At 62.5% G+C, this 46,873-nt stretch carries 60 protein-coding genes and 3 tRNA genes; 10 read left to right on the top strand and 53 right to left on the bottom strand.

All coding sequences use genetic code 11. The features are described from left to right. A partial coding sequence (locus tag Q7J44_RS01965) for a transposase (protein WP_304876479.1) occupies window positions 1-201 on the top strand: 201 nt, incomplete at its 5' end. 587 nt (window positions 202-788) lie between these two features. Here the strand turns inward: Q7J44_RS01965 and Q7J44_RS01960 are convergent. The 4 genes from Q7J44_RS01960 to Q7J44_RS01945 form a co-directional block, all read right to left on the bottom strand. Further along, a tRNA-Arg gene (locus Q7J44_RS01960) sits at window positions 789-865 on the bottom strand. Window positions 866-915: 50 nt separating this feature from the next. Next, window positions 916-2,265, bottom strand: a complete 1,350-nt coding sequence (locus tag Q7J44_RS01955) for a HAMP domain-containing sensor histidine kinase (protein ID WP_304876483.1) — start codon at window positions 2,263-2,265, stop codon at window positions 916-918. Window positions 2,266-2,363: 98 nt separating this feature from the next. Beyond that, complete coding sequence (locus Q7J44_RS01950) at window positions 2,364-3,782, bottom strand: NAD(P)/FAD-dependent oxidoreductase (RefSeq protein ID WP_304876478.1); 1,419 nt, start codon at window positions 3,780-3,782, stop codon at window positions 2,364-2,366. Between the two features lies 1 nt (window position 3,783). Beyond that, window positions 3,784-4,509, bottom strand: a complete 726-nt coding sequence (locus tag Q7J44_RS01945) for a TVP38/TMEM64 family protein (RefSeq protein WP_304876476.1) — start codon at window positions 4,507-4,509, stop codon at window positions 3,784-3,786. 285 nt (window positions 4,510-4,794) lie between these two features. On the opposite strand from Q7J44_RS01945, the gene rpmH reads away from it, so the two are divergent. From rpmH to yidD, 3 genes are all read left to right on the top strand, one after another. Next, window positions 4,795-4,929 (top strand): 50S ribosomal protein L34, encoded by a 135-nt coding sequence (gene rpmH / locus Q7J44_RS01940; RefSeq protein WP_118149560.1) that lies wholly within the window; start codon window positions 4,795-4,797, stop codon window positions 4,927-4,929. 126 nt (window positions 4,930-5,055) lie between these two features. Beyond that, window positions 5,056-5,385, top strand: a complete 330-nt coding sequence (gene rnpA, locus Q7J44_RS01935) for a ribonuclease P protein component (RefSeq protein ID WP_370692938.1) — start codon at window positions 5,056-5,058, stop codon at window positions 5,383-5,385. Beyond that, window positions 5,382-5,651 (top strand): membrane protein insertion efficiency factor YidD, encoded by a 270-nt coding sequence (yidD, locus tag Q7J44_RS01930; protein ID WP_304876472.1) that lies wholly within the window; start codon window positions 5,382-5,384, stop codon window positions 5,649-5,651. Before rnpA ends, yidD begins: the two co-directional genes overlap by 4 nt. Here the strand turns inward: yidD and yihA are convergent. From yihA to Q7J44_RS01900, 6 genes are all read right to left on the bottom strand, one after another. Then, the gene (yihA, locus tag Q7J44_RS01925; RefSeq protein WP_304876470.1) at window positions 5,622-6,275 is read right to left on the bottom strand and encodes a ribosome biogenesis GTP-binding protein YihA/YsxC; all 654 of its coding nucleotides are present in this window, start codon (window positions 6,273-6,275) and stop codon (window positions 5,622-5,624) included. The genes yidD and yihA overlap by 30 nt on opposite strands. Further along, window positions 6,272-7,015: an MOSC domain-containing protein gene (locus Q7J44_RS01920; protein ID WP_370692936.1), complete on the bottom strand. Its 744-nt coding sequence runs from the start codon at window positions 7,013-7,015 to the stop codon at window positions 6,272-6,274. The genes yihA and Q7J44_RS01920 overlap by 4 nt, the downstream gene beginning before the upstream one ends. After that, on the bottom strand, window positions 7,015-8,865 hold the full coding sequence (gene yidC / locus Q7J44_RS01915) for a membrane protein insertase YidC (protein ID WP_304876466.1): 1,851 nt from the start codon (window positions 8,863-8,865) through the stop codon (window positions 7,015-7,017). The genes Q7J44_RS01920 and yidC overlap by 1 nt, the downstream gene beginning before the upstream one ends. A 171-nt stretch (window positions 8,866-9,036) precedes the next feature. Then, the gene (locus Q7J44_RS01910; protein WP_304876464.1) at window positions 9,037-10,569 is read right to left on the bottom strand and encodes a bifunctional diguanylate cyclase/phosphodiesterase; all 1,533 of its coding nucleotides are present in this window, start codon (window positions 10,567-10,569) and stop codon (window positions 9,037-9,039) included. Between the two features lie 70 nt (window positions 10,570-10,639). Further along, window positions 10,640-11,509, bottom strand: a complete 870-nt coding sequence (gene ttcA, locus Q7J44_RS01905) for a tRNA 2-thiocytidine(32) synthetase TtcA (protein WP_304876462.1) — start codon at window positions 11,507-11,509, stop codon at window positions 10,640-10,642. A gap of 119 nt (window positions 11,510-11,628) precedes the next feature. Further along, window positions 11,629-12,360, bottom strand: a complete 732-nt coding sequence (locus Q7J44_RS01900; protein ID WP_304876460.1) for an SDR family NAD(P)-dependent oxidoreductase — start codon at window positions 12,358-12,360, stop codon at window positions 11,629-11,631. A 138-nt stretch (window positions 12,361-12,498) separates the two neighbouring features. Between Q7J44_RS01900 and argB the strand changes: the two genes are divergently transcribed. From argB to Q7J44_RS01880, 4 genes are all read left to right on the top strand, one after another. Then, window positions 12,499-13,377 carry an acetylglutamate kinase gene (gene argB, locus Q7J44_RS01895; protein WP_370692937.1) on the top strand — a complete coding sequence of 293 codons (879 nt, stop codon included), beginning with the start codon at window positions 12,499-12,501 and terminating at the stop codon, window positions 13,375-13,377. A 65-nt stretch (window positions 13,378-13,442) separates the two neighbouring features. Then, a complete protein-coding gene (locus Q7J44_RS01890) occupies window positions 13,443-14,096 on the top strand; it encodes a ferredoxin (protein ID WP_304876456.1) in 654 nt (217 codons plus the stop codon). A 26-nt stretch (window positions 14,097-14,122) separates the two neighbouring features. Then, window positions 14,123-14,626, top strand: coding sequence for a histidine phosphatase family protein (locus Q7J44_RS01885; RefSeq protein WP_304876454.1), 504 nt, complete (start codon window positions 14,123-14,125; stop codon window positions 14,624-14,626). A 183-nt stretch (window positions 14,627-14,809) separates the two neighbouring features. Beyond that, window positions 14,810-14,995, top strand: coding sequence for a hypothetical protein (locus Q7J44_RS01880; RefSeq protein ID WP_304876452.1), 186 nt, complete (start codon window positions 14,810-14,812; stop codon window positions 14,993-14,995). Between the two features lie 65 nt (window positions 14,996-15,060). Here the strand turns inward: Q7J44_RS01880 and Q7J44_RS01875 are convergent, their stop codons facing one another. The 42 genes from Q7J44_RS01875 to Q7J44_RS01670 all read right to left on the bottom strand — a co-directional run bounded on the left by Q7J44_RS01875 (window position 15,061) and on the right by Q7J44_RS01670 (window position 43,897). Continuing rightward, entirely contained in the window at window positions 15,061-15,795 is a 735-nt protein-coding gene (locus tag Q7J44_RS01875; RefSeq protein ID WP_304876450.1) for a pseudouridine synthase, read from the bottom strand. Window positions 15,796-15,928: 133 nt separating this feature from the next. Then, window positions 15,929-16,717 carry an amino acid ABC transporter ATP-binding protein gene (locus tag Q7J44_RS01870; RefSeq protein ID WP_304876449.1) on the bottom strand — a complete coding sequence of 263 codons (789 nt, stop codon included), beginning with the start codon at window positions 16,715-16,717 and terminating at the stop codon, window positions 15,929-15,931. A 12-nt stretch (window positions 16,718-16,729) separates the two neighbouring features. After that, window positions 16,730-18,040 carry an amino acid ABC transporter permease gene (locus Q7J44_RS01865; RefSeq protein WP_304876446.1) on the bottom strand — a complete coding sequence of 437 codons (1,311 nt, stop codon included), beginning with the start codon at window positions 18,038-18,040 and terminating at the stop codon, window positions 16,730-16,732. A 1-nt stretch (window position 18,041) separates the two neighbouring features. Beyond that, window positions 18,042-19,295: an amino acid ABC transporter permease gene (locus Q7J44_RS01860; protein WP_304876444.1), complete on the bottom strand. Its 1,254-nt coding sequence runs from the start codon at window positions 19,293-19,295 to the stop codon at window positions 18,042-18,044. A 152-nt stretch (window positions 19,296-19,447) separates the two neighbouring features. Next, the gene (locus Q7J44_RS01855; protein ID WP_304876442.1) at window positions 19,448-20,473 is read right to left on the bottom strand and encodes an amino acid ABC transporter substrate-binding protein; all 1,026 of its coding nucleotides are present in this window, start codon (window positions 20,471-20,473) and stop codon (window positions 19,448-19,450) included. A 241-nt stretch (window positions 20,474-20,714) separates the two neighbouring features. Beyond that, window positions 20,715-21,422: an ATP12 family chaperone protein gene (locus Q7J44_RS01850; protein ID WP_304876440.1), complete on the bottom strand. Its 708-nt coding sequence runs from the start codon at window positions 21,420-21,422 to the stop codon at window positions 20,715-20,717. Then, the gene (locus tag Q7J44_RS01845) at window positions 21,419-22,462 is read right to left on the bottom strand and encodes an RluA family pseudouridine synthase (RefSeq protein WP_304876438.1); all 1,044 of its coding nucleotides are present in this window, start codon (window positions 22,460-22,462) and stop codon (window positions 21,419-21,421) included. The genes Q7J44_RS01850 and Q7J44_RS01845 overlap by 4 nt, the downstream gene beginning before the upstream one ends. A 227-nt stretch (window positions 22,463-22,689) precedes the next feature. Continuing rightward, on the bottom strand, window positions 22,690-24,003 hold the full coding sequence (locus Q7J44_RS01840) for a replication-associated recombination protein A (protein WP_304876436.1): 1,314 nt from the start codon (window positions 24,001-24,003) through the stop codon (window positions 22,690-22,692). A 79-nt stretch (window positions 24,004-24,082) separates the two neighbouring features. Further along, window positions 24,083-25,459, bottom strand: a complete 1,377-nt coding sequence (locus Q7J44_RS01835) for a Do family serine endopeptidase (protein WP_304876434.1) — start codon at window positions 25,457-25,459, stop codon at window positions 24,083-24,085. A gap of 152 nt (window positions 25,460-25,611) precedes the next feature. Continuing rightward, complete coding sequence (gene rplQ / locus Q7J44_RS01830; RefSeq protein WP_103334367.1) at window positions 25,612-26,025, bottom strand: 50S ribosomal protein L17; 414 nt, start codon at window positions 26,023-26,025, stop codon at window positions 25,612-25,614. 140 nt (window positions 26,026-26,165) lie between these two features. Further along, window positions 26,166-27,182, bottom strand: a complete 1,017-nt coding sequence (locus Q7J44_RS01825; protein ID WP_135433348.1) for a DNA-directed RNA polymerase subunit alpha — start codon at window positions 27,180-27,182, stop codon at window positions 26,166-26,168. Between the two features lie 119 nt (window positions 27,183-27,301). After that, window positions 27,302-27,697 (bottom strand): 30S ribosomal protein S11, encoded by a 396-nt coding sequence (gene rpsK / locus Q7J44_RS01820; RefSeq protein ID WP_304876431.1) that lies wholly within the window; start codon window positions 27,695-27,697, stop codon window positions 27,302-27,304. Between the two features lie 15 nt (window positions 27,698-27,712). Next, window positions 27,713-28,081, bottom strand: coding sequence for a 30S ribosomal protein S13 (gene rpsM, locus Q7J44_RS01815; protein ID WP_304876429.1), 369 nt, complete (start codon window positions 28,079-28,081; stop codon window positions 27,713-27,715). Window positions 28,082-28,258: 177 nt separating this feature from the next. Continuing rightward, the gene (locus Q7J44_RS01810; RefSeq protein WP_304876427.1) at window positions 28,259-28,843 is read right to left on the bottom strand and encodes an adenylate kinase; all 585 of its coding nucleotides are present in this window, start codon (window positions 28,841-28,843) and stop codon (window positions 28,259-28,261) included. Between the two features lie 3 nt (window positions 28,844-28,846). Further along, window positions 28,847-30,205, bottom strand: a complete 1,359-nt coding sequence (secY, locus tag Q7J44_RS01805) for a preprotein translocase subunit SecY (RefSeq protein WP_304876425.1) — start codon at window positions 30,203-30,205, stop codon at window positions 28,847-28,849. Between the two features lie 119 nt (window positions 30,206-30,324). Further along, a complete protein-coding gene (gene rplO / locus Q7J44_RS01800; protein WP_304876423.1) occupies window positions 30,325-30,795 on the bottom strand; it encodes a 50S ribosomal protein L15 in 471 nt (156 codons plus the stop codon). Window positions 30,796-30,991: 196 nt separating this feature from the next. Then, on the bottom strand, window positions 30,992-31,363 hold the full coding sequence (locus Q7J44_RS01795) for a hypothetical protein (protein WP_304876421.1): 372 nt from the start codon (window positions 31,361-31,363) through the stop codon (window positions 30,992-30,994). Window positions 31,364-31,368: 5 nt separating this feature from the next. After that, window positions 31,369-31,755 (bottom strand): ectoine synthase, encoded by a 387-nt coding sequence (locus Q7J44_RS01790; protein WP_304876419.1) that lies wholly within the window; start codon window positions 31,753-31,755, stop codon window positions 31,369-31,371. 433 nt (window positions 31,756-32,188) lie between these two features. Continuing rightward, on the bottom strand, window positions 32,189-32,386 hold the full coding sequence (gene rpmD, locus Q7J44_RS01785) for a 50S ribosomal protein L30 (protein WP_103334359.1): 198 nt from the start codon (window positions 32,384-32,386) through the stop codon (window positions 32,189-32,191). A gap of 2 nt (window positions 32,387-32,388) precedes the next feature. Continuing rightward, complete coding sequence (gene rpsE / locus Q7J44_RS01780) at window positions 32,389-32,958, bottom strand: 30S ribosomal protein S5 (protein WP_103334358.1); 570 nt, start codon at window positions 32,956-32,958, stop codon at window positions 32,389-32,391. Window positions 32,959-32,969: 11 nt separating this feature from the next. Further along, complete coding sequence (gene rplR, locus Q7J44_RS01775) at window positions 32,970-33,329, bottom strand: 50S ribosomal protein L18 (protein ID WP_304876417.1); 360 nt, start codon at window positions 33,327-33,329, stop codon at window positions 32,970-32,972. Between the two features lie 10 nt (window positions 33,330-33,339). Further along, window positions 33,340-33,873, bottom strand: a complete 534-nt coding sequence (rplF, locus tag Q7J44_RS01770) for a 50S ribosomal protein L6 (RefSeq protein ID WP_304876415.1) — start codon at window positions 33,871-33,873, stop codon at window positions 33,340-33,342. A 10-nt stretch (window positions 33,874-33,883) separates the two neighbouring features. Beyond that, window positions 33,884-34,282 (bottom strand): 30S ribosomal protein S8, encoded by a 399-nt coding sequence (gene rpsH, locus Q7J44_RS01765; RefSeq protein ID WP_304876413.1) that lies wholly within the window; start codon window positions 34,280-34,282, stop codon window positions 33,884-33,886. Between the two features lie 12 nt (window positions 34,283-34,294). Then, window positions 34,295-34,600 (bottom strand): 30S ribosomal protein S14, encoded by a 306-nt coding sequence (gene rpsN, locus Q7J44_RS01760; protein WP_103334355.1) that lies wholly within the window; start codon window positions 34,598-34,600, stop codon window positions 34,295-34,297. A gap of 18 nt (window positions 34,601-34,618) precedes the next feature. Next, a complete protein-coding gene (gene rplE / locus Q7J44_RS01755) occupies window positions 34,619-35,179 on the bottom strand; it encodes a 50S ribosomal protein L5 (RefSeq protein ID WP_304876411.1) in 561 nt (186 codons plus the stop codon). Next, a complete protein-coding gene (gene rplX / locus Q7J44_RS01750; protein ID WP_304876409.1) occupies window positions 35,179-35,484 on the bottom strand; it encodes a 50S ribosomal protein L24 in 306 nt (101 codons plus the stop codon). Before rplX ends, rplE begins: the two co-directional genes overlap by 1 nt. Continuing rightward, window positions 35,484-35,852, bottom strand: a complete 369-nt coding sequence (gene rplN / locus Q7J44_RS01745; protein ID WP_013066055.1) for a 50S ribosomal protein L14 — start codon at window positions 35,850-35,852, stop codon at window positions 35,484-35,486. Before rplN ends, rplX begins: the two co-directional genes overlap by 1 nt. Before the next feature lie 83 nt (window positions 35,853-35,935). Further along, window positions 35,936-36,169, bottom strand: coding sequence for a 30S ribosomal protein S17 (rpsQ, locus tag Q7J44_RS01740; protein ID WP_135433367.1), 234 nt, complete (start codon window positions 36,167-36,169; stop codon window positions 35,936-35,938). 10 nt (window positions 36,170-36,179) lie between these two features. Further along, the gene (rpmC, locus tag Q7J44_RS01735; protein WP_103334351.1) at window positions 36,180-36,380 is read right to left on the bottom strand and encodes a 50S ribosomal protein L29; all 201 of its coding nucleotides are present in this window, start codon (window positions 36,378-36,380) and stop codon (window positions 36,180-36,182) included. 201 nt (window positions 36,381-36,581) lie between these two features. Continuing rightward, window positions 36,582-37,202, bottom strand: coding sequence for a TIGR02466 family protein (locus Q7J44_RS01730; protein ID WP_304876407.1), 621 nt, complete (start codon window positions 37,200-37,202; stop codon window positions 36,582-36,584). A 105-nt stretch (window positions 37,203-37,307) separates the two neighbouring features. Further along, window positions 37,308-37,721: a 50S ribosomal protein L16 gene (rplP, locus tag Q7J44_RS01725; RefSeq protein WP_304801174.1), complete on the bottom strand. Its 414-nt coding sequence runs from the start codon at window positions 37,719-37,721 to the stop codon at window positions 37,308-37,310. Window positions 37,722-37,735: 14 nt separating this feature from the next. After that, window positions 37,736-38,452: a 30S ribosomal protein S3 gene (gene rpsC / locus Q7J44_RS01720; RefSeq protein WP_304876405.1), complete on the bottom strand. Its 717-nt coding sequence runs from the start codon at window positions 38,450-38,452 to the stop codon at window positions 37,736-37,738. Next, window positions 38,452-38,832: a 50S ribosomal protein L22 gene (gene rplV, locus Q7J44_RS01715; RefSeq protein ID WP_135433371.1), complete on the bottom strand. Its 381-nt coding sequence runs from the start codon at window positions 38,830-38,832 to the stop codon at window positions 38,452-38,454. The genes rpsC and rplV overlap by 1 nt, the downstream gene beginning before the upstream one ends. Before the next feature lie 3 nt (window positions 38,833-38,835). Beyond that, window positions 38,836-39,114, bottom strand: coding sequence for a 30S ribosomal protein S19 (rpsS, locus tag Q7J44_RS01710; RefSeq protein ID WP_304876403.1), 279 nt, complete (start codon window positions 39,112-39,114; stop codon window positions 38,836-38,838). A 3-nt stretch (window positions 39,115-39,117) separates the two neighbouring features. Further along, window positions 39,118-39,957 (bottom strand): 50S ribosomal protein L2, encoded by an 840-nt coding sequence (gene rplB, locus Q7J44_RS01705; protein WP_100195929.1) that lies wholly within the window; start codon window positions 39,955-39,957, stop codon window positions 39,118-39,120. A gap of 191 nt (window positions 39,958-40,148) precedes the next feature. Further along, window positions 40,149-40,445: a 50S ribosomal protein L23 gene (locus tag Q7J44_RS01700; protein WP_135433373.1), complete on the bottom strand. Its 297-nt coding sequence runs from the start codon at window positions 40,443-40,445 to the stop codon at window positions 40,149-40,151. Then, complete coding sequence (gene rplD, locus Q7J44_RS01695; protein WP_135433375.1) at window positions 40,442-41,062, bottom strand: 50S ribosomal protein L4; 621 nt, start codon at window positions 41,060-41,062, stop codon at window positions 40,442-40,444. Before rplD ends, Q7J44_RS01700 begins: the two co-directional genes overlap by 4 nt. Beyond that, window positions 41,059-41,940, bottom strand: coding sequence for a 50S ribosomal protein L3 (rplC, locus tag Q7J44_RS01690; RefSeq protein ID WP_304876401.1), 882 nt, complete (start codon window positions 41,938-41,940; stop codon window positions 41,059-41,061). Before rplC ends, rplD begins: the two co-directional genes overlap by 4 nt. 14 nt (window positions 41,941-41,954) lie before the next feature. Next, entirely contained in the window at window positions 41,955-42,263 is a 309-nt protein-coding gene (gene rpsJ, locus Q7J44_RS01685; protein WP_023666234.1) for a 30S ribosomal protein S10, read from the bottom strand. Window positions 42,264-42,408: 145 nt separating this feature from the next. After that, on the bottom strand, window positions 42,409-43,599 hold the full coding sequence (tuf, locus tag Q7J44_RS01680; protein WP_304876399.1) for an elongation factor Tu: 1,191 nt from the start codon (window positions 43,597-43,599) through the stop codon (window positions 42,409-42,411). 63 nt (window positions 43,600-43,662) lie between these two features. Continuing rightward, window positions 43,663-43,736: transfer RNA gene (locus tag Q7J44_RS01675), tRNA-Gly, on the bottom strand. A gap of 77 nt (window positions 43,737-43,813) precedes the next feature. Continuing rightward, window positions 43,814-43,897 (bottom strand) — tRNA-Tyr (locus Q7J44_RS01670). Window positions 43,898-44,043: 146 nt separating this feature from the next. On the opposite strand from Q7J44_RS01670, the gene rlmB reads away from it, so the two are divergent. Beyond that, on the top strand, window positions 44,044-44,958 hold the full coding sequence (gene rlmB / locus Q7J44_RS01665) for a 23S rRNA (guanosine(2251)-2'-O)-methyltransferase RlmB (RefSeq protein WP_304876397.1): 915 nt from the start codon (window positions 44,044-44,046) through the stop codon (window positions 44,956-44,958). A 56-nt stretch (window positions 44,959-45,014) separates the two neighbouring features. After that, window positions 45,015-45,836 carry a YjbE family putative metal transport protein gene (locus tag Q7J44_RS01660; protein ID WP_304876395.1) on the top strand — a complete coding sequence of 274 codons (822 nt, stop codon included), beginning with the start codon at window positions 45,015-45,017 and terminating at the stop codon, window positions 45,834-45,836. Between the two features lie 55 nt (window positions 45,837-45,891). Here the strand turns inward: Q7J44_RS01660 and Q7J44_RS01655 are convergent. Further along, window positions 45,892-46,873, bottom strand: a 982-nt coding sequence (locus Q7J44_RS01655) for a methionine--tRNA ligase (protein WP_304876393.1), incomplete at its 5' end; no start/stop codon positions are given.

Genomic DNA, 46,873 nt, shown 5'->3' with positions numbered 1-46,873 from the left:
ATAAAGCCCTGCATTCCCGGCAGGAAGTCGCGCGGCAAACCCATCAAGCATGACAAGCGACGCTACAAACGCCGCAACCGCATCGAGATCATGTTCGGGCGGATCAAGGACTGGCGACGGGTCGCAACACGCTACGACAGGTGCCCGAAGGTCTTCCTCTCCGCCGTCGCCCTCGCCGCAACAGTCATGTTCTGGCTATGACGATCAATGAGTCTGGAGCCTAGTCATCGACCGGGACACCGGCGAACAATAGCTCTGATCGTCCTCTAGGGGCACTTTTCGACATTTCATAGGCGAACGCGGAGGCCCGCGCAGCAGCGCGGGCCAAGTCACTCAATGGACAGACGCGGCACTCAACCAGGCCTTGCCCGGCTCGCGCCGCGTCTGACGACACTTCCATTTCTTTGGACCGCCCAGCATCCCTGCGGATGCCGGTCAATCGGCAAGCGCCGCCCAAAGGCGGCGTGATCGGTGGCCCCGTGTCCTCGGCTGCGCCTGCGGGCCGCGCCAAGGCCCCCGATCACCATTGACAGTCATCCGCAGGGCCGTGGGTCGGGCTTCGCCCTCCGCACACTCTGTTCCGCCGGAAACTGTGTTTCCGGTCAGACCAGATCGCCGGAGGCGCTGCCCGAGAGGCGGTGAAGGCACAAACCCGATCCGTCAGATTGAAACCCATAAGGCCCACAACCTAAATGCGGCTGAACCGAAAGCCAGACATGCCAGAACACGCCACGAAGCAATTTCGTGACGCAAAAGGCAGTTTTGCCTGGAGTTTACAAGAGGGGGGATGGTGAACCCGGAGCGATTCGAACGCCCGACCCTCAGATTCGTAGTCTGATGCTCTATCCAGCTGAGCTACGGGTCCACTATGGGGGCGGATTTAGCGGCCCCCGCCGGGGTTTGCAAGGGCAAAAGTCACCCGGACACAAGACTGTTTTCCGAAACCTGTTTCGGCAGCTGAATCAGGAACTGCGTGCCGTCAGAATCGCTGCGCGCCAGATCCAGCCGCCCGCCATGCCCCCGCACCAGCTCGGCCGAAATCGCCAGCCCCAGCCCCGCCCCGCCCTTGCGCGCCCCGCCCTGAAACGCGGCAAACAGATGCTCGCGCGCCTTGGCCGGCAGCCCCGGACCCGTGTCCCCAACCCGCAGCCACCAGGCCGCGTCATCCTCCCCGGCAGACACCTCGACCACGCCGCCCTGCCCCACAGCCTCCATCGCCTGCCGGGCGTTGCGCACCAGATTGGACAGCACGCGGTACAGCTGTTCACTGTCGGCGCGCAGGGTAAAGCCGGGGGGGATGTCGATCAGTGCCGTCACCGGACTTTCGCCCAGCAGGCCCTCGGCCTCTACCACCTCTTCGACCAGCGGGCGCAGGGTCAGGCGTTCCAGGCGCGGCGGCGGCTCTTCGGCCTTGCCGAAGGCAAGCGTCGACTCGCACAGGCTGACCGCGCGGCTGATCGAGTTCACCAGCTTGGGTGCCGCGCGGGCCACCATCGGGTCGGCGCTGCCCTCGATCCGGTCGGCGAAAAGCTGGGCGGTTGTCAGGATGTTGCGCAGATCGTGACTGATCTTGGCCACCGCCCCGCCCAGCTGTGCCAGCCGTTCCTTTTGCCGCAAGGCCCCGGTCAGCTGTTTTTGCATGCTTTCCAGCGCATCCTCGGCCGCCCGCAGCTCTACCACGGGCGAGGTCGGGGCGATCACCCGGCGCGCATCCTCAGGGGCCTCGGCATAGGCCTGCATGTGGCGCACCACCCGCTGGATCGGGATGACGATCATCCGCTGCACCGATATGAACAGCAGCACCGCCGTCACTGCGGAAATCAGCACCGACAGCACCAGAATGCGCAACCCGTATTCCACCATCGCTGCCCGCAGCGGCCCGGTCTCCATGGTCACCTCGATCAGCAGGCCCGCCTGCTGCACCGGGTTGCCGATGACGCGGATCACCCGGTTCACCGGGTCGCGCAGCACAACAAAGGCATCGCGTATCAGCTCCCACGGGCCAGACATGCGCAGGTCATAGGTGTCATAAATTGCTGCCGGAATGGGGGAAGACAGCACCAGTTGCCGCACCTCGTCGCGCCGCAGCACCACGTTGAACACGCCCGCATTCACCAGCAGTTCCGCCTCCAGATCGGGGGCGATCACCTCATCCGTGGTCAGCAGCGCCAGCGAGGCGATCTGCGCCTTTTCCAGACGCAGCAGCAGATAATCGGCCCGGAACCGCGCGATGGACGGCACCAGAATCAGCACCTCGGCCAGCATGACAAAGGCAATCGTCAGCAGCAGGAACCGCCCCGAGAGCGTCTTGAAAAACCCGCCTCGTCCCGCCTTCACGCTGCTTCACCCTCCTGTCGTCTGCGTCAGGGCAGAACCTTCTGCACCAGCCGCACAAACCGCTTGAGCATAGGATTATCAAAGAGTTTGGGGGAAAAATAGGCTCCTGCCGCGCGTTTCGAGATTTCGCCCAAAGTCGGGTAGGGCGCGACCATCCCGGCAATGGCCGAGATTTTCGCGCGCGAAACAATTGCAAAGGCCCAAAGCCCGATCAGCTCACCCGCCTGCGGCCCCACGATGGACGCCCCGACCGGGCGACCCTTGACCACCATCAGCTTCAGCAGGCCCTTGGGCTTGCCCTCGGCCTGCGCGCGGTCATTGTGCGCGAACTCCTGCCGCAGCACCGTCAACGCGCTGCCATGCGCCTTGCGCGCTTCGGCTTCGGTCAGGCCGACCTGCGCCAGCTCGGGGTCGGTATAGGTGACCCAAGGAATGTGGCGGGTGCTGGTCTTGGCTGGCAGGCCCAGCACAATCTGCCGGATCACCACGCCCGCATGATAGCCCGCCACATGGGTGAACTGCAGCCCGCCCGCCGCATCGCCCACCGCATAGACCCGGCGGTTGGTGCTGCGCAGATCGGCCCCCACCGTCACGCCCTTGCGGTCATGCTTCACGCCCGCCGCGTCAAGGTTCAGCTGATCCAGATGCACCTTGCGCCCCACCGCCAGCAGCAGATGCGTGCCCCGTACGCTTCGGCCGTCTTCCAGCGCAACGGTGATATCGCCCGCCTGCCCCGACAATGCGGCGACCTTGGCATCTTCCAGAATCTCCACCCCCTCGGCCCGCAGATTGGCCAGCACGATGGCCGACAGCTCGGGGTCGTCGCGGCCAAAGGCCTTTGCGCCCTCAATCACCGTCACCTGACAACCCAGCCGCCGATGCGCCTGCGCCATCTCCATCCCGATGGGGCCGCCACCGATGATCAGCAGATGTCCGGGCCGGTCGCGCAGGGCAAAGATCGTCTCATTGGTCAGATAGGGCACCGAGTCGACGCCCGGAATCGGCGGCACCAAGGGGCGGCTGCCGGTGGCGATGACAAAGCGGCGGGCCCTGATACGGTGATGCCCCGCCTCTACCTCATCCGGCCCGGTAAAGCGGGCCCAGTCGCGGATGACGCGCACGCCCAGACCCTCAAACCGCTCCTGGCTGTCCACCGGCGCGATGGTGTCGATGACCCGCGCCACGTGATCCTTGACCGCGCCGAAATCGACCTCCGGCTCTGTCGGCGTGATCCCGAAGCGCGCCCCGTCGCGCATCGCCTGCGCCGCCTTGGCCGCCGCGATCAGCGCCTTTGACGGGATGCAGCCCGCGTTCAGGCAATCGCCGCCCATCTCGCCGCCCTCGATCAGCACAACGCGGGCACCCATCTGCACAGCGCCTGCCGCAATGGACAAGCCGCCGGAGCCTGCGCCGATGATGCAGATGTCGGTCTCTGTCACGCTCATCTCAGGCCCCTTTGTTGAAGCGTTTCATCACGATGGGCAAAGCCGACAATGCCGCCAGCCCCAGAATTGGCCCAAGGATCTGTGGTGCGAAGATGATCGACAGATCCGGCGTCTCGCCGCGCGCAAACACCTCTCCCAGACCAGTCCCTACCCAAGTAAACACGAAGGTGCCCGGAATGATCCCCAGAAATGTTGTCACCACAAACGGGAACAACGAAGTGCCGACAAAGGCGGGCAGCAGGTTGGCGATAAAAAACGGCACCGCTGGCACCAGCCGCATGATCAGCAGCGCCGACCATTCGTTTTCGCGCAACCCCTGCTGTAACCGCGCCGCAGCCCCTCCCTTTTCGGTGATCCGCGCCGCCACGTCAGCCCCGAACCCGGCGCGCGCCGCCAGAAACACGCCCGCAGCCCCGATGGTCGCTCCAGCAACATTGTAGAACACCCCCGGAAACAGCCCGAACAGAAAGCCGCCGGTCAGCGTGGCAATCGTTGCCCCCGGCAGGCTGAAAGCCACAATGACGACATAGGCCGCCACAAAGCCAAGACTGGCCAAGGCCAGATTGCTGTCACGAAACGCCAGCAGCGTATCGCGGTGCCGGGCCAATGCCTCAAAGCTGATCTGGTCGCGCAACAAGACCGCGCCCAGCACGGCAACGGTTAGAATGACCAGAAACGGCAGACGCTTCAGCCATGGATTGGCGGTTTCCTTCGGGGGGGTGGGCATGGCATCCTCTCGGTCTGTGACAGATGTGTTACGCGGTCTCCCCCGAACTTGTTTCAGCAAAGCCCAAATGCGACAGGCTCCTCACGCCGCCTTGATCGAAACGGCAGGGTTTGACACAGCTTCGGCGCTGACCGGCGGCCCTGCGCAAGGGGCATCTGCGATTTGTTGTGCAAAATCCGGCTGCCTTGCGTTGACTTGGGGGCCAAGCCTGCGTAAAGGACGGGCTTCAAGTTCCCTGCCCTCGAATCCTTGGGGTTCGGGCAAGCCGTCTGATGGAGAGCCGCGATGAAGCGCACATTTCAACCGTCCAACCTGGTCCGCAAGCGCCGCCATGGTTTCCGCGCCCGCATGGCCACCAAAGGTGGTCGTCTGGTGCTGGCCGCCCGCCGCGCCAAGGGCCGTCACAAGCTGTCGGCATAAGGTTTCCGGCCCCGATCAGGGCCGCTTATGGACAGGCAAGATATGACGCCGCCGGAGGAAATGGGCCAAGGCATCGCTGCCGAAGCGCCCATCGCGCCTTCGGCGGTTTCCTTTTGCATAACGACCATGCGCCACCGCCCCGAATTCCTGCGCACCGCTTCGGCGCGCAGACAAGGGGCCGGTGGCTTTCTGGTGCAGGCGCGCTTTCGGGCTGATGGCAAGCCGGGCGTGCAGGTCGGCTTTACAGCCTCAAAGAAAATCGGCAACGCCGTGTTCCGCAACCGCGCCAAGCGCCGTCTGCGCGAAGTGGCGCGCGCCGTGCTGCCGCAGCTGGGACAGCCGGGTTGGGATTACGTGCTGGTCGCGCGCCCCGGTGTGACGGTGGACCGCCCCTTCGCCCAACTGCTGACCGATCTGGAAACCGCGCTGCGCGCCATCCATAGCGTGCGTGCGTGACGCCGCTGGCGCATCTGCTGGCCCTGCCGGTGCGCGCCTACCGTCTGCTGCTGTCGCCTTGGGTCGGCCATGGCTGCCGCTTCCAACCCACCTGCTCGGCCTATGCGCTCGACGCGTTACAGCGCCATGGCGGGATCAAGGGCGGTTATCTGACAGTGCATCGCCTGTGCCGCTGCCACCCCTGGGGCGGCCACGGCTATGACCCGGTGCCGGGGGCAGACCCGGGCCATGACGCCTCACACCAAAGTGGCGATGATCGCGCGTAGGGTCTCGACCCCCTCACCCTTTTCCGAGCTGGTCACCACGATCTCCGGATACGCCGCCGGATGCTTGGTCAAGGATGCCTGCACCTGCGCAATCGTCTCTTCCCGGGTGGCGGCGTTTACCTTGTCGGCCTTGGTCAGCACGACCTGAAAGGTCACGGCAGATTTGTCCAGAAGCGACAGGATCTCCTGATCCACCGCCTTGACCCCATGCCGCATGTCGACCAGCACAAAGGCCCGGCGCAGCGTCTGGCGCCCCTGCAGATAGGACCGCAGCAGCGCCTGCCACTTTTCCACCACGGCCAGCGGAGCCTCGGCATAGCCATAGCCGGGAAGGTCGACCATATAGCGCTGGTCCCCCAGCGCAAAAAAGTTGATCTCTTGCGTCCGCCCCGGCGTGTTTGACGCACGCGCCAGCGTCTTGCGCCCGGTCAGCGCGTTGATCAGGCTGGATTTGCCAACGTTCGAGCGTCCGGCAAAACACACCTCGACCCGGTCCGCCGGGGGCAGGCCGGACATCGCGACCACACCTTTGACAAAATCGACCGGCCCGGCAAACAGCAGGCGGCCCTTTTCGCGCGGTTCAGTTTCCGGCAGCTCGGCAAGGGGGAAACGTGCAGCGCTCATAGCACCTCCACTTGGTCACCAATCGCGATGGGACCGGATTTGATGACCAAAGCATAGGTGCCAAAGTCCTGATGGCCAAAAGCGGCCCGTAATGCGCCAAGCGTGTCTGCATCGGACACGCCCGTATCGGGGTTCACGGTGGTGGCCAGACAGCGCGTGATCCGCCGTTCGATCCGCAGCTCGGCACCGCCCACGCGCAGGGTGCGGCCGATCAGATTGAACTCAGCCCAGGGTGCCATCCCATCCAGCCACAGGTTGCCGCGCCAGCGGTGCAGCGACAGGTCCTGCCCCATCCGCGCGCCCAGATCGGCGTTGGAGGCTGTGTTCAGCACCGCCACAAACGGTTCCGGCACATCGGTCATCGCCTGCCCGGGCAAGTGATCCACCCGCACAGGTGCCGGCTTGTCCGCTGGCCACAACGGGCGCAGCCAGTCCAGCAGCCGGTCGCCGTCAGTGTCAGGCGCAACCGTGATCTCACCCGCTGTCGGATGGGTCAGCGTCACCCGGCGCGCGCCCTCATCCAGCTGCGCGCGGATCGCCATCAGCTCTGGCCCCGCCACACCGCGCAGGAAGTTCATCTTGTGAACCCATTGCGTCAGTGCGCCAACCTTCGCCGCGTCGTGCAGCACCGCCCATTCCCGGTCAAACGGCAAAGCGCGCCCCTCGGTCAGGGACGCGCTTGCCAGTTCCTCAAAGCCGATGGATTTGATCGGATGGCGGCAGATCTGGGCCAGCCGCATCATTTCTTCTTCGGCTTCGCGCTCTTGTCAGCCACCGGAACAACCGCGGGCTTTTTCTTGAAGCCCGATTTGATGTTGCCGAACAGGTCCGGCTTGTGCCCGTGGCTGCGCATGATAGCGTATTGCTGGGTAAAGGTGATCACGTTGTTGGTGATCCAGTACACGACCAGACCGCTGGCAAAACCGCCCAACATGAACATGAACACCCAAGGCATCCACGCAAAGATCATCTGCTGGGTCGGATCGGTGGGTGCGGGGTTCAGCTTTTGCTGCAACCACATCGAGATGCCCAGCAGGATTGGCAGAATGCCGATGAAGATCAGCGCAAGGATGGTGCCAGGCTCCGGCGCGGCCCAGGGCAGCAGGCCGAACAGGTTGAAGATCGACGAGGTGTCGGGGGCCGACAGATCGCGCAGCCAGCCAAAGAACGGCGCGTGGCGCAGTTCGATGGTGACAAAGATCACCTTGTACAGCGCAAAGAAGATCGGAATCTGGATCAGGATCGGCAGACAGCCCGCGGCGGGGTTCACCTTCTTATCCTTGTACAGCTTCATCATCTCGCGCTGCATCATCTGCTTGTCGTCACCGGCACGCTCTTTAAGCGCCTCCATCTCGGGCTGCAGCTCTTTCATCCGCGCCATGCTGACATAGGATTTATAGGCCAGCGGCAGCACCAGCAGCTTGAGGATGAAGGTCAGCCCGATGATCGCCAGACCCATGTTGCCGATGTTGGCGTTCAGCCAGTGCAGAACGGCAAAGATCGGCTTGGTCAGGAAAAAGAACCAGCCCCAGTCAATCGTGTCGATAAAACCCGGGATAGGCTGGGCTGTTCCTTCGACCGCGCCATCGTTCTGATAGGCGCGCAGGGTTTCCCACTGCTTGGCCCCGGCAAACAGCCGCTGCGTCGACGTCACCGTTTCACCCGGGGCAACGGCAACCACCTGCTGGCGGGTTTCCGTCTGGTAGATATCGGCCTGCGGCACGTATTTGGTGACCGAGGTAAAGGGCTTGCCCTGTTCCGGCACCAGAACCGTCATCCAGTACTTGTCGGTAAAGCCGATCCAGCCATCGGTCTGCGCCTCGACCACCGTCGCCTGAGCGCCTTCGCGCGCGACCAGCGGCAGGTCGGCCACCTTGTCATATTTGGTCTCGGTCAGCTTGCCATCGGCGCGGGCCACGACGCCTTCGTGGCTGACAAAGAAGTTCTCAAGATTGGTGGGTTTGCCATGACGCGCCACGATGCCATAGGGGAACAACCGCGCCTCTGCCGCGCCGGTGTTCTGCACGCTTTCGGTTACGGTGAACATGAAATGGTCATCCACCGCGATTTCGCGGGTGAAATTCAGGCCACTGCCATTGTCCCACCGCAGAGTGACCGGCTGACCCGGCGACAGGGTGCCGCCACCGGCAGGCGTCCATTCGGTGTTTGCCCCGGGAACATCTTCGAACCCCAGCGCCCCGGCCGGGCCCCAGCCAAACAGCGCGTAATAGGCATTGGCCTGCCCGACAGGGGCCAGCAGACGCACGATGCCGGAATTCTCGTCCAGCGTCTGCCGGTAGGTTTTCAGCTCCAGATCATCAATCCGGCCCCCCAGCAGCGAGATCGAGCCGGTCAGCTCGGGCGTGTCGATGGTCAGGCGCGGCGCTTCGGCGGCCGGGGCGGCACCATCTGCGGCGACCGTGGCGGTCGGCTGCGCGGCGGCGGGCGGCTGGGTGCCATCCACTGCGGTCACCGCCGGCGCATTGGGGTCAATCACCGGTTCAGGCGGTGGAAACAGCACAAACCAGACCATGATGACCACGAAGGACAGCACGGTTGCCAGGATAAGGTTCTTGTTTTGATCGTCCATCGGGACTTCCGCCGCCATTGTTCAGGTCAGCGGTCGTTCAACAGAAGGGGGCGGCAAAGGTCAAGCGGTATTCCTGTTTGTTCCCGAGTATTGATCCCGCAAACCCGTTGCCGGCAAGAAACCCGTCCCACAGCCAGCAGGCATCGGGCTGCCCCCTATAGCACCCGGCGGTCATCCCTTCTGCCCGAATGGCGTGGCATGCTGGCGGGCGCGGTCATGCCGGTCGATCCAGGCAAAGGTGTCTTCCACCGCCATCGGGCGGGCGATGCCAAAGCCCTGAACATGGCCGCAGCCCAGTTGCGCCACGGTCACATGCTCCCCCGGGGTTTCGACGCCTTCGGCAACAGTCTCCAACCCCAGATGTTCGCACAAAGACAGGATCGCCGCGACCATCCGTTTCTGATCGGGGTCGGTGTCGCAGCGGGTGACAAAGCAGCGGTCGACCTTGATCCGCCGGATCGCAAACCGCCTTATGTTGACGATGGACGCCTGGCCGGTGCCGAAATCATCCAGATCAATGCCGCAACCCAGTTCGGCAATCCGCGCCAGATTGGTGACGATCACGTCATCGTCAGACCGCGCCGCGACCGTTTCCAGCACCTCGATCGTCAGCCGTTCCGGCAGCAGGGAAAAACGGTCAAGCTCCCAGTGCAGCCTGTCGGGCAATCGCGGATTGCGCAGTTCGGCCCCGGAAAAGTTGACAGACACGCGCGGCACACTATGCCCGGCCTTGTCCCAGCGGTTCAGCGCCGACAGCGCCCCGTACAACATCACCTCACCCAACCGTTCAGACAGCCCGGCCTCTTCAGCAAGTGGCAGAAATTCGGCGGGCGGCACAATCCCGCGGTCCGGATGTTGCCAGCGGGCAAGCGCCTCAAAACCCGTAATTTCGCCGGTGTCGGTCGAGATCTGCGGCTGGAACCACGGGCGGATCTGGCCGTCGTCCAATGCAGCCTCCAGCCCGGCGCGCAATGCGGCACGGTCTGCGCGGCGGCGGGCCATCTCTGGCTGAAACGCACGCAAGGCGCCGGGGCCGTTGCGCAGCGCCTCATCCGCCGCTGCCTGTGCAGCCTCCAGCAAGGATGCACCCAACGGGGCGGGTGCCCGGTCGGCAAGACAGAAACCCACCGACAGCGACGGATGCACGGTCAGGTCATCGACCACCAGCGGTGCTGTGACAGCCGCCTGCAACCGCGCCGCCATCTGCACCGCCATTTCCAGATCGAAGCGCCGCACCGGCGCAAGGCTGACCGCAAAGCCATGCCCCGGCAGCATCGCCACCCCATCACCGTCACGCAGGGCAAGGCCCAGACGTTCGCCGGTCCGCTGCACCACCCGGTCAAGCGCAAGCCGGCCATGCCGGTCTGTCAGCAGCGCCAGATCATCAAACATCAGCACGAAACAAGCGGTTGTGCGGCCCTGCGCCGTGCTGTCCGCCAGCAAACGGTCAAGACTGGCGATAAACTGCACTTCGGTTGCAACCCCATTCGCGCGGCCCGCCTCCGCCCCTGTCGTTGTCCGCCTGCGCCAGACGGTGAGGGCGCAAACCACCGGCACGGTGACCGCAAAGGCCAGCAATGCGGGTTCCCCCGCCAGCCAATACCCCGCGACCGTCAGACCCGAGAGCAGAATCAGCCCACCCGCACCAAAAAGCCGACGAAGCAGCGCCCAAGCTGCTGATCTGATGGACGCATTTCCGTTCATACCGCCCCCGAAACGCCGGAGGGCCATCCCCCCGCAGGGTCAAGGCTAGGGTCGTGCGGTATCTGAACCCTTAATCCGGGTCCCGAAGTTGTGGCGGATTTTCTGCATTTGTTCCAATTTGCTGCATCAGCCCGGCAAAATCGAACAGGCCCGGATCAGCCAGATGCGACGGGCGCACATTCATCAGGGACCGGAACATCACCTGCCGCCGCCCCGGCACCCGCGATTCCCACTCATCCAGCAGCTTTTTAACCTGCGCGCGCTGCAAGCCTTCCTGCGACCCGCACAGATCGCATGGGATGATCGGATAACCCATGGCGCGGGCAAACCTGTCGCAATCGGCCTCGGCCACAAAAGCCAAAGGGCGGGCGACAAACAGATCACCATCCTCATTCAACAGGCGCGGCGGCATTGAGGCAAGGCGTCCACCGTGGAACAGGTTCATGAAAAACGTCTCAAGAATATCATCGCGGTGATGGCCCAGAACCACCGTCGAACAGCCCTCTTCGCGCGCAACGCGGTAGAGGTTGCCACGCCGCAGCCGCGAGCAAAGGCTGCACATCGTGCCGCCCGGCTTGATTTTGTCGATCACCACCGAATAGGTGTCCTGATATTCAATCCGGTGCTCGACCTCCATCCGGGTCAGAAACTCGGGCAGCACGGTGGCGGGAAAACCGGGCTGGCCCTGATCCAGATTGCAGGCCAAAAGGTCCACCGGCAAGAGCCCGCGCCATTTCAGCTCGTGCAGCACCGCCAGAAGGGTATAGCTGTCCTTGCCGCCCGACAGGCAGACCAGCCAACGCTCGCCCGGTTTGGCCATGCCATAGGTCTCAATCGCCTCACGCGCCTGCTGCACCAGCCGCTTGCGCAGCTTGCGGAACTCCAGCCCCTTGGGCGCACCGTGAAACAGCGGGTGAATGTCGTCGGCATCGTCAAGCATAGTGGCCTCCGGAACTGCGGCGCGTATGCGCGGCGTCCGCGCGCTCGTCAAGCCTTACGGCTTTCCTCGCTCGGGCCGACACAGCGAGAAGCGCCCGCGAGGGAGCGCCGAGCGGCCCGTCACACATGCTGCGCGCCGTTCACCTCGATTTCGGCACCCGAGATATAGCTCGACTGGTCCGAACACAGGAACCAGATCACATCGGCCACCTCTTTGGGTTGCCCCAGCCGCTGCATCGGCAGCTTTTCGACAATCTTGTCGGTGCCCGGAGACAGGATCGCGGTTTCCACCTCGCCGGGGGCAATCGCGTTGACGCGAACGCCCAAGGGCCCGAAATCATGCGCCATCTCGCGCGTCAGCGCGGCAAGCGCCGCCTTTGACGTGGCATAGGCCGCGCCCGCAAACGGATGCACTTTGACCCCGGCAATCGAGGTCACATTGACCACCGACCCCTTGGCCGCCGCCAGCTCATCCTTCAGCCCGCGCGCCATGATGACGGAGGAGAAGAAATTGACATGAAACACCTGCCCCCATGTCCGCAGATCGGTGTCCAGAGTGTTCAGCCGCGCGCCATCCGGCCCCTTCGGGCTGATCCCGGCATTGTTGACCAGTGCATCCAGACGGCCGTTGATCTTGCTCTTGATGGTCTCAATCGCCGCGATGGTCTTGTTGGGATCAGCCAGATCAAGCTGAATATGATTGTCCTCCCCCCCGGGCCAGGGGCAACGGGCGTCAAAAGGCTGGCGCGAACAGGTCAGCACCCGCCACCCTTCGGCTGAAAACCGCTTGACCGTGGCATGGCCGATGCCGCGCGATGCGCCTGTCAGAACAATGGTTTTCTGCTCGGTCATGGCCTACTCCTTGAGCTTGGGCAAACCCTACGCTTATGGTCGGGAAAGACAAGGCGGGACAGGGTGCTTGGCAGCTTGCTGCAAAGGCGTTACCAACCACCCCAACCCGGAGGCCCCATGAAACAGCAGACCCTGACCATGCAAGACGCGCTGAACACCGCCAAGATGCTCTCTGAGGCCCTGCCCTATCTGCAACGCTACGCCGACTCGGTCGTGGTGGTGAAGTTCGGGGGCAATGCCATGGGCGACGATGCCGCCATGGCCGAATTCGCCCGCGACATCGTGCTGATGCGTCAGGTCGGGGTGAACCCGGTTGTGGTGCATGGCGGCGGACCGATGATCAATGACATGCTGAACAAGCTGGGCATCAAGAGCGAATTTGTGCGGGGCAAGCGCGTCACCGACAAGGCCACAGTGCAGGTGGTCGAGATGATCCTGTCAGGCCTCGTCAACAAGCGGATCGTGCAGGCGATCATGGATGCCGGTGGCCGCGCCGTCGGCATTTCCGGCAAGGACGACGACCTGATGGTGTGCGAGGCGGATGATCCAGAGCTCGGCTTCGTGGGCCGCCCGGTCGAGATGAACGTGCAGGTGCTGCGCGATCTGTACACTGCCGGGATCATCCCGGTGATTGCCCCTGTCGGCACCGGCATGGCGGACAATGAGACCTTCAACGTGAACGGCGATACGGCTGCCGGGGCGATTGCCGGGGCCTTGCAGGCCGACCGTCTGCTGCTGCTGACCGATGTGCAGGGCGTCAAGAACGCCGCTGGCGAGGTCATGACCCAGATCACCCCGGATGAGATCCGGCAGCTGACCGCCGATGGCGTGATCTCGGGCGGGATGATCCCCAAGACCGAAACCGCACTGCTGGCGATTGAACAGGGCACGCGGGCGGTGACGATTCTCGATGGCCGCATCCCGAATGCCTGCCTGCTGGAGCTGTTCACCGACCATGGTGCGGGCAGCCAGATCCGTTCGACCGAGCCGCGGGTGAAGCCGCTGGTGCGGCGGTGATCTGACGGCGGCCTTGGTGGCCGCTGTCGGAGCGCGCCGCGCGGGAGTATTTTGGAAAGGTGCACATGGCAAAGCTGAGCCTGGACCGTCTGACCGCGCTGCTGGAGCCGCACTTTCTGGAGGTTCTGGGCGGGTTTGACTGTGCGGGTGAGGCGGGGTTTCCCGATTGGGCGCGCAGCGCGCTGTTGCTTGGCCCGCGTGAACCGGGGTTCTGGGCGCATCTGAAGGCGCAGCCGGAATGGGGCGGGGCCGATCCGGTGGATCGCTGGTCGCGCCGGGTGATCGGGCGGCTGGCCTGCGATCTGGGCGGCAAGGCGCGCTTTCCCTTTGGCGGGCCGCCCTATGATCCGTTCTATCAATGGGCGCTGCGGACCGGCCGGGTCTGGGACAGCCCGGTCAGGCTTCTGGTGCATGGCACCCAAGGGCTGATGGTCAGCATCCGGGGGGCGTTGGTGCTGCGCGAGGCGCTGAAGCTGCCTGCCGCCCATAAGCCCTGCGAAGGCTGCGCGCAGCCTTGCGTCACGGCCTGCCCCGTCGGGGCGTTGGGGGCGGAGGGTTATGATGTGCCTGCCTGCCACAGCTTTCTCGATCAGCCGGAGGGCACCGACTGCCTGTCGAACGGCTGCCGGGTTCGCCGTGCTTGCCCGGTGTCCCAAGGCTATGCAAGACTTGGCGAACAGTCGGCCTATCATATGGGTCGATTCCACAGGGCGGGGTAACCGCCCGTATCGGGGGGAGAGTGGGAATGAAGCGCCTTATCTTGACGCGACATGCGAAATCGAGCTGGGACGATCCTTTGACGCCGGATCACGACCGGCCGCTGAACGAACGCGGGCGGGCGGCGGCGGCGGATCTGGGGCAATGGCTGGCCAGCCGGGGCTATGTGCCCGGTCAGGTGCTGTGTTCCGATGCGGCGCGGACCCGCAAGACCTGGGCGGGGATCGCACCCGCCCTGCCCGCGACGCCGGTGCTGGAGCTCAAGCCCTCACTCTATCATGCCGGGCCGGATGTGATGCTGGCGGTGCTGCGCCATGCCACGGCTGATACGGTGATGATGATCGGGCATAACCCCGGCATTGCCGAGTTTGCGACCCGTCTGGTGGCGCATGCGCCCGTCAATCCGGAGTTTTCCCGCTACCCCACAGGGGCCACGCTGGTGGTGGATTTTGTGGTGGAGTCCTGGGCGGATCTGGGCTTTGGGCAGGGGGTGGTGGACGATTTCATCGTTCCGCGAGAGATCATGGCCTGAGCCTGCCCACGGGATTCCCCCGGTGTTGCAGGATATAAGCGTCATGCAATCAAAGCCTTGGCTCCTTGATCTTCCTGAAATCTTAACGATTGCCCCCAAAACCCGGCCCTTTGGGCACCGCTTGCAGCGGTGCCCGGTTTCAGGCATGACGCATGATCAGGATCTAGAACAAGGCGACAGCCCATGGATTACGCAAAATCAGGCAACCCGAAACTGAGCAAGGATCAGGGCCGCCAGAAAGACCCCAGCGCCAAGCCGGGCAAGGAATTGAAGGCCAAGGCCCCGACCAAGACCCCGAACCTGCGCCCCAGCAAGGAAGAGCTGCTGGAGCGGATGAAGGCCAAGGCGGCGGGCAAGACGGAAGAGTAAGGCGCGCAACGGGCGTTTGCACCGGCGGGTCTTTGCCGGTGCAGGCGCAAGCGCCGGCCCGTGACCTATTGAAAGATCAGGGCAATCTGTGCCTCGGTCAGCAGCACCCACTGACCGGGCGACAGGCTGTCCGGCAGGGACAGCCCGCCCAGACTCTCGCGGTGCAGGTCTTCGACGTGGTTGCCGGTGGCCGCAAACATGCGGCGTACCTGATGGTAGCGGCCTTCGGTCACGGTCAGCCGCGCCTCGGTTTCCGAGATCACTTCCAGCCCCGCCGGGGCCAGCGGCTTGGCCTCACCTTCCAGCATCAGCTGACCCGAGGCGAACAACGCGGCTTCTGTCCCGTCCAGCGGCCGGGCCAGCCGGGCGCGATACACCTTTTTGACATGCTGACGCGGGCTGATCACGCGGTGCAGCAGGGCACCATCATCGGTCAGCAGCAGCAGGCCCGATGTCTGCTTGTCCAGCCGCCCGATGGTGGAAATTGCCGGTGTGCGCTGCCGCCAGCGGGGCGGCAGGATGTCATAGACCAGCGGCCCGGCCTCCTTGTGCGAGCAGGTCATGCCCAGAGGTTTGTGCAAAAGCATGACCAGACCCGCAACCGGATCAATCGGTTGACCGTCGATCTTCATGCGGGTGGGCAGATCCGGGGTGACCTTGATGCGCCCGGACGCACTTGACAGCGCAGTGCCGTCCAGCGTGATGCGACCGGCCTTGGCCAGTTGCGCCATTTCGCTCCGCGAGCCATAGCCCATGGAAGACAAAAGCCTGTCCACGCGCGAGGTTGAAGGGCTGGCCATGGTGCTTTGCTTTCTTGCCCGGTGCGACGGGCACCGCTCAGGGTGCTTTTCGGGCAGGCCGTGCCTGTGCACAAGATGAAAAAAGGGCCCCGCAGGGCCCTTTTGTGGCGGTCCGGTGCTGGGCCCGCCTGTGTCAGTGGCCCAGAATCTGCGACAGGAACAGTTTGGTCCGGTCCGATTGCGGGTTGTTGAAGAACTCTTTCGGCGCGTTCTGTTCCACGATCTGGCCCTGATCCATGAAGATCACCCGGTTTGCGACAGCCTGCGCGAAGCCCATTTCGTGCGTCACACACAGCATGGTCATCCCCTCTTCCGCCAGTTCGATCATGGTGTCGAGCACCTCTTTGATCATCTCGGGGTCGAGCGCGGAGGTGGGTTCGTCGAACAGCATGATGCGCGGCTTCATGCACAAGGACCGCGCGATGGCGACGCGCTGCTGCTGGCCGCCGGACAGCTGGCCGGGGTATTTGTTCGCCTGTTCAGGGATTTTCACCTTGCGCAGGTAGTGCATCGCCACCTCTTCCGCCTCGGCTTTCGGGGTCTTGCGGACCCAGATCGGCGCGAGGGTGAGGTTTTCGAGGATGGTCAGATGCGGGAACAGGTTGAAGTGCTGGAACACCATACCAACCTCGGACCTCACCTTGTCGATGTTTTTCAGGTCAGAGGTCAGTTCGGTGCCGTCAACGATGATCTGGCCCTGCTGGTGTTCTTCCAGCCGGTTGATGCAGCGGATCAGGGTGGATTTGCCGGAACCGGAGGGGCCGCAGATCACGATCCGCTCCCCCCGGTTGACGGTCATGTTGATGTCGCGCAGCACGTGGAAGGTGCCGTACCATTTGTTCATCTGGGTGATCTGGATGGCGACTTCATTGCTGACCTGCATATGGCTGCGGTCAATCTTGCGGGCGATGGCTTCGGACATGTTCCGGCTCCCTTAGCGATGATCGGTTTTCAGCTTGGCTTCCAGATACATCGAGTACCGGGACATGCCGAAGCAGAACAAAAAGAAGATGGCACCGACGAAGATGTAGGGTTCCCAATAGATCCCCTTCCAGTCGGTGGAGGCGCGGACGGCGTCGGTGATGCCCTTGAGCGGATCGAGCAGGCCGACGAAGACCACCAGTGTGGTGTCCTTGAACAGGCCGATGAAGGTCGACACGATGCCGGGGATCGAGATTTTCAGCGCCTGCGGCATGATGATCAGGCGCTGCGCCTTCCAATAGTCCAGCCCCAGTGCATCGGCGGCCTCGTACTGACCGCGTGGCAGGGCGGCGAGACCGCCCCGGACGACTTCGGCGATGTAGGCGGCTGCAAACAGCACCACCATGATGATGACGCGCAGGATGATGTCGAAATCGGTGCCCGGCGGCAGGAAGTAGTTCAGCAGCAGGGAGGCGGTGAACAGCAGGGTAATCAGCGGCACACCCCGGATGAATTCGATAAACCCGACCGACAGTTTGTTGACGATGAACATGTCGGACTGACGGCCAAGCGCCAGCATGATCCCCAGCGGCAGCGAAAAGGCGATGCCGGTGAAGCCGATGGTGAAGGCAAGGATGAAGCCGCCGAATTCCCGCGAGCGCACGCCTTGCAGCGCGATCGGGAGGATGGATTGCAACGCGTCAGCCGCAGGGCCGGCAAGGAACAGCCACCACAGCACAGGTGCCAGAACGGCGGCGATGGTGGCAAGGATGGTGCCGGCGACGGGCTGCAGCAGCTTCGCGGCGAAGTAGCCGATGACAAAGCCCGCGACCGCCATGACCGGAACCCAGACCGTGCCGCCCCACAGCAGCCAGAAGCCGACGGCGGGGTAGATCAGCGAGAACCACAGCATTTTGCGCGGCAGTTTGTCGAACAGCACTGGGGCCACGGCGACGCACAGCAGCACAAAGGCCAGAACCGGGCGCCAGTACAGGTGCGACGGGTAAAAGCCGAACAGGTATTGCGGCCAGCGTTCGCGGATCACGGCCCAGCAGGCGCCGGTGACACCGGGGCCATGGCGCTCGGCGATGATCAGGCGGCATTCGGACAGGCTGCCCGCGTTCCAGACCGAACGTGACAGCCAGGGTGCGATGTGCAGGATGATCCAGGCCACGGCCGCGATGCCCAGAACGGTCAGGATACCGTTAAGGACGGACGAGAACAGGTTTTCGCGCACCCATTTGACGGCACCGGCCTCTGTCAGTGGCGGGGCCTGTTCGGGCAGCATTTCGGTGCGCACGAAGGTGCTTGTGCTGGTGTTCATCTCAGCGCTCCTTCAGCTTGACGCGGTTGTTGTAGACGTTCATCGCAGACGAGATCAGCAGGCTGATGATCAGGTAGATCAGCATCAGCAGCATCATCGCCTCCAGCCCGCGCCCGGTCTGGTTCAGCGTGATGCCGCCCAGCGTGCCGCGCAGGTCCATGTAGCCGACGGCGATGGCCAGCGACGAATTCTTGGTAAGGTTGAGGTATTGCGAGATCAGCGGCGGGATGATGACCCGCAGCGCCTGTGGCAGGATGATCAGGCTCATCGTGCGGCCAGGGCGCAGGCCGAGGGCAAAGGCCGCCTCGGACTGCCCGCGCGAAATGGCATTGATCCCGGCGCGGACGATTTCGGCGATAAAGGCGGCGGTATAGAGCGTCAGCGCCAGCCACAGGGCCACCAGCGAGTTGGAAACCTGCAGCCCCCCGGTGAAGTTGAAGCCTTGCAGGCTGGGGCTGTCCAGATGGGTCCCAAGCGCCAGCAGCACCAGAATGATCGGCCCGAACAGCGCCAGCAGGCACTGCCACCAGGTGGTGGGGCGGACGCCGGTGGCTTCCTGAATGCGGGTCGCGCGGCGCAGGATGGCGCGGTTGATCAGGAACCCGCCGAGCAGTGCTGCCACAATCGCCGTCAGATCAAGGTTCAGCCACAGCGGACCCAAGGGCAGCCAGCCGAGCGAGCGGTCAAACATCAGCCACGGAATGGCGGTGTAGCGGTTGGTAAAGGCCACCGTGTCAAACATCACCATCGACGCCGCCGGCGTGTCGCCGCGAAATGCGTTCGGGGCCGGAAAGGCTTCGGTGAACATGGTGTAGATGATCAGGATCCACAGCAGCAGCGGAATGTTGCGGAAAATCTCGACATAGACCGTCATCAGCCGGCCAATCACCCAGTTGTTCGACAGGCGCAGAACTCCGGCGATAACCCCCACAACCGTCGCCGCGATACAGCCCAGAAAGGCGATCAGCAGCGTATTCAGCAGCCCGACCAGCGTTGCACGGGCATGGGTGCTGTCATTGGTGTATTCCACCAGCGTCTGGTTGATATCATACCCGGCGCGGTTCCACAGGAACCCGAAATCGATGCCCCGCCCCAGTGCGGCCAGATTGCGCAGCAGGTTGTCAATCAGCCAGGCAGCCCCCAGCATGACAAGCATGAGCACAATGATCTGAATGGTGATGGAACGATAGCGGGTGTCGTAGATGAGCATCCCGAGCCGAAAGCCAGCTTTCGGTTCTTCCGTGACTACGGCCATTTATTTTCCCCTGAAGTCCGCGCGTGCCCGGGCTTTGCCCTTGTGTGTGGGGACGATCCCCCGACGCTGCGGATTACCCTGTTCTTGCTTTGGAAAGGATCTTGGTTTTGGAAAGGGCGCGCCATGACGGCGCGCCCAGATCTCCTAGCCGATCAACGGAACGGCGGGGTGTAGAGCAGACCGCCCTGGGTCCACTGTGCGTTCAGACCGCGTGCCAGACCGATCGGGGTCGATTCGCCGATGGTTGCCGCGAAAATCTCGCCATAGTTGCCCGAGGCCTTGATCGCGTTCTTGGCCCATTCAACGTCAAGCCCGATCATCGCGCCCAGATTGTCCGAGCTGCCCAGCAAACGCTGAACTTCCGGATTCTGCGACGAGGTCGCCAGTTCGTCGATGTTGGCCGAGGTGATGCCGAATTCTTCGGCAGCGACCAGAGCGTTCATCGTCCAGCGGATCACATCACCCCATTCGCTGTCGCCATGGCGCACTGCAGGCCCGAGCGGTTCTTTGGAGATGATTTCCGGCAGGATGACGTGGTTTTCCGGGTCAGCAAAGGCTGCACGGGTGGCTGCCAGACCGGACGCATCGGTGGTGTAGGCGTCGCAGGCCCCAGCCAGATACTGCTGTTCGCCTTCGGCGTTGGTCTCAATCGGAACCGCCGTATAGGTCATGTTGTTGGCTTTGAAGTAGTCAGCCAGATTCAGTTCCGTGGTGGTGCCGGTCTGGATGCAGATCGTGGCGCCGTTCAGCTCTTTGGCCGAAGACACGCCCAGATCGTTGCGGACCATGAAGCCCTGACCGTCATAGTAGTTCACGCCGACGAAATCCATTTTCAGGTCCGTATCGCGTGAGAAGGTCCAGGTGGTGTTGCGGATCAGAAAGTCGATCCGGCCCGAGGTCAGCTGTTCAAAGCGGTCCGACGATGTGGTCGGGATATAGACCACTTTGGATGCATCGCCGAAGATCGCGCCGGCAACGGCTTTGCACAGGGCAACGTCAAAGCCCTGCCAGTTGCCGCTTGCATCCGGGGCGGCAAAGCCGACCAGCCCGGTGTTGACGCCACAGTTCAGTTCGCCACGGGCCTTGACGGTTGCAAGCGTCGAGGTGCCCTGCGCCAGTGCCATACCTGCAAACAGGGTGGTGGCCGCGAGGGTGCCGAGGAATACGGATTGTTTCATTCTTACCTCATCCTGAGTTGTCAGCCTTGTGCCGACGTTTTTTATGCCCCGAGGCCGGTTGATGGGCGGACGGGGACGAAACTAGTGGAGGTGAGCCTCTCCCAGTTGGGACAGTTTCCTCCGAAGCGGTTTGAAAGGTCAAGCGTGTCGCAGAAATTTGCCTAAATTCTTTGCATATTAACGCTTTAAAGGCTGTTCCGGGCAGGTTGGCGTCGCAGCGCCTGCGTTTTAGGCAGGATTGTTACCCGCACAATGCAAAGAATCGCTCTGCTGTCAGCAAAGCGTCGCGGCGAAGGGCCTCCAGCGCGGCGGCGTCTTCATCGGTGCCCCAGAGCTCATTTTGCCAGGATTCGTCGATTCGGCTGAGGGCAAAAGCCTGCTCTGCCGTAAGTCGCTGCCGCGCCACCGCAAGGCCCAGAACCAGCGAGCCGGAGATCGCCACAAGGTCATGCAGGGCCGCCAGCTGGAACGGGGTATGCGCCGCCACATGGGCGCGCAGGCGGGCAAGGCTGGTGGCAGGTTGCGGCACCGGAATGACGCCATGGGTGACATCCAGCGGCGCGCCAAGTTCGTCGCGCGCCCAGTCAAGCCACGGACCCCAGCCCGCCGCCTGCCGGTCGATCAGCGGCTGCGGATCGGTGGCGCGGTAGCACAACAGGTCGGTGCTGCCGTAATTGGCAATCTCAGCCACCACGCCATCCACCTGCGGGGCGACCTTGTCGATGGCGGAATTGGCGGCGCGGGTCAGCGGCATGGTGTCGGGCCGGATCAGGCCCTGCTGCTGATCCCACTCAGCGGCAATGGCCTGCGCCATTGCCAGCGTGGGCAATGTCAGCGGCTGCTTGGCCGGGGTCTTTACCGGCTTCGCATCCAGCCGGACGGTGAAGCCGCCAGCGCAAGGTACGGCCTGCGCCGCAGCCCAGAACCGCTTGGCCGCCCAGGCGCTCACCGCAAGCTCTCAAACGGGTCGGCGGGGACGTCTTTTTCGTTCCAGTCCAGCAGCTTCCACGTCCGTGCCATGTGTTCGGGCAAGGGTGCTGTAAAGGTCATCATCTCCTTGGTGATCGGGTGCTGAACCGACAGCATGCGGGCGTGCAGGTGCATCTTCTTCGACATCTCACCCCCGGCCTGCGCGCCCCAGCCGTCACCCATATTCTCTTGCGCGGTGCTGCCGTATTTGCCGTCACCGATGATCGGGTGGCCCAGTTCGGCCAGATGCGCGCGCAGCTGGTGGGTGCGGCCCGTGACCGGCTCCAGCGCCATCCAGCTCATGCGGGTGCCGAGGAACCAGAGCGTAAAAAAGTCGGTATGCGCGCGTTTGGCATCTGGGAAGTCTGACATCTTGGCGGGGTGGATGCAGAGCATCTTTTCACCCTCGCCCCGCCCGCCGCCGGGGGCCTTCATCAGCCCGTATTTGATCGACCCTTGCCGCGGGTGCGGCACACCGGCGACCAGCGCCCAATAGATCTTGCGGGTGTTGCGGTGGCGCAGCGCTTCGGACAGCGCCCGCGCCACCCGGTCGGTGCGCGCCAGCATCAACAGGCCCGATGTGTCCTTGTCCAGCCGGTGGACCAGTTTGGGCTTGTCTTTGTAGCCGAACTTCAGCGCTTCGGCCAACCCATCCACATGCCGGTCGCCCTGCCCAGAGCCGCCCTGTGACGGCAGGCCGGCGGGTTTGTTCAGGATGATGATATGCTCATCCTTCCACAGCACCGCGTTCTGGATCAGCTTGGTATCGGCGGCAGAGATCCGGCTTTCGGGGGAACGGCTGGGCGCTTCGGTGTCGGGCAAGGGCGGCACGCGGATGGTCTGGCCGGGGGCGATGCGGTCTGCCGCGCGTGCCCGCGCACCATCGACCCGGATCTGCCCGGTGCGGCACATCTTTTCGACATGGCCCTGGGTCAGCTGCGGAAAGCGGCGCTTGAACCATTTGTCCAGCCGCTGTTCGCCCTCATCTTCAGACACCGTTAATGTTTTCACGCCACTCATATCATGGACCTTGCAAGTTGGAGGCCCACCAGACCTGCGGCAAGCGAGAACGAAACGACACCCCGGTCGCCCGCAACGGGCCTGCAGGGGTCAGGATTAAGGGCTGTCTTTGCGGTTATTGGGCGGAATTGTCAACGTGCGCTCGCCCGACGCACAGGCATTGCGCATTCTGCTGCCGCATTCATCCTGGCTAAAACACGCCCTGTGGCCCGCACCCTGCGCTGCGCTCAGCCACCCTGCCGCTTTGCCCGCAGTTTCGCAAAATACTCCACCCGCTTTTTCAGCTCGCGCTCATAGCCGCGTTCGGGCGGCAGATAGAACACCGGGCGCTTCATGCCTTCGGGGAAGTAGTCCTGCCCGGAAAAGCCATCCTCGGCCTCATGGTCATAGGCATAGCCCGAGCCATAGCCGATATCCTTCATCATCTTGGTCGGCGCGTTCAGTATGTGGCGCGGGGGCATCTGGCTGCCAGTCTCACGCGCCGAGGCCCGTGCCGCCTTATAGGCTACATAGACCGCGTTCGATTTGGGCGCGAGCGCGAGGTAGACCACGGCATTGGCCAGCGCCAACTCTCCCTCGGGGCTGCCAAGCCGTTCGTAGGTGTTCCACGCGTCCAGACAGACCGAATGCGCCTGCGGTTCGGCAAGGCCGATATCTTCTACCGCCATCCGGGTCAGGCGGCGGGCAAGGAAGCGCGGGTCCTCGCCGCCTTCCAGCATGCGGGCAAACCAGTAAAGCGCGGCATCGGGGTCCGACCCGCGCACCGATTTGTGCAAGGCAGAAATCAGGTTGTAATGCTCTTCGCCCGATTTGTCGTATTTCGCGGCCCGCCGCATCAGCCGGGTGGCCAGCTGATCACGGTCGATGGATTTTTCCACCCGCCACGCCGCCACCTGCTCGATCAGGTTCAGAAGCGCCCGCCCGTCGCCATCGGCCATTTCCAGCAGCGACTCGCCCGCCTCGCCGGTCAGGGGCAGCGTGCGGCCAAGCTCCATTTCGGCGCGCTGCATCATGCGTTCCAGATCGGCAAGCGACAGGCGTTCCAGCACAATCACCTGCGCGCGCGACATAAGGGCGGCGTTCAGCTCGAAACTCGGGTTCTCAGTCGTGGCGCCGACCAGCAGGATGGTGCCATCCTCCATATGTGGCAGGAACCCGTCTTGCTGCGCCTTGTTGAAGCGATGAATTTCATCAACAAAAAGCAGTGTGCCCTGCCCGTTCTGCCGCCGGATCTTGGCGGATTCGAACACTTTGCGCAGATCCGGCACGCCGGTGAAGATGGCGGAGATCTGCACAAAGGCAAGATCGGTTTCATCCGCCAGGAGCCGGGCGATCGTGGTCTTGCCCACGCCGGGCGGGCCCCAGAGAATAAGCGAAGACAGCGATTTTGCCGCCAGCATCGCCCCAAGCGGCCCTTCGGGGCCCAGCACGTGGCGCTGCCCGATTACCTCTGCCAGCGTCTGCGGGCGCAGACGGTCGGCCAGAGGGCGGGGGCCTTCGGCTTTCGGGGTCGCGGCGGCGGTGTCAAACAGGTCTGGCATGGGCTTAACCTACGCCCCTGCGCGCGACTGCGCCAGAGCATGTCACGTTCAGGTGTATTCCAGCCAAACCCGACATGCGTCAGAGCCGGAAACGCAGGCGCAGGATCTGGCCACCCCGGTTCACATCGATGGCCCAGAGGCGGGTCTGTTCCTGCGCGGCGGTGGCCACATCCTGCGGATCGGTGATCGGGCGGCCATTGATCGCCAGCAGCGCATCGCCGGGGCGCAGACCAACCTGTGCGGCAAGATCCTGCGCTGCCGTCACGACCACACCGCTGGCATCCATCAGCAGCCCCATCTCGGCCATCAGGGCCGGGTTGATCCGCGCCACGCTCAGGCCCCGCAGGGCGACCCGGTCTGTGATGCTGACCGGATCACGCGGCGGCAATTCGGGCGCGGCGATCAGGGTGACATCGACGGTCGTGGTGCCGTCCTCATCCAGATAGGTGACCGGCACGGTCGCCCCGATGCCAAGCGCGGACAGGCGGAAGATCATTTCCTGCGGCGTGTTGGTCGGCGCGCCCGCGACCGACAGCACCACGTCGCCGGGGCGCAGGCCCGCCTTGCCAAAGGGGCTTTCCGGGTGCAGATCGGACAACAGAACACCATCCGGGCGCGGCAGGTTCATCGCCGCCGCCAGCCCGGCATCCATCGCCTGCCCGTTCACTCCGGCCCAAGGGCGTTCAAACCGCGTGCCACCCGCCACCGCCTGCGCCACCACCGTTTCCACCAGATTGGCCGGAATGGCAAAGCCGATGCCATTCGACCCACCCGAGCGGGTCAGAATCGCTGTGTTGATGCCGACCAGACGCCCCTTCATATCCACCAGCGCACCGCCGGAATTACCGGGGTTGATCGCCGCATCGGTCTGGATAAAGTAGCCGCGCCCCAGCTCGACCGAGCTGCGTGCGAGGCCCGACACGATACCGGAAGACACCGTCTGCCCCACGCCGAACGGGTTGCCGATGGCCAGCACCAGATCACCGACCTCTACCTCATCGGAATCGCGGAATTCCAGCGCGGGCAGGTCGGCGGCATCTTTCAGGCGCAGGATGGCCAGATCGCTTTCCTCATCGCCCAGGATAAGATCGGCGGCATATTCGCGGCGGTCGTTCAGCACGACGCGGATTTCGGTCGCGCGGCCCACCACATGGTAATTCGACACCACGATGCCATCACCCGAGACAATCACCCCCGACCCCAGCGAGTTCTGCACCCTTGGCTGGCTTTGGCCATAGCCGCTGAAGAACTGATCAAAAAACGGATCACCGGCAAAGGGCGACAGGCGTTCTTCAACCACACGGCTGGCGTAGATGTTGACCACGGCGGGCGCGGTCGATTTCACCACCGGGGCAAAGCTGAGGCTGATTTCTGCGGCAGTGACCGGGGGGCGGGATTCGGTCTGGGCGGCCAGCGGGGTGGCGCAGAGAAGGATGAGGGCGGCGAGGCGGAGCATGTGGCATCCCTTTCAGGTTTGCACAGGGATATGGCAACGCACCGGGAGGTTTCAACCGCTTGCGCACAGGTCAGCGGACATGGTCAAAAACAAAGCCCGCCCCTGTTACCGGGGGCGGGCTTTGCGAAACTCTGGCCGGTTGGCTGGTCGGCTTATTCAGCCTCGAACGCTTCGGTCCGGGCGTGGTCGGCAGCGCCTTTGGCATTCGGGTCGCGGTCAACGAATTCGATGATCGCCATCGGGGCCATGTCGCCATAGCGGAAGCCAGCCTTCAGCACGCGCACATAACCGCCCTGACGGTCCTTGTAGCGGGGGCCGAGGATTTCGAACAGGCGCGCGGTGTGCATGTCCTGTTTCAGCTGCGAATGCGCCTGGCGGCGGGCGTGCAGATCGCCGCGCTTAGCCAGCGTGATCAGCTTTTCGATGATCGGGCGCAGTTCTTTGGCCTTCGGCAGGGTGGTCTTGATCTGTTCGTGTTCGATCAGCGAACCGGCCATGTTGGCGAACATCGCTTTGCGGTGTTCATGGGTCCGGTTCAGTTTGCGGTAGCCGTTCGAGTGACGCATGGGAATCTCCTAAAGACGCGTGTTTTACTTTGTCCGGTGCGGCCTACGTGCGGCTGCACTCACCTTGGGGCCTTGTGGCCCAGTTGTTCCCCGGCAGTCCGGGCATTTGGTGCTGGGGGGCGTTGCCGCCCCCCGAATTGTCAGAACTGGTCCTCAAAACGCTTGGCCAGATCTTCGATGTTCTCTGGCGGCCAGTCTTCGACTTCCATGCCCAGATGCAGACCCATGCCCGACAGCACTTCCTTGATCTCGTTCAGGGACTTGCGACCGAAGTTCGGGGTACGGAGCATTTCGGCTTCGGTTTTCTGGATCAGATCGCCGATGTAGACGATGTTGTCGTTCTTCAGGCAGTTGGCCGAGCGGACAGACAGTTCCAGCTCGTCGACTTTCTTCAGCAGCAGCGGGTTGAATTCCAGACCCGCATCGACTTCGCCCAGTTTCGCCGATTCCGGCTCGTCGAAGTTGACGAAGATCGACAGCTGGTCCTGCAGAATGCGCGCAGCATAGGCCACGGCGTCATCCGGCGTCAGCGAGCCGTCGGTTTCAACCTTCATCGTCAGCTTGTCATAGTCCAGCACCTGACCTTCGCGGGTCGGCTGCACTTCGTAGCTGACCTTTTTCACCGGCGAGTAGATCGCATCAATCGGGATCAGCCCGATCGGGGCATCTTCCGGGCGGTTCTTGTCGGCCGAGACATAGCCTTTGCCGGTGTTCACGGTCAGTTCCATGAACACATCGGCACCATCGTCAAGGTGGCAGATCACGTGCTCACGGTTCAGAATCTCGATGCCGTTCGACTCCGAGATATCTGCCGCCGTCACGACGCCCGGGCCCTTGGCCGAGATCGACAGGCGCTTTGGCCCCTCGACGTCCATCTTGATGGACACGCCTTTGAGGTTCAGCACGATGTCGGTCACGTCTTCGCGCACGCCAGCGACGCTGGAAAACTCGTGCAGCACGTTGTCGATCTGAACGCTTGTGATGGCAGCACCTTGCAGGCTGCTCATCAGCACCCGGCGCAGGGCGTTGCCCAGCGTCAGGCCGAAGCCGCGCTCCAGCGGTTCGGCGATCACGGTCGCAACACGCGCCGCATCCGATCCCGGTTTTACAACCAGTTGGGTCGGTTTGATCAGTTCTTGCCAGTTCTTATGGATCATGCTGTCGCCTCCATTCTTGTCCCATTGCCCATGTCCAGCAAGCGGTGGGACGCCCGAGGGTCCTTAAATGCCGAAATCGGGCCGTGCGATGTCGCACGGCCCGACACAATATCTGCCGATCAGACGCGGCGGCGCTTCGGCGGGCGGCAACCGTTGTGCGCCAGCGGAGTCACGTCGCGGATCGAAGTGATGTTCAGGCCAACAGCCGCAAGGGCGCGCAGCGCCGATTCACGGCCCGAACCCGGACCCTGCACTTCAACCTCAACGGTTTTCATGCCATGCTCCTGAGCCTTGCGACCAGCATCCTCAGCAGCCATCTGGGCGGCATAAGGCGTCGACTTGCGCGAGCCTTTGAAGCCCATGGTGCCCGAGGACGACCACGAAATCGCATTGCCCTGAACGTCAGAGATCAGGATCTTGGTGTTGTTGAACGAAGAGTTCACGTGAACAACGCCAGCGGCGATGTTCTTGCGCTCTTTTTTCTTGGTGCGGGATGCTTTGGTATCGCGTGCCATATGTGTCTGCTCCCCTTATTTCTTCTTGCCAGCGATGGCTTTTGCGGGGCCCTTGCGGGTACGAGCATTGGTATGGGTGCGCTGACCGCGGACCGGCAGGCCCTTGCGGTGACGCAGGCCGCGATAGCAGCCAAGGTCCATCAGACGCTTGATGTTCATCGAAGTTTCGCGACGCAGGTCACCTTCAACGGTGAAGTTCGCATCGATGAATTCGCGGATCGCCAGAACTTCGGCATCCGACAATTCATTGACGCGACGGGCGCGGTCGATGTTGAGCGAAGCGCAGACGGCTTCAGCATTGGCGGGGCCAATACCGGTGATGTAGGTGAGGGCGATCGGAACCCGTTTCTGGGTCGGAATGTTAACGCCAGCAATACGTGCCAAACGTGTGTCCTTTTCATTGTTGCGGTTCCGTGGTGCCAGAACCTTTTTTCACAACTCCATCAGGGCCAGGCCCGGATGACGCTCTTCCCGGAAATGGGAAACCTCGGCACGATTCCATGCCGGGACGGTGTGCTTTATGGGCAAATGCCGCGCCCGTCAAGGGCGGCGGCGGGGTTTTCAGGGTTTGTCAAGAATTTTCGAGACAGCATCGGCCACACTGTCCATTTCGGCCAGACCGTCAACCGACCGCAAAGCACCTTTGGCGTAATAATAGCCGATCAGCGGCGCGGTGTTTTTGTAATACTCCCGCAGGCGCACTTCGAACACTTCGGGGGTGTCGTCGCGGCGGACCGGCTCGCCGTTCAGGCGCGCCTCTTCCGCGCGTTTGACGATGCGGCCCACAAGGGCTGCGTCATCAACCGACAGCTCGATCACCGCGTCCAGCGCCAAGCCCTTTTTCGCCAGCAGATCAGCCAGTGCATCGGCCTGTTTCAGCGTGCGTGGAAAGCCGTCGAAGATGAAGCCGCCCGCAGCGCCCTTTGTCAGCTGCTCATCGATCAGACCGATCACGATCTCATCGGTGACCAGCGCGCCACGCTCCATCACCTCGGCGACGCGGCGGCCCATTTCAGTTCCGCTGGTCTTGGCGGCGCGCAGCATGTCGCCGGTGGACAGCTGCACCATGCCACGACTGTCAACCAGCCGCTTGGCCTGCGTGCCCTTGCCCGCCCCCGGGGGCCCCAGAAGAATAATGTTTGCCATGGGTCAGCGCCGTGTGGGGGCTTTGGGCGTTGTCTTTTTCCGCCCGCGCAGTTGCGATTTTTCGATCAGACCTTCGTATTGATGCGCCAGCAGATGCGACTGCACCTGATTGATCGTATCCATCGTAACCGACACCACGATCAGCACCGAGGTGCCGCCGAAGTAGAAGGTAAAGCCGAACTGATTGCGCAGGATTTCGGGCAGCAGACAGACAGCCGCCAGATAGGCCGATCCCAGCACCAGAATACGCGTCACCACGTATTCCAGATATTCCTCGGTCTTCTTGCCGGGACGGATGCCGGGGATAAAGCCGTTCTGATTCTTCAGATTCTCGGCCACATCCTCAACCTTGAAGGCGACGTTGTAGGTGTAGAAAAAGCTGAAAAACACGATCATGCCGGTGAAGAACAGCAGGTACAGCGGCTGACCGGGGCCGAAATAGGCCAGAACGGTCGACATCACCGGGCCGGTCTGCTGGCCCGAGAAGGTAGAGATGGTAACCGGCAGCAGCAGCAGCGACGAGGCAAAGATCGCCGGGATCACACCCGCCGGGTTGACCTTGACCGGCAGGTGGCTGGAGCCGCCGTCATAGACCTTCATGCCGACCTGGCGCCGGGGGTACTGGATGTGGATCTTGCGCAGCGCGCGTTCCATGAACACCACAAAGCCAATCACCGCGATCACCATCACGATCACTCCGATGATCACGGCAGGCGAAATAGCGCCCGCGCGGCCCTGGCTGAGGAATTGCGCAATGGCGGCGGGTAATTCAGCGACAATGCCGACGAAGATGATCAGCGAAATCCCGTTGCCGATGCCGCGTGCGGTGATCTGCTCACCCAGCCACATCAGGAACATGGTGCCGCCGACTAGCGTGATCATGCAGGCCGCCTTGAAGAACAGCCCCGGATCATGCGCCAGACCGCCCGCCTCAAGGCTGGCGGCGATGCCCCAGGCCTGAAACGTCGCCAGAAACACCGTGCCATAGCGGGTGTACTGGTTGATCTTCTTGCGGCCCTGCTCGCCCTCTTTCTTCAGCTGTTCCAGCTTGGGAACCATCGCCGTCATCAGCTGCACGATGATCGAGGCCGAGATATAGGGCATGATCCCAAGGGCAAAGATGCCCATCCGGCTGATCGCGCCGCCGGTGAACATATTCAGGATGCCACCGATCCCTGCCCCCGCATCCTCCATGAAGGCGCGCAGCTGCACGCCATCGATGCCCGGCACCGGAATATAGGTGCCCAGCCGATAAACGATCAGCAGGCCGATGGTAAAAAAGATGCGCTGGCGCAGGTCGGTCGCCTTGCCAAGGGCGCCCCAGCTGAGGTTCGCCGCCATTTGCTCTGCCGCAGATGCCATGTCCGGTCTCTTTCAAAGACAGCGCCGCCGGACCGTTCTCCGGTCGGCGGCGCGGGAAAACTAAAGCTGATGTAAGCGGTCTGAGGGCCGCTCACAACACCCAATTGGCCCGAAGTGGCTTACTCAGCCGCGCCAGCCGGAAGAGTGATCGACCCACCAGCCGCTTTGATGGCCTCGACAGCCGCGGCGGATGCGCCCGAAACCACCAGTTTCACGGCCGATTTGATCTCACCCTTGTTCAGGATGCGGATGCCGTCGCGCTTGTGATTGGTCAGGCCAGCGGCCACCAGCATGTCTTCGGTCAGGTCAAGCTTGATGTCCAGCTTGCCAGATTCGACGAATTTCTCGATCAGGCCCAGGTTGACGACCGCGTATTCCTTGCGGTTCGGCTTGGTGAAGCCGCGCTTTGGCAGGCGGCGGTACAGCGGCATCTGGCCGCCTTCATACCCGCCGATGGCCACGCCGGAACGCGATTTCTGGCCCTTGATACCACGGCCAGCGGTCTTGCCCTTGCCCGAACCGGGGCCACGGGCAACGCGCTTTTGCTTTTTGTTCGCGCCGTCATTGTCACGAAGTTCATTCAGTTTCATGTCGCACTCTCCATCGCCGGAACATCCCCGCCTGCGACGGGAGGGGACAACACGGCATTTCTTGTTGATTCTGTGACCATGTTGGTCACTGGGGGCGTATAGTGGCTGCGGGGGTGTTAGGCAAGCGGATTGGATTTCTATAGAGCTTGCGTGAAGTCAAACTATTGAGGCGCTTAGCCGCGCCTACAGAAATCGCTCAACCTCTCCCGATCATCCGGCCTATATCAAACAAAGTCGCATCTGGGTTACGGCCACAAAAATAGACTGCAGCGCCAATGCTACGACCATAGACTTCTTTCATGTCACCAAGCCTAGGATCGTTCGATCCCAGACCCAGAAGGAAAGCATATGCAATGTCCTTTTCATCTTGTCTGAAAATCGCATCATCCGCTTTGTCACGTGCCAGTGCGGCCTGAATCGAAACTCCGCAGGGCACTTTCATTATAACTTCTTCTACCACTTGCCCATTTGAGGACGTCGCGCTGGCAGCCAACCAAATGAAAAACCAGCGCGATAGTGTCATCTTCATCGCTTTCAAAATCCCAGCGAACTGCACCTGATTTTCCATAGCCCCTACCCCGCCGCCGGATAGCTGCCGTCGGCGTCGTGCTTTTCCTGCCCGGTCAGCGCGGGGGTGAAGACGCAGATGATCCGCATATCGCCGCGTTGCGCCCGCAGGATGTGTTCCTCATGCCGGTCCAGCACATAGACCGTACCGGGGCTCAGGGCAAACACCTCTCCGGTTGCCACATTCTGCACCTCGCCCTCGCCTTCGATGACATAATTCGTCTCGACATGGTTCTTGTACTGCAGCACCTGTGCGGTGCCTTCCTTGCAGATCGTGTCATGCAGCGAATAGCCAAGCCCATCGGCAGCCAGCAAAATCCGGCGGCTTTCAAAGCTGTCGCCCTTCACATGGGCGGCGGTGTTCAGGATGGAGGCGAGGGAGCGGACGATCATTCTGCGGTCCTTTCAGCAGGGTCTGCGCACCCTAGCGGATCCCCGCAAAAAGAAAACGCCCCGCGGTTTCCACGGGGCGGGTAAGTTCTGCGCTAGGGCCGGGTTTACCCCGCCATCCACTGAGTCAAGCCGACGGACGTTGGGGTCAGTGGCAATGCACCCTGCCCTTTGAGTTATCCATATGGCAGCACTGCCCCGGAGGAGAGCTTTTCCGGCATCCACCGCCATGGGCTTGCACTTGCAGGCCAAAACTGGCCAGTCCGAGAAAGACAAGAGTTGCAATCAAGTGGCGCATGATAAGAGTCCCAATCAAAAGTTAACGAAGATTAAAATTCGTTAACAAACATGCACGCAATCACCTAACGAAAACGCCCCGTGGTTTCCCACGGGGCGCAAAAGTTTTGCGGTAGGGCGGGGTTTACCCCGCCAGCCCTTAGCCGCGCTCTTCGATGATCTTCACAAGATGCGAGATCTTGTTGACCATGCCGCGCACGGAAGGTGTGTCTTCCAGCTCGCGGGTGCGGTTCATCTTGTTCAGGCCCAGACCTTTGAGGGTCGCGGTCTGAATGGCCGGGCGGCGGGCGGCCGAGGCCACCTGCTGCACGACGATGGTCTTCTTTGCTTCGGTCATGATCAGGCCTCCTGCACTTCAGCTTCGGGCTTTTTCAGGATCTCGGCCACCTTTTTACCGCGACGTGCGGCAACCTGGCGGGGCGAAGTCTCTGCTTTCAGACCGTCGATGGTGGCGCGGATCATGTTATAGGGGTTCTGCGAGCCGATCGACTTCGCAACAACGTCCTGGATCCCCAGCATCTCGAACACGGCGCGCATTGGACCACCGGCAATGATGCCGGTACCCGCAACGGCGGTGCGCATCACGACTTTTCCGGCGCCATGGCGGCCTTCCATGTCGTGGTGCAGGGTGCGGCTGTCCTTCAGCGGCACACGGATCATCTGGCGCTTGGCCTGTTCCGTAGCCTTGCGGATCGCCTCCGGCACCTCTTTCGCTTTGCCCTTGCCGAAGCCTACGCGACCACGCTGGTCACCGACGACGACGAGTGCTGCAAAGCCAAAGCGCTTGCCGCCCTTGACGGTTTTCGAAACACGGTTGATCGCGACCAGACGGTCAGCGAATTCGGGCGTTTCCTCACGGGAGTCCTGACGACGATCGCCGCCGCGGCCCCGATTTTCACGTTCTGCCATATCCAAACTCCTCAGAACTTCAGGCCGCCTTCACGGGCAGCGTCGGCCAAAGCCTTGATCTTACCGTGAAAGAGGAAACCACCACGATCGAAGTATACATCTTCAACCCCGGCCTTCTTCGCCCGCTCTGCAATCGCAGCGCCGATTTTGGCCGCAGCCTCGACGTTGTTCTTGCCGATCAGACCCAGATCTTTCTCCAGCGTGGAGGCGGACGCAACGGTCACGCCTTTCACGTCGTCGATCAACTGGACGCTGATGTTCTTGGACGACCGATGCACGGACAGGCGCATGCGCCCGTTCGACATCGCCTTGATTTTGTTCCGGACGCGCAGGCGGCGCTTGAGGAACAGCTCTCTTTTGTTCAAAGCCATTTTGCCACCCTTACTTCTTCTTACCTTCTTTGCGGAAGATGAACTCACCCTTATAGCGGATGCCCTTGCCTTTGTACGGCTCGGGCTTGCGCCATTCGCGGATGTTTGCTGCGACCTGACCAACAAGCTGCTGATCGATCCCTTCCACAACGATTTCGGTCTGCTTCGGCGACGTGACGGTCACGCCAGCCGGAACGGCGAAGTTGACTTCGTGGCTATAGCCAAGCGACAGCTTCAGAACATTGCCTGCGACCGCAGCACGGTAACCAACGCCCTGAATCTCAAGCTCTTTCTTGAAGCCGGTCGAGACGCCCACAACCAGGTTGTCGACCATCGACCGCGCCATGCCCCACTGCTGACGGGCGCGCTTCGAGGTGCCGCGTGGCGTCACCTTGATTTCGGCGCCGTCGACAGTGATCGTCACATCGTCGGTTGCGGTAAAGCTGCGGGTGCCTTTCGGCCCCTTCACTTCGACAGTCTGGCCGGACACCGACGCCGAGACGCCATTGACCAGAGAGACGGGTTTCTTGCCGATACGAGACATTGCACCCTCCTCAGAATACGGTGCAGAGCACTTCGCCACCAACATTGGCGGAGCGTGCAGCTGCATCGGACATGACGCCTTTGGGCGTCGACACAATCGAAACACCCAGGCCATTGCGGACCGAGGGGATTTCCTTGACGCCCATGTACACACGGCGGCCCGGCTTCGACACGCGTTTGATTTCGCGGATCACAGGGGTGCCTTCGTAGTACTTGAGCGAGATCACGAATTCGCCCTGACCGTTGTCGGTCGGGTTCTTTTCGTAACCGCGGATGTAACCTTCCGACAGCAGCACATCCAGAACCCGGCCACGCAGCGCGGACGCCGGTGTCGAAACAGTGGATTTGCCGCGCATCTGAGAGTTGCGGATACGGGTCAGCATATCGCCGATAGGATCATTCACAGGCATTTCTGCTCTCCCTTACCAGCTGGACTTGACCATGCCCGGGATCTGGCCAAACGAGGCCAGTTCACGCAGCATGATCCGCGACAGTTTCAGCTTACGGTAGTAAGCATGCGGACGACCCGTCAGCTGGCAGCGGTTGTGCAACCGGACAGCAGATGAATTGCGGGGCAGTTGTGCCAGCTTCAGGGTCGCGCCGAAACGCTCTTCCATCGGCTTGGATTGGTCTTCGATCACCGCTTTGAGCGTCGCACGCTTGGAAGCATACTGCTTCACCAGCTTGGCGCGCTTCACTTCGCGGTTCACCATGGATTTCTTTGCCATTACTCTGGTTCCTCGCGCTTACGACGTGAAGGGCATGTTGAAAAGCTTCAACAGCGCCTTGGCTTCCGCATCGGATTTCGCGTTCGTGCAGATGATGATGTCCATACCCAGAACTTCATCGACCTTGTCGAAGTTGATTTCCGGGAACACGATGTGCTCCTTCAGGCCCATGGCGTAGTTGCCATGGCCGTCGAACGACGAACCCTTGACGCCGCGGAAGTCGCGGACGCGCGGCAGGGCCACGTTGATCAGACGGTCGAGGAATTCGTACATCTTGTCGCCCCGCAGGGTGACCTTGCAGCCCAGTGGCATCAGTTCCCGCACGCGGAAGCCAGCGATGGACTTCTTGGCATGGGTGATCACAGCTTTCTGACCCGCAATCAGCGACAGTTCTTCAGCAGCCTGTTTCACCTTTTTGGTGTCTTTGACCGCTTCGCCGACGCCCATGTTCAGGACAATCTTGTCCAGACGCGGGATCTGCATGTCGTTCTTGTACGAAAACTCTTCCTTCATCGCAGCGCGAATCTTGGACTCGTACTCGCCTTTCAGGCGCGGGGTATATGTGGCTTGGTCCAACATCAGATTGCATCCCCCGTCGTCTTAGCAAAACGCACCTTCTTGTCGCCATCCATACGGAAGCCGACGCGGGTGGGTTTGCCGTTCTTGTCCACGATCGCCAGGTTCGACAGGTCGATCGGCATGGACTTGGGCACACGGCCGCCTTGCGACCCGGCAGATTGCTTGGTGTGGCGGATGGCGACGTTGATGTTCTCGACCACGGCTTTGTTGGCGGTCGGGTTCACAGAGGCGATTTCGCCCTGCTTGCCCTTGTCCTTGCCGGTCAGCACGATGACGGTGTCACCCTTTTTGAGTTTCGCAGCCATCAGAGCACCTCCGGAGCCAGCGAGATGATCTTCATGAAGTTCTTGGCGCGCAATTCGCGGACAACCGGCCCGAAGATACGCGTGCCCACGGGTTCACCCTGATTGTTCAGGATGACTGCGGCGTTGCGGTCAAAACGGATGGCGGTGCCGTCTTCACGACGAACCTCTTTGGCGGTGCGCACGACAACGGCTTTACGCACGTCGCCCTTTTTCACACGGCCTTTTGGAATAGCTTCCTTGACCGACACCACGATGATGTCGCCCACGGATGCATAGCGGCGGTGTGAACCGCCCAGAACCTTGATGCACTGAACTCGGCGAGCGCCGGAGTTATCAGCAACATCCAGATTGGTCTGCATCTGGATCATTTGGTTTCTCCCGACCTTTGGGGACGGTCATGCAGATGACGCCCCAGGGTTTCGATTATCGCAGAACGAAAATTGCCCCGGCCTTAAGCCGAGACAACCACCGTCCAACGCTTGGTTTTCGAAATCGGCGCACATTCCTCGATACGGACGGCATCGCCAATCTTGAACTTGTTCTCTGCATCATGTGCGCGATACTTCTTCGATTTACGCACAGTTTTTTGCAGCAGCGGGTGCTTGAAGCGACGCTCGACCAGAACCGTGATGGTCTGTTCGTTCTTGTCCGAGGTCACGACGCCTGAAAGGATACGCTTGGGCATGATAAACCTCTTACTTCGCCGCTTCGGCGGCTTTTTGGTTGAGAATGGTCAGCACACGTGCTGCGTCCCGACGGACGACGCGCATGCGCGCGGTGTTCTCAAGCTGGTTCGTGGCGGCCTGGAAGCGCAGGTTGAAGGCTTCCTTTTTCAGTGCAACGAGCTGGTCGCGCAGCTGATCAGGGGACTTGCCCCGGAGTTCGTCGGCTTTCATGCCGTGTTCCTTTTTTCAATCACCAGAAGGCCCCGGCAGATGCAGGGTAACCTTGAACCCGGTGGATCAATGCAAAACCAACGATTCCGAGTCGCCCGGGAACCGCAGGATGGGTCTCCCTACAGGGGTTGCGGCGACAGGGCAAGGGGTAAGTTGCGCCGTCGCCTTTTTCCACAGGGCTTTGGGCCCCGGCCCTGAATCCTATGCCCACCCATAATTGAAGCTGACCGAAATCCGTTCTTCTTCCGACATGTTCATCGGCACTTCGTGCCGCAGCCAGCTTTCCCACAGCAGCACATCGCCGACGACCGGGGCCACATAGACGAACTGGCGCAATCCTTCCGGCGCGTCCTTGCGGCGCAGCGGCGACATCATCATCATCGGCAGCCGGGGGTCTTCCAGTTTCAGCGCGCTGGTGCCGTCGGGCATCTGCACGTAAGTTGTGCCGGAAATTACCGAATGGGTGTGGATGTGGCTGGCATGGGTGCCGCCCTCGGGCAGGATGTTGATCCACAGCCCGTTCAGCTTCAGCTTCTTGCCATCCAGATCAAAGGCCAGATCGTCGCAGAACGCCGCCACATGCTTGTCGAGCGCGGCCTCAAGCGCCTTGAAGATCGGGAACCGCCAGGGCAGATCGTTCAGCGAGGCATAAGAGGTGTAGCCTGGATAGCCATTCTCCTCACACCAGTCCTGCCCCGCCTCGTCATCCTCGGCGATGGCATTGCACGATGCAGCCAGCTCTGCGTAATCGACCTTCTTTTTGGCCAGATCATTCAGGCCGGCGCGATACAGCGGGGTAACAAATAGCGAAGTGGTAGGCATTTTCTGACCTCGGATCTGAAAAAGCCCCCGCCGTGTCCGGCAGGGGCCAATCTTTCGGTAGGGCGGGGTTCACCCCGCCACGCGCGGTCTGCCCAAAGGCAAACCTTACCAGTCTTCGCGGGCGACGACGCGGGTCAGCACCGGCAGCTTCATCGCACCAAGGCGCAGTGCCTCACGCGCGATGACGTCCGATACGCCGTCGATTTCGAACATGATGCGGCCAGGTTTCACCTTGGCTGCCCAATAGTCGACAGACCCTTTACCTTTACCCATCCGGACTTCGGTTGGCTTCGAGGTCACTGGAACATCCGGGAAAATCCGGATCCAGACACGGCCCTGACGCTTCATGTGGCGGGTGATCGCGCGGCGGGCCGCTTCGATCTGACGCGCGGTCACACGCTCTGGTTCAGTGGCTTTCAGCGCATAAGAGCCGAAGTTCAGCAGGAAGCCGCCTTTGGCTTCGCCGTGAATGCGGCCCTTGTGCTGTTTGCGGAACTTGGTCCGTTTCGGTTGCAGCATCTTTCAATACTCCCTTACGCGCGTTCGCGGTCGCGACGAGGTTGACGCGGTGCCGCGCCTTCCTGTGCTTCTGCGTGACGGCGGTCATGCGCTTGCGGATCGTGCTCAAGGATTTCGCCTTTGAAGATCCAGACCTTCACACCGATGATCCCGTAAGGGGTCGTTGCTTCGGACAGGGCATAGTCAATGTCGGCGCGCAGCGTGTGCAGCGGCACACGGCCTTCGCGGTACCATTCGGTCCGTGCGATTTCCGCGCCACCCAGACGGCCCGCCACGTTCACACGGATGCCAAGGGCACCGATGCGCATCGCGCTTTGCACGCCGCGCTTCATGGCGCGACGGAAAGACACCCGGCGTTCCATCTGCTGCGCGATCGACTCTGCCACCAGCTGTGCGTCGAGTTCCGGCTTGCGGACTTCGACGATGTTCAGGTGCAGTTCCGACTTCGTGAACGCGGTCAGTTTCTTGCGCAGCGTTTCGATGTCGGCACCCTTTTTGCCGATGATCACACCCGGACGTGCCGCGTGAATCGTGACGCGGCACTTTTTGTGCGGACGTTCGATGATCACCTTGCTGATGCCGGCCTGCTTGGCCTCTGTGTGAATAAATTCACGCATCCGCAGATCTTCCAGCAGCAGGTTGCCATAGTCTTTCGACTCGGCAAACCAGCGGCTGTCCCAGGTGCGGTTGACCTGGAGGCGCATCCCGATCGGGTTAACCTTCTGTCCCATTATGCCGACTCCCCGGACTGACGAACCTTGATGGTGATTTCAGAGAACGGCTTCATGATCTTGCCGAAACGGCCCCGTGCCCGCGGACGGCCACGCTTCATCACAAGGTTCTTGCCACACCAGGCTTCGGCGACGACGAGGCTGTCGACGTCAAGACCGTGGTTGTTTTCGGCGTTCGCAATCGCGGACTGCAGGCACTTCTTGACGTCAGCCGCGATGCGGCGCTTCGAGAAGGTCAGGTCAGCCAATGCCTTTTCAACCTTTTTGCCACGGATCAGACCGGCAACCAGATTGAGCTTTTGCGGCGAGGTGCGAAGCATACGGCTGATCGCCATCGCTTCGTTGTCCGCCACGCGGCGCGGATTCTTTTCCTTGCTCATGGCTTACTTCCTCTTGGCTTTTTTATCGGCGGCGTGACCGTAATAGGTCCGCGTCGGCGAATATTCACCGAACTTCTGGCCGATCATGTCTTCGGTGATCGCCACCGGAATGTGCTTGTGGCCGTTATACACGCCAAAAGTCAGACCGACAAACTGCGGCAGGATGGTGGAACGACGCGACCAGATCTTGATCACTTCGCTTTTGCCCGACTCGCGCGACTTTTCTGCCTTTTTCAGGACATAGCCATCGACGAACGGGCCTTTCCAAATGGAACGTGACATGGATTAGCGGCCCTTTTTCTTGGCGTGACGCGAGCGGAGGATATATTTATCCGTCTCTTTGTTCGACCGGGTGCGGTTGCCCTTGGTGCCCTTGCCCCACGGCGTAACCGGGTGACGACCACCAGAGGTCCGGCCTTCACCACCACCGTGCGGGTGGTCGATCGGGTTCATGGCAACACCGCGAACGGTCGGACGCACGCCCATGTGGCGCTTACGGCCAGCTTTGCCGAGGTTCTGGTTGGAATGGTCAGCGTTTGACACGGCACCGATGGTGGCCATGCATTCCTGACGCACCAGACGCAGCTCGCCCGAAGACAGGCGGATCTGGGCATAGCCACCGTCACGACCGACGAACTGGGCATAGGTGCCAGCTGCACGGGCGATCTGACCACCCTTGCCGGGCTTCATCTCGACGTTGTGGACGATGGTACCGATCGGCATGCCCGAAAACGGCATGGCGTTGCCCGGCTTCACGTCGGTCTTGGCGCCAGCGATCACAGAATCGCCGACAGCCAGACGCTGCGGGGCCAGGATGTAGGAAAGTTCGCCGTCCGCGTATTTCACGAGGGCGATGAAGGCGGTGCGGTTCGGATCGTATTCGATCCGCTCGACGACCGCTGCAATATCGAATTTACGACGCTTGAAATCCACAATGCGGTACAGACGCTTTGCGCCGCCGCCTTTGTGCCACATCGTGATACGTCCGGTGTTGTTCCGTCCACCCGTTTTGGTCAAGCCTTCTACAAGGCCCTTGACCGGGCGTCCTTTCCACAGCTCCGAACGGTCGATCAGAACCAACCCGCGTTGGCCAGGCGTCGTCGGTTTGTACGACTTGAGTGCCATGCTTTCTGTCTTCCGTCAGCTAGAGGGCCTGTATTCCAGGCCCGAATTATAGGGCCCCGAAGGTCCCCGGTTTATAGGGCCCCGAAGGTCCCCGGTGGTGTGATCTGGCCGTGGAACACCACAAACAGACCGATTTCGCAAAAAATCCACGGCCCCGGAAAGTCCGGGGCCGTGGGATTCGGCGCCTTCTATCAGAGCCCGGTGGACACGTCGATAGTGTTACCCTCTTCGAGCGTAACATAGGCTTTTTTCTTGTCGGACCGCACGCCGGGACGACCTTTGAAACGCTTGGTCTTGCCCTTGGTGATGGTGGTGTTCACCGCCTTCACCTTGACGCCAAAGACAGCCTCGATGGCCTCTTTGATCATCGGCTTGGTCGCGTCCATGGCGACCTGAAACACAACCGCGCCATGCTCCGAAGCCATGGTGGCTTTTTCGGTGATGATCGGCTTTTTTATCAGGTCGTAGTGCTGGGGTTTCGCGCTCATTTCAGACGAGCCTCCAATGCTTCGAGTCCTGCTTTGGTGATCACAAGCTGATCACGCTTCAGGATGTCATAGACGTTGGCACCCATCGTCGGCAGAACGTCGATCCCTTCGATGTTGCGCGCGGCCAGAGCAAAGCCCTGATCCACAGCCACACCGTCGATGATCAGAACGCGCTTCCAGCCGAGTTCCTTCGCCTGTTTCGCAAGGATCGCGGTTTTGGCTTCCGCCATCACCAGCGTGTCCAGGATGATCAGCTCACCCGCTTTGGCCTTGGCCGACAGCGCGTGACGCAGACCCAGGGCGCGGACCTTTTTCGGCAGGTCATGCGCGTGGCTGCGCGGGGTCGGGCCCTTGACGACACCACCCTTGCGGAAGATCGGCGCCTTGCGCGACCCGTGGCGTGCGCCACCGGTGCCTTTTTGGCGGTAGATCTTCTTGGTCGAATAGGACACTTCGGCGCGGGTCAGCGTCGAGTGTGTGCCAGCCTGGGCTTTCGCCCGCTGCCAGCGCACCACACGGTGCAGAATGTCTGCGCGCGGGTCCAGACCGAACAGGTCGTCGTTCAGATCAACCGAACCGGCTTTGCCGCCGTCGAGTTTCAGAACATCAAGTTTCATGCTTCACCGCCTTCGGACTTGGTGGTGCCCTCATCAGCGCCCTCGGCAGGTTCGTTCCCTGCGTTCAGCGCTTCTTCGGCTGCCTTGGCTTCCAGAGCGTCCTGCTCGGCGGCCTGTGCGGCCAGACGGGCTTCTTCTGCTGCTGCGGCTTCTGCTGCGGCGGCTGCGGCTGCAGCTTCTGCGGCTTCACGTGCGGCTTTGGCAGCGGAGCGCAGGGCGGCCGGAATGATCACAGAATCCGGGACCGGCTTCTTCACCGCGTCCTTGACCGTAACCCAGCCACCTTTCGATCCGGGGACAGCGCCCTTGACCATGATCAGACCGCGGTCGGCGTCGGTACGGATGACCTGCAGGTTCTGCGTGGTCACGCGCACGGCACCCAGATGGCCCGCCATTTTCTTGCCTTTGAACACCTTGCCGGGGTCCTGGCACTGGCCGGTCGACCCGTGCGAACGGTGCGACACCGACACACCGTGCGAGGCGCGCAGACCGGCAAAGTTGTGCCGCTTCATCGCGCCGGCAAAGCCCTTACCGATCGAGGTGCCGGCGATGTCAACGAACTGACCGGGGAAGTAGTGGTCAGCGGTGATTTCTTCACCCACGTCGATCATGCAGTCGTCGGTCACCCGGAACTCTGCCACTTTCCGCTTCGGTTCGACCGAGGCTTTGGCAAAGTGGCCGCGCATCGCAGCCGAGGTCCGCTTGGCCTTGGCCGAGCCTGCGCCGAGCTGAACAGCCGTATAGCCGTCCTTGTCAGCGGTCCGCTGGGCCACAACCTGCAGATTGTCCATATGCAGAACCGTGACCGGAACCTGCTTGCCGTCTTCGAGGAACAACCGGGTCATGCCCAGTTTCTTCGCAATAATACCAGAGCGCATGTTCTGATGCCCCCTTATACTTTGATTTCGACGTCGACGCCGGCGGCCAGGTCGAGCTTCATCAGCGCGTCCACGGTCTGCGGAGTCGGATCGACGATATCAAGCAAACGCTTGTGCGTGCGGATTTCCCACTGGTCGCGCGACTTTTTGTCGATGTGCGGACCACGGAGAACCGTGAATTTCTCAATCTTGTTCGGCAGCGGGATCGGCCCGCGAACCTGTGCGCCTGTGCGTTTGGCCGTGTTGACGATTTCCTGGGTGCTGGCGTCCAGCACGCGGTAATCGAAGGCCTTCAGGCGAATGCGAATGGTCTGACCTTGCATTTCTTGTTCCTTCGGAACGTAGACGGGGCAACATGCCCGGCCCATAGGTTCACATTTGTGGATGGTCTGCGGCGCGCCCAAGCCTTGGGCGCGCCGCGTGTCGTTATACTGTCATACCGCCTTTGGAAAGGCGATTCGCGCAGCCTCAGGCGAGGATTTTCGACACCACGCCTGCGCCGACGGTGCGGCCGCCTTCGCGGATGGCGAAGCGCAGCTTCTCTTCCATGGCGATCGGGGTGATCAGCTCGACGTTCAGCTCGGCGTTGTCGCCGGGCATGATCATCTCGACACCTTCCTTCAGGTGCACGATGCCGGTCACGTCCGTGGTGCGGAAGTAGAACTGCGGGCGGTAGTTGGTGAAGAACGGGGTGTGACGGCCGCCCTCTTCCTTGGTCAGGATATAGGCCTCGGCCAGGAATTTGGTGTGCGGGGTGATCGAACCCGGCTTGCACAGCACCTGGCCGCGCTCGACGTCCTCGCGCTTGGTGCCGCGCAGCAGCACGCCGACGTTGTCACCCGCCTGGCCCTGGTCCAGCAGCTTGCGGAACATTTCCACGCCGGTGCAGGTCGTCTTCTGGACCGGACGGATGCCGACGATCTCGACCTCCTCGCCGACCTTGACGATGCCCTTTTCGATACGGCCCGTGACCACGGTGCCGCGGCCCGAGATCGAGAACACGTCTTCCACCGGCATCAGGAACGGCAGGTCCAGCGGACGCGCCGGCTGCGGAATGTAGTCGTCGACCGTCTGCATCAGCTTCAGCACCGCCTGCTCGCCGATCTCCGGGTTCACGCCGTCGGTCGCGGCCTTGGCCGAACCCGCCGTGATCGGAATGTCGTCGCCCGGGAACTGGTACGACGAAAGCAGCTCGCGCACTTCCATCTCGACCAGTTCCAGCAGCTCGGCGTCGTCCACCAGGTCGACCTTGTTCAGGAACACCACCAGCGCCGGAACCCCGACCTGACGGGCCAGCAGGATGTGCTCGCGCGTCTGCGGCATCGGGCCGTCGGCCGCCGAAACCACCAGGATGGCGCCGTCCATCTGCGCCGCGCCCGTGATCATGTTCTTCACATAGTCGGCGTGGCCGGGGCAGTCGACGTGGGCGTAGTGACGGGCCGCCGTCTCGTACTCGACGTGCGCCGTGTTGATCGTGATGCCGCGCGCCTTCTCTTCCGGGGCCGCGTCGATGTCGGCGTAGTTCATCGCCTTGCCGCCGCTGGCCTTGGCCAGAACCATGGTGATCGCCGCCGTCAGCGTCGTCTTGCCGTGGTCGACGTGACCGATCGTGCCGATGTTGCAGTGCGGCTTGTTACGTTCGAACTTTTCCTTGGCCATGGCCAAAACTCCTGTGGCCCTGGCCCAGAGATGGGGAGCGGACGTTGGTCAGCTAGAGAATTCTGGAGCGGGTAGACGGAATCGAACCGACATATTCAGCTTGGAAGGCTGCTGTACTACCATTGTACTATACCCGCACGGAGACGGCCTCGGGCTAGGTGCGCCTTCGACCGCCGACCCGATATGGGGTCCGGACCTTCGTTTCGAAACCGCGTGGTGGGGGAAGCAGGACTCGAACCTGCGAAGCTTACGCAGGGGATTTACAGTCCCCCCCCTTTGCCACGCGGGACATGCCCCCCGCGCGTTTTCGAACCGTCGGTCCGATGCACCGGCGACCTTTCGGCCGTCGTAACAACAAAAGCTCTCGGTGTCCCGCGTCGCCTGGTTTAGGAGGGGCGCCAGACCCGAAAGCCCTCAGGGCTCCAAATCGGAGGGCGTCTTATAGTGTCGAGAAATCCAGAACGCAACGACCGGAAATCGGGCAAAAAGCCGGCTTTCGGCGACAAGTCGACGGCTCGTCCCGGCGGGCGGGCGGGCTCCAAGGGACCGTCGCAGGACGGCCCCGACCGGGGCGGCTGGAACCCCAATCCGAAGGCGAAGGCCTTCTCGGATTCCGCCCCGCGCCCATCTCGCGCCAAGGCCGACGCCGACAATTTCGTCTGGGGCCGGCATCCGGTCCTGGCGGCCCTGGCCAACCCGGCCCGAAAGGGCATGGGCCGTCTGTTGGCGACCGCCGACCGCGCCGCCGAGCTGGAGCGGGACAAACTGGCCCACGGCCACAGGATCGAAATCATCGAGGTCCAGGCGCTGGACCGTATGCTGCCGCCCGGCGCGGTGCATCAGGGCCTCGCCTTCAAGGTCCAGCCGCTGGAAGGCGTGGCCCTCGAGGACATCGCCGATGCCGCATCCGGCGTCATCGTCATGCTGGACCAGCTGACCGACCCCCAGAACGTCGGCGCCATCTTCCGCTCCGCCCTCGCCTTCGGGGCGCGCGGCATCGTGGTCCAGGACCGGCACTCCCCGGCCCTCGCCGGCGCCCTGGCCAAGGCCTCTGCGGGCGCGACCGAACGCCTGCCTTGCGCGCGGGTGACCAATCTCAGCCGGGCGCTGGAGACGCTGGCCGACCTCGGCTGGCGGGCCGTGGGTCTGGACGGCGCCGCCGAGCTGACGCTGGATCAGGCGCTGGACGGGCGGCCGACGGTTTTGGTCATGGGGTCCGAGGGCGACGGCGTCCGGAGGCTGGTCGCCGAACACTGCGACGTCATGGCCCGGATTCCCATGCCCGGTGGATTCGAGAGCCTGAATGTCTCGAACGCGGCGGCCGTGGCGCTCTATGAGGCCAGCCGCAAACAGGGCTGATCCGACCGGCAAACGCGACCAGTTGCATTTCGTCGCGGCGGGGATAGAGAGCGAACATGGAATTCCTCGCCTCCCCCGAATTCGCCAGCCAGGCCTCCGCCCTTGGCAAGGTGCTGATGATCGACCTGGTGCTGGCCGGGGACAACGCGGTCGCGGTCGGCCTCGCCGCCGCCGCCCTGCCCCCCGAACTGCGCAAGAAGGCCATCCTGATCGGCCTGGCCGCGGCCGTCGTGCTGCGCATCGGTTTCGCCCTGATTACCGTCCAGCTGCTGGCCATCATCGGTCTGCTGCTGGCCGGCGGCTTCCTGCTGCTCTGGGTCTGCTGGAAGATGTGGCGCGAGCTGCAGGAACAACGCACCCACGACCAGGCCGAGGCCGAGGCCGAGCTGCAGACCGCCCTCTCCGTCCACCACGGCGGCGGCCCGGCCCCCGAAGCTCTGGGCCTCAAGCGCAAATCCTTCGGCGCCGCCCTCGTCCAGATCATGATCGCCGACATCACCATGTCGCTGGACAACGTTCTGGCCGTCGCGGGCGCGGCGCATGAACATCCCTGGATCATGGTCTTCGGCCTGGTCCTGTCCATCGCCCTTATGGGCGTGGCCGCGACCTTCATCGCCAGAATCCTGACCAAACACCGCTGGATCGGCTACGTCGGCCTGGTCATCGTCCTGTATGTGGCGCTGCACATGATCTGGGACGGGGCGCGGTCGGTGATCGTGCGGACCGAGCGCATGGACGCCTTCAACGCCTCCGCCCCCGCCTTCCTCGATATCAGCGAGGAAGAGAAGGCCAAGTATCTGAAGGGCGTGCGCAGCGAGGACACGGCGACGCCGGCGACCGGCCTGCCGGCCCGGGCCGCGGAGGGGCCGCCGCCCTGATAAGACAAAGGCCCCGGGGCGATCCGGGGCCTTTGTTATCATGGCGCTTCCGTGGTCAGACCCCGGCCCCGCCGAAGCGCTCCGACCACTCCGCCACCTGACCGTCCTCGATCTTGGTGAACAGCACGGCCGCCGCCGCGACCGCCTGGCCGCGCGGCAGGGTGTCGATCAGGCCGGCGTCCGGGGCCGGCCAGCTGAGGTCGGTGGCCCCCACCGTCGCCGCGATCCTGACCGCCGAACCCGGCATCACGGGCGCCGCCAGCCGGGCGAACAGGGCTACCAGATTCAGCCCCGTGCGCACCCCGACCGCCGCCCGGTCCACATCGGTCTTGAAGGCGGTCCAGGGCGCGGCTTCCTGCAGATATTCATTGCCCAGCACCCAGACCGCGCGCAGGGCGACCGCGGCCTTGCGGAACTCCATGGCCTCTAACTGGGCCGTGGCCTCGGCGATCCCGGCGCGAATGTCGGCGTCCAGACGGGCCTCCAGCGGCCCCGGCTCGCCGCCGTCCGGCACGACGCCGTCGAATTTCGACTCGGCGAATTTGACGATCCGGTTGACGAAATTGCCCAGCACATCGGCCAGGTCCTTGTTGGTCGTCGACTGGAACTGCTCCCAGGTGAAGGCGGCGTCCGAATGCTCCGGGCCATAGGCCGTCAGATGCCAGCGCCAATAGTCGGCCGGCAGCAGCTCCAGCGCCTGGTCCATGAACACGCCGCGCTTCTGGCTGGTCGAGAATTTGCCGCCGTACCAGTTCAGCCAGTTGAAGGCCTTCAGCGTGTCGACCGTCTTCCACGGCTCGCCCGAGCCCAGGATCGTCGCCGGGAAGCTGACGGTGTGGAAGGCGACATTGTCCTTGCCCATGAACTGGACATAGCGGACGTCGTCGGCCCCCTCGTCCGTCCGCCACCAGTCGCGCCAGGTCCGGCCCGTCGCATCGGCCCACTCCTCGGTCGCGCCGATGTATTCGATCGGGGCGTCGAACCAGACGTAGAAGACCTTGCCCTCCATGCCCGGCCGCGGTCCGCCGTCGGGCCCC

The sequence above is a fragment of the Pseudotabrizicola sp. genome, assembly GCF_030656345.1.
GTDB lineage: Bacteria > Pseudomonadota > Alphaproteobacteria > Rhodobacterales > Rhodobacteraceae > Pseudotabrizicola.
This window is presented reverse-complemented; position numbering and strand designations above follow the sequence as displayed.

What these genes read in the sequence shown, in the direction of transcription:
- Q7J44_RS01955 (WP_304876483.1), bottom strand. Translation starts at nt 2,265, where the DNA reads ATGCTGGCCGAGGTGCTGATTCTGGTGCCGTCCATCGCGCGGTTCCGG.
- Q7J44_RS01950 (WP_304876478.1), bottom strand. Translation starts at nt 3,782, where the DNA reads ATGAGCGTGACAGAGACCGACATCTGCATCATCGGCGCAGGCTCCGGC.
- Q7J44_RS01945 (WP_304876476.1), bottom strand. Translation starts at nt 4,509, where the DNA reads ATGCCCACCCCCCCGAAGGAAACCGCCAATCCATGGCTGAAGCGTCTG.
- rpmH (WP_118149560.1), top strand. Translation starts at nt 4,795, where the DNA reads ATGAAGCGCACATTTCAACCGTCCAACCTGGTCCGCAAGCGCCGCCAT.
- rnpA (WP_370692938.1), top strand. Translation starts at nt 5,056, where the DNA reads ATGCGCCACCGCCCCGAATTCCTGCGCACCGCTTCGGCGCGCAGACAA.
- yihA (WP_304876470.1), bottom strand. Translation starts at nt 6,275, where the DNA reads ATGAGCGCTGCACGTTTCCCCCTTGCCGAGCTGCCGGAAACTGAACCG.
- Q7J44_RS01920 (WP_370692936.1), bottom strand. Translation starts at nt 7,015, where the DNA reads ATGCGGCTGGCCCAGATCTGCCGCCATCCGATCAAATCCATCGGCTTT.
- yidC (WP_304876466.1), bottom strand. Translation starts at nt 8,865, where the DNA reads ATGGACGATCAAAACAAGAACCTTATCCTGGCAACCGTGCTGTCCTTC.
- Q7J44_RS01910 (WP_304876464.1), bottom strand. Translation starts at nt 10,569, where the DNA reads ATGAACGGAAATGCGTCCATCAGATCAGCAGCTTGGGCGCTGCTTCGT.
- ttcA (WP_304876462.1), bottom strand. Translation starts at nt 11,509, where the DNA reads ATGCTTGACGATGCCGACGACATTCACCCGCTGTTTCACGGTGCGCCC.
- Q7J44_RS01900 (WP_304876460.1), bottom strand. Translation starts at nt 12,360, where the DNA reads ATGACCGAGCAGAAAACCATTGTTCTGACAGGCGCATCGCGCGGCATC.
- argB (WP_370692937.1), top strand. Translation starts at nt 12,499, where the DNA reads ATGCAAGACGCGCTGAACACCGCCAAGATGCTCTCTGAGGCCCTGCCC.
- Q7J44_RS01890 (WP_304876456.1), top strand. Translation starts at nt 13,443, where the DNA reads ATGGCAAAGCTGAGCCTGGACCGTCTGACCGCGCTGCTGGAGCCGCAC.
- Q7J44_RS01885 (WP_304876454.1), top strand. Translation starts at nt 14,123, where the DNA reads ATGAAGCGCCTTATCTTGACGCGACATGCGAAATCGAGCTGGGACGAT.
- Q7J44_RS01880 (WP_304876452.1), top strand. Translation starts at nt 14,810, where the DNA reads ATGGATTACGCAAAATCAGGCAACCCGAAACTGAGCAAGGATCAGGGC.
- Q7J44_RS01875 (WP_304876450.1), bottom strand. Translation starts at nt 15,795, where the DNA reads ATGGCCAGCCCTTCAACCTCGCGCGTGGACAGGCTTTTGTCTTCCATG.
- Q7J44_RS01870 (WP_304876449.1), bottom strand. Translation starts at nt 16,717, where the DNA reads ATGTCCGAAGCCATCGCCCGCAAGATTGACCGCAGCCATATGCAGGTC.
- Q7J44_RS01865 (WP_304876446.1), bottom strand. Translation starts at nt 18,040, where the DNA reads ATGAACACCAGCACAAGCACCTTCGTGCGCACCGAAATGCTGCCCGAA.
- Q7J44_RS01860 (WP_304876444.1), bottom strand. Translation starts at nt 19,295, where the DNA reads ATGGCCGTAGTCACGGAAGAACCGAAAGCTGGCTTTCGGCTCGGGATG.
- Q7J44_RS01855 (WP_304876442.1), bottom strand. Translation starts at nt 20,473, where the DNA reads ATGAAACAATCCGTATTCCTCGGCACCCTCGCGGCCACCACCCTGTTT.
- Q7J44_RS01845 (WP_304876438.1), bottom strand. Translation starts at nt 22,462, where the DNA reads ATGAGTGGCGTGAAAACATTAACGGTGTCTGAAGATGAGGGCGAACAG.
- Q7J44_RS01840 (WP_304876436.1), bottom strand. Translation starts at nt 24,003, where the DNA reads ATGCCAGACCTGTTTGACACCGCCGCCGCGACCCCGAAAGCCGAAGGC.
- Q7J44_RS01835 (WP_304876434.1), bottom strand. Translation starts at nt 25,459, where the DNA reads ATGCTCCGCCTCGCCGCCCTCATCCTTCTCTGCGCCACCCCGCTGGCC.
- rplQ (WP_103334367.1), bottom strand. Translation starts at nt 26,025, where the DNA reads ATGCGTCACTCGAACGGCTACCGCAAACTGAACCGGACCCATGAACAC.
- Q7J44_RS01825 (WP_135433348.1), bottom strand. Translation starts at nt 27,182, where the DNA reads ATGATCCATAAGAACTGGCAAGAACTGATCAAACCGACCCAACTGGTT.
- rpsK (WP_304876431.1), bottom strand. Translation starts at nt 27,697, where the DNA reads ATGGCACGCGATACCAAAGCATCCCGCACCAAGAAAAAAGAGCGCAAG.
- Q7J44_RS01810 (WP_304876427.1), bottom strand. Translation starts at nt 28,843, where the DNA reads ATGGCAAACATTATTCTTCTGGGGCCCCCGGGGGCGGGCAAGGGCACG.
- secY (WP_304876425.1), bottom strand. Translation starts at nt 30,205, where the DNA reads ATGGCATCTGCGGCAGAGCAAATGGCGGCGAACCTCAGCTGGGGCGCC.
- rplO (WP_304876423.1), bottom strand. Translation starts at nt 30,795, where the DNA reads ATGAAACTGAATGAACTTCGTGACAATGACGGCGCGAACAAAAAGCAA.
- Q7J44_RS01795 (WP_304876421.1), bottom strand. Translation starts at nt 31,363, where the DNA reads ATGGAAAATCAGGTGCAGTTCGCTGGGATTTTGAAAGCGATGAAGATG.
- Q7J44_RS01790 (WP_304876419.1), bottom strand. Translation starts at nt 31,755, where the DNA reads ATGATCGTCCGCTCCCTCGCCTCCATCCTGAACACCGCCGCCCATGTG.
- rpmD (WP_103334359.1), bottom strand. Translation starts at nt 32,386, where the DNA reads ATGACCGAAGCAAAGAAGACCATCGTCGTGCAGCAGGTGGCCTCGGCC.
- rpsE (WP_103334358.1), bottom strand. Translation starts at nt 32,958, where the DNA reads ATGGCAGAACGTGAAAATCGGGGCCGCGGCGGCGATCGTCGTCAGGAC.
- rplR (WP_304876417.1), bottom strand. Translation starts at nt 33,329, where the DNA reads ATGGCTTTGAACAAAAGAGAGCTGTTCCTCAAGCGCCGCCTGCGCGTC.
- rplF (WP_304876415.1), bottom strand. Translation starts at nt 33,873, where the DNA reads ATGTCTCGTATCGGCAAGAAACCCGTCTCTCTGGTCAATGGCGTCTCG.
- rpsH (WP_304876413.1), bottom strand. Translation starts at nt 34,282, where the DNA reads ATGCCTGTGAATGATCCTATCGGCGATATGCTGACCCGTATCCGCAAC.
- rpsN (WP_103334355.1), bottom strand. Translation starts at nt 34,600, where the DNA reads ATGGCAAAGAAATCCATGGTGAACCGCGAAGTGAAGCGCGCCAAGCTG.
- rplE (WP_304876411.1), bottom strand. Translation starts at nt 35,179, where the DNA reads ATGTTGGACCAAGCCACATATACCCCGCGCCTGAAAGGCGAGTACGAG.
- rplX (WP_304876409.1), bottom strand. Translation starts at nt 35,484, where the DNA reads ATGGCTGCGAAACTCAAAAAGGGTGACACCGTCATCGTGCTGACCGGC.
- rplN (WP_013066055.1), bottom strand. Translation starts at nt 35,852, where the DNA reads ATGATCCAGATGCAGACCAATCTGGATGTTGCTGATAACTCCGGCGCT.
- rpsQ (WP_135433367.1), bottom strand. Translation starts at nt 36,169, where the DNA reads ATGCCCAAGCGTATCCTTTCAGGCGTCGTGACCTCGGACAAGAACGAA.
- rpmC (WP_103334351.1), bottom strand. Translation starts at nt 36,380, where the DNA reads ATGAAAGCCGACGAACTCCGGGGCAAGTCCCCTGATCAGCTGCGCGAC.
- Q7J44_RS01730 (WP_304876407.1), bottom strand. Translation starts at nt 37,202, where the DNA reads ATGCCTACCACTTCGCTATTTGTTACCCCGCTGTATCGCGCCGGCCTG.
- rplP (WP_304801174.1), bottom strand. Translation starts at nt 37,721, where the DNA reads ATGCTGCAACCGAAACGGACCAAGTTCCGCAAACAGCACAAGGGCCGC.
- rpsC (WP_304876405.1), bottom strand. Translation starts at nt 38,452, where the DNA reads ATGGGACAGAAGGTTAACCCGATCGGGATGCGCCTCCAGGTCAACCGC.
- rplV (WP_135433371.1), bottom strand. Translation starts at nt 38,832, where the DNA reads ATGAGCAAGGAAAAGAATCCGCGCCGCGTGGCGGACAACGAAGCGATG.
- rpsS (WP_304876403.1), bottom strand. Translation starts at nt 39,114, where the DNA reads ATGTCACGTTCCATTTGGAAAGGCCCGTTCGTCGATGGCTATGTCCTG.
- rplB (WP_100195929.1), bottom strand. Translation starts at nt 39,957, where the DNA reads ATGGCACTCAAGTCGTACAAACCGACGACGCCTGGCCAACGCGGGTTG.
- Q7J44_RS01700 (WP_135433373.1), bottom strand. Translation starts at nt 40,445, where the DNA reads ATGAGCGCGAAACCCCAGCACTACGACCTGATAAAAAAGCCGATCATC.
- rplD (WP_135433375.1), bottom strand. Translation starts at nt 41,062, where the DNA reads ATGAAACTTGATGTTCTGAAACTCGACGGCGGCAAAGCCGGTTCGGTT.
- rplC (WP_304876401.1), bottom strand. Translation starts at nt 41,940, where the DNA reads ATGCGCTCTGGTATTATTGCGAAGAAACTGGGCATGACCCGGTTGTTC.
- rpsJ (WP_023666234.1), bottom strand. Translation starts at nt 42,263, where the DNA reads ATGCAAGGTCAGACCATTCGCATTCGCCTGAAGGCCTTCGATTACCGC.
- tuf (WP_304876399.1), bottom strand. Translation starts at nt 43,599, where the DNA reads ATGGCCAAGGAAAAGTTCGAACGTAACAAGCCGCACTGCAACATCGGC.
- Q7J44_RS01660 (WP_304876395.1), top strand. Translation starts at nt 45,015, where the DNA reads ATGGAATTCCTCGCCTCCCCCGAATTCGCCAGCCAGGCCTCCGCCCTT.